This is a genomic window from Acinetobacter sp. SwsAc4 (assembly GCF_013391535.1).
Classification (GTDB): Bacteria; Pseudomonadota; Gammaproteobacteria; order Pseudomonadales; family Moraxellaceae; genus Acinetobacter.
Window position 1 is genome coordinate 1 of sequence record NZ_JACAXC010000023.1, and the last position, 50,435, is coordinate 50,435.

Below are 50,435 nucleotides of genomic sequence, written 5' to 3' on the forward strand. Positions count from 1 at the left end.
AATCAATGAAATATTTTCGATCGATCAATCAGTAAAAATCCACACAAGTTGTTCTTCTATTCTCTTAATGATCTTCTCGATGATTCGTCATCATCAAGCTAGGTCGGCTATGTTACTCTAATCTAAACTAAAGTCAACAGGTAATTTCGATATTTTTAAAACCCACCAATCAATCCAAGAACCCAACTAATCTAGCCAATCCTTGTTTCTCAACAAGTTTTTATCTGCATCACCGCCGATGGATGTACATTCTACACCATTTCAAAACACACGCAAGCACTTTTAGAAAATTTAAAATTCGGTTGTTTTTTTTTAAAACTTCAACCTACCTAATTTACTGATTTATATAATTTAAAATTTATTAATTTTCTTAAAAGTGAATTTAAAAAACATAAATAACTGTAATTTAATGACTTAATTAAAAATATGGATTTAATTCCACCTAATTTTGATGATCAAATTGAATTAAAGCAGAAATATTTAAAAATATTTCTGCTTTAATTTTTACTTCTTGTTCTTTATCTGAACACTAATGATTTTAATCGGCTGTTTAGGGACATTTTGATGCATTCCATAGTTACCTGTAGGAACACTAACAATTTTATCAACAATATTCATTCCTTTCGTTACCTTACCAAATACAGCATAACCAGCATCCATTTGTGAACGATTTAGGAAAGTGTTGTCAGCAACGTTAATAAAAAATTGACTCGTAGCAGAGTTAGGATCACTAGTACGAGCCATTGCCAATGTACCGCGCGTATTTTTCAAGCCATTGCTTGCTTCATTACTAATAGGTGCTTTAGTTGCCTTCTCAATCATATTGGCATCCATCCCCCCGCCTTGAATCATAAATCCTGGGATGACTCGATGAAAAATAGTTCCAGCATAAAAGTTACTTTTTACATAGCTTTCAAAATTTTTTGCTGATACAGGTGCTTTATCGTTAAAAAGTTCAATTTCAATATTTCCCATACTGGTTTTCATATCAACCATTGTGTTGGCAAATAAATGGCTGCTTATTAATAGTAGGCTGGTTGTCATCAACAACTTTTTCATGATTGCTTTTCTCTGATTTTAACGAGTGATTTGTTGTACTTCTCAATATTAGTTTTACAAATTTATTTTTGCTATTTCTATTTGTTATTTACTAATAAAAAAACCTATGTTCCACGTGAAACATAGGCTGATTAATTTAATTGTGTTTATCCCAAAACTTTCTGAAGTTTTTAGCGATTTCGATTGTATTGCGTTTAGCTTTACTCGAAATCGGTGTGAGATTAATAAATCCATGCGTTTGATCTGGATAATCTACATAATGCACTTTAACACCACTTTGTCTTAGTTTATGGCTATAAATCTCACCTTCATCATGTAATAAATCATGCCCTGCTGTTACCACAAATGCTGGAGCTAGTTTTTTAAGACTTCCATACGTAGGTGAGATTAATGGATCATCTAACGCAACTTGATGCTGTGTTGAATAATATTTAGTGACGTAATCTACATCTTTACTGGTTAACACCAAACCCTGACCATAGGCATAAAAAGAAGGATGTTTACTTTTAAAATCTACAACAGGATAAAACAACAACTGAGCTTGTGGTGCATATGATTTACCAACCGCATGCTGTGCAACTACAGTACTAATATTTCCTCCTGCACTATCTCCAGCAACAGCGATACGATTTTTATAAATTTTTAGCTGACGACGATTTTGATACACCCATGCTAATGCATCATCACAAGATTTAATGAGTAACTGCGGAGATGCTTCTGGTGCAAGCGGATAATCGATACTCAGAACTTGTACTTTTGCGTACTTCGCAATGAGTCGACAGGCTTCATCATGCGTATCTAAACCACCAACGACGAAACCACCACCGTGATAGAACACGATCATCGGTAATTTTTTATTAGGTGCAGGATGATAATGCCTTGCGAAAACAGTGCCACTCTGTAAAGGCAGACGTATATCTTCTACCGATTCTATAGAAGTCGATTTATTTAAAATCGCTAACATTTGTGTATCAAATTGACGGCGAGATTCGATCGGATCATCTCCAATAAAACCAACACGCCCTTGTTTAATTTGAACTGCTATTAAGCATTTTGTAAAAGCATACAAATCTGGATATTGATATGGGTAGCCTAAAACTTTCGCCAATGATTCTTGTACAATCTTAGGCAGCTTATCTAGCGCTCGTGCAGCAGGACCTTGTCCTTTATCTAAAATCGTTTGAATTTTTTGAGGTAATGCTGACACGTTCTTCCCCTTTTTCGCCCTGTCCATAGTTCTTGTTCATATCGACTATATGCTGTTATAAAGTCGTAGATCAAGATAAAGAATTCAAAATCATGCTGTAACCTAAATGGCTTATCTTAAAAAGTCATTAACCATTTTGCTAATCACTGCTTGCCTTTCATGCCAATAGCCAAGCTCAAGCACAGGTAAAAGAGGTATTTTCTGATTTTTTAATATTTCTAATGGCTTTGTTGCACAAACCTATCTGTAAAGGCTTTTCATCGCGGAAATATTGCCATTTGGTTTGATCCTGCTACGCAATGGTATGCTTCATCAATACGTTTAAAAGTAATGATGTGATTGCGCTGTATCAAATGTGTCTCAAAGCAGAAGGCATTGCCATGTTCCCAACGCTATTGGTGCGTCAGGATATTGCACAACAACGTTTACAACAGGTATTTACAGATTTTTGCACCTGACCTAACCTTGTGGTTAGTCTATGCATCAAGGCAACATTTACCGAAAATCACACAAGAATTTATTGCTTTTGTCGTCGAAAACTTCAATTTTTACTTAAATCAGCAAAATTAAAAGATTTAAATCAACCTGAACGCTTGAATTTTGTCGCCTTGCCCATACTTCATCCCTATCTATGAATGACCAAGATGTGGCAGTTCGGGTTTAACCCTATGAGCATTCACGCCAAAAGGACTGTACATGTTTAAGAACTTTTTTCAACGGAGATCATCAATGGCTAATGAGCAAAATGAGCAAGCTCAAGACATTCAAAATGAGCAACAAACTGAACAAACTCAAGCTGAAGGTGTAGAGCAAGCAAACGAGCTTAGCGTTGAAGATTTACAAACGCAAATCACCAAACTCGAAGAAAGCTTGAAACTTGAAAAAGCCCGTACTGCAAATGCCGTGTACGAAGCACAAAAGAGTGTTGAACGTATCCAGCGTGAATCTGAAAAACACAAAGATACCGTTCTTGAGAAATTTGCTAAAGAGTTGTTGGATTCAGTCGACAATCTTGAACGTGCGATTCAAGCCGCTGGCGACGAACAAACACCTGTGCTTGAAGGTATCAAGCTAACCCTGAAATCATTACTGACCACACTGGAAAAATTTGGCGTGCATGAAGCAGATACAAAAAATGGTTTCAACGCAGATCTTCATCAAGCAGTCGGTATCGATCCAAACGCTCAAGCGAACCAAATCGGCACCGTATTGCAAAAAGGTTATACCTTAAATGGTCGCCTACTCCGCCCAGCAATGGTGATGGTTGGTCAATAAATTGACGTTGAGCATTTAAAATTTTGCTCAAAACACAATAATTCGAGAGTTTTTTGATTTTTTTTCATAAAAATGCTTGAAAAAAACCGATTGACTCTCATATCGAATAACAAGCAAATCCCCTTTTAAATTCCATTTATTAAATAGGAAATCAGGGGGTTCACAAAATTTTAGAGGAATATCCCAAATGGCAAAAATTATTGGTATTGACTTAGGTACTACCAACTCATGTGTTGCTGTACTTGAAGGCGATAAAGTAAAAGTAATCGAAAATGCTGAAGGCGCACGTACAACCCCATCAATCATCGCTTATAAAGATGGTGAAATTTTAGTTGGTCAAAGTGCTAAACGTCAGGCTGTAACAAACCCGAAAAACACTTTATTCGCAATCAAACGTTTAATCGGTCGTCGTTATGAAGATCAAGCGGTACAAAAAGACATCGGTCTTGTACCTTACAAAATCATCAAAGCAGACAATGGTGATGCTTGGGTTGAAGTAAACGACAAAAAATTAGCGCCTCAACAGATCTCTGCTGAAATCTTGAAAAAGATGAAGAAAACTGCAGAAGACTATTTAGGTGAAACAGTTACTGAAGCGGTGATTACCGTTCCTGCTTACTTTAACGATGCTCAACGTCAAGCAACTAAAGATGCGGGTAAAATTGCAGGTCTTGATGTTAAACGTATCATTAACGAACCAACTGCTGCCGCTCTTGCGTTCGGTATGGACAAAAAAGAAGGTGACCGTAAAGTTGCAGTTTACGACTTAGGTGGTGGTACTTTCGACGTATCAATCATTGAAATCGCAGACCTTGATGGCGACCAACAAATCGAAGTGTTATCAACAAATGGTGATACTTTCCTTGGTGGTGAAGACTTTGATAACGCGTTAATTGAATTCTTGGTTGAAGAATTTAAGAAAGAACAAAGTGTGAACTTGAAAAATGATCCACTTGCGTTACAACGTTTGAAAGAAGCTGCTGAAAAAGCAAAAATCGAGCTTTCTTCATCAAATGCAACTGAAATCAACCTTCCATACATCACGGCTGATGCAACTGGTCCTAAACACTTAGTGATCAATGTAACGCGTGCAAAACTTGAAGGTTTAGTTGCTGATTTAGTTGCTCGTACAATCGAGCCTTGCAAAATCGCGCTTAAAGATGCTGGTCTTTCGACTTCAGACATCTCTGACGTAATTTTAGTTGGTGGTCAGTCTCGTATGCCACTTGTACAACAAAAAGTACAAGAATTCTTTGGTAAAGAGCCACGTAAAGACGTGAACCCTGATGAAGCGGTTGCAATCGGTGCTGCGATTCAAGGTGCTGTATTGTCTGGTGACAAAACTGACGTTCTTCTATTAGACGTAACACCATTAACTTTAGGTATCGAAACAATGGGCGGTGTATTAACACCAATCATTGAGAAGAACACCACGATTCCTGCGAAGAAATCACAAGTGTTCTCTACTGCTGCTGACAACCAGCCTGCTGTAGATATTTCTGTTTACCAAGGTGAACGTAAAATGGCTCAACAAAACAAATTGTTGGGTAACTTCCAATTAGGCGATATCCCACCTGCTCCACGTGGCGTACCGCAAATTGAAGTATCGTTCGACATCAACGCTGACGGTATCTTAAAAGTATCGGCTAAAGATAAGAGCACTGGTAAAGAGCAATCAATCCAGATTAAAGCGAACTCAGGTTTGTCTGATGCTGAAATCGAAGCAATGATTAAAGATGCTGAAGCAAATGCTGAAGAAGACCGTAAATTTGAAGAGTTAGCGAAAGCTCGTAACGAAGCAGATGCTTTAGTATCTAGCTCAAACAAAGCAGTTAAAGATCTAGGTGACAAAGTGACTGAAGATGAAAAAACTGCAATCGCTACTGCGGTTTCTGAGCTTGAAGCAGCAACTAAAGAAAATGATGTTGAAGACATCAAAGCGAAAACTGAAGCTTTACAAAACATCTTGATGCCAATCACTCAACGTGCTTATGAACAAGCACAAGGTGCTGGCGGCGCAGAAGGTTTTGATCCAAATGCATTCCAAGGTGGTGATGCGGGTCAACAACAAAAAGCGGACGATGGCGTTGTAGATGCTGAGTTCACAGAAGTTAAAGATGACAAAAAATAATTTGTCGCTTTAAAAAAGACCGCGCGAAAGCGCGGTTTTTTTATATTTTAAGATGAAGCATTTTGTTCAAAATACATTTCACCCAAAATCGGCATAAACAAAGGTATTACACCACAGGCTTTTATTTCTTCAATAAACTCAGGAATATTCACCCCTGGCAACAACTGAGGAACGTCATCAATCGGCGTCACCATGCTATCCCAATGACATGGAATAATGTATTTCGGTTTCAGTAGTCGTACCACATCTTTGACATAGTTCAGACGATATTTCCGTCCAATCGCACACAGGCACACGATATCTGCCTGTCTCCCCTGCAACTCTTGTTCAATAAAATCGGCTGAATCAATATGCACGAGACTAAGTTGTCCTGTGCTAATCCACCAATTAAAAACTTGTCCATGCCGCAGATGATGAAATCTGGGCGGATAAGGAGGTGGAGTGGTCATATCCCCTGGTAAAGGCACACGGCCAAACAGTGCCTTACCATGTATGGATGGTAAACCCACCACTTGCCATTGACCACAATCTATGATTTCTCTTCCCTTTGTTTCAAGCATTTGCGATTCAGACAAGCCTGCTGAACGTCCATACATTAAAGTCGCTTTGGATCCAATTAACCGTGCCCCCGTTTGTTTACACACTTCTGGCGCATCTAGAATATGATCGTAATGAGCATGTCCAATCAATACATCATCTGCATTTGGTATATGTTGTCTGACTAATTCAGGATCACTCAATAAAGGCTGAGTAAACGTTTGGTTTAAGTTTGGACGACTGATAAAAGGATCAAGCACAACTGTACGATGCTGATCAGAAAGAATGAATCCCGCCGCCCCCAAATATTTGATTTTTAAATTTTTAACGTTTGCCTCAGCAGGAGAATCTGCTGTCCATGCAGTATCAGGCGCTTTCAGTAAATATTTCAGCATATTGTGCCTTAATGTTTATTTTATTTATTCCTTCAGAATATGCATTAAAGCAGAATGTGATACATGTTGATATATTTTCCAGATATCTCTTATTCTTGTTATAGTTCAATTTATTTAGATCAAAAGTCTCTCTTAAACTGATTCATCTCATTTTCAGAAGAATAGAAAATACAATCATGCGCTTTTTAATTTTTTCAGGGTTAATTATTTTCTTATTAGGGTTAAGTTATCAAACTCAGAAATATCCTCAACTAAAATTCAATTCATTAGCTGACCGTATCACTCATCCAATAGATACTCGCCTGCGTTATCGAATCGCTGAGGTAGATCCTCGTTTTAAACTCAGTCTTGAACAAGTACAAGAAATTAGCCAACAAGCAACTCAAATTTGGAAAGATGGTACAGGACAGGATTATTTTGTTTATGACCCCAATGCCCAACTTGCGATTCACCTCATTTACGATGAACGCCAACAAGAAAGCGAACAACGCCGAGAACATATAACTCAACTCGAAGCGAATCAACAGGTATGGAAAGATAAAAAACAGCAATTAGACCAAATTGAACAAGAAATTATGCGGAGTAAGCAATTTTTAGATTTAAAACAACAACAACTCAATCAACAAATTCAGCAATATAATCAAGAGCAGCTTTCTGCTCAACACAACCAATCTTCATCTGGGAATTCGACATATTTTCAGCAGAAACAACAAGAGCTACAAAGTAATATTGAGTTAGTGCAACAAGAAGTTAATCAATACAATCAAAGAATTACTCAATTAAATCAAAAAATAGATGAACTTAACTCACTGGATCAACAACTAGATGCTTCAGTCAAACAATACAAACAACGCTTTCAACCACATTTATTTCATAAAGGCTTATTTAATGGAAAACAAATTTTAATCTATGAGTTTGAATCAGATAACGATTTACGATTAACACTAGCACATGAACTAGGACACGCCCTTGGTTTACAACATGCAAACAGCCCTCAAGCGTTAATGTACCCTATTATGAAAGATCAAGAGATGGACCATTTCCGTCTCACTCAGGCTGACCGTGATTTATTATTAACAAGATAGCCTTTTATGGCTGAATTCGCTCTACAACAAGAGATTCAAGTTTATAATCAAAAAACTCAGCAACTTAATCGAGATATTCAAAAACTCAATCAAAATAATAAGCAACTTGTAGCATCAACTCATCAATTTAATCAAACATTTCAGCCACGTTTGTTTCACAAAGGGCATTTCAATGGTAAACAGATTTTTATTTATGAATTTTCCTCAGTTGATGACCTGCGTTTAACGCTTGCACATGAATTTGGTCATGTATTGGGTTTAAAGCATACCAAAGATCCAAAATCACTGATGTATCCAAGAATCAAGGAACAAGATGCGAAGAACTTTCAACTCGCAGATGTCGATCTGGAACTACTCGGCTTTTCTCGTTAAGTCTCTGTTATAAGGATATGAAAAATCTATAAGCTGATGTTTTTAAAAAGATCGTAACAATGAGTCGATTCTTTTGATTTATTCATGTTATTGTGGTGTTAAAACATCATCTTAGTCTTAATGGAGATCAGCATGAGTTATTATCATATCCTCATTGAAGTGAATGACCACATCAGTACGATTGAACAGACTCGTGATATTGAAATCTTAGATATTCAGGATCTTAGTCCGTATCTTCATTCTATTTTGATCCCCTATTTCAATGAACATGAATTAGAGTTTGAAGATGAGAATCTTGCTTATAATGAAGTTCTACATCTCGAAGTTAAACAAACGCTCTTGCCAATTGAACACCTGATTGAAGAAGAACAAAAACAACTACCTAGCGATACAGATGTAACTATTACTGCTTACGAAATTTTTAATGATCGTGATTTAAGCCAAGATGTCACTGCGGTAATTTTTGATATTTTAGAAGCCATAAAATTAGATGCTGCACCCTAAATAAAATAAGGTCTGTGTTTAAGCAGACCTTATTTTATTTAAATATACTTATTGCATCATTTGTTTTGCTTGCTCTTGCCTAAATGCACGTAAAATCTGTTGTCCCGCACGGCCTGTAGGATTCAAGCCTAAGCGCGTTTGCTCTTGGCGAATGGCTTGACGACTTTTGTCTCCAATCAGTCCATCCACCACACCAATATCATAACCTCGCTTGACCAAAAACTGCTGAATTTCGCGACGCTCTGCTCGAGAAGTCCCTGCATCATCCGTTGGCCAAGACGTTAAAAATGCTGTACCACCTCGTAAACGATCAGATAAATGAGCGATCGCTAAGCCATAACTTTCAGCAGCGTTATAGCTATAAATTGCATCAAAGTTTTTAAAGACTAAAAATATTGGACCATTTGCGCCCGCAGGTGAAATCAATCCAGCAGGCGTACTACCCGATAAATTACCTTGAATTAAAGCTGTACCATCCGCACGAGTCACACCCTGTGCAACCCAGCTATTCAGCGACCTTTTATTACGACGGCTTTCACCTGCAACTGACATACCTTGTGGAATTGTCACTTCAAAGCCCCACGGCATACCTGTTTGCCAACCTGCTTGTTTTAAAAAGTTTGCCGTCGAAGCCAAAGCATCTGTGGTACTTGAAACCAGATCACGGCGACCATCACCATCAAAATCTACTGCTAAGCGCTCGTAGGTCGATGGCATAAACTGGGTATGACCAAAAGCCCCTGCCCATGAGCCATAGAGTTGATCTTGTGCTAAATCACCACGCTGTAAAACACGCATCGTCGCAAAAAATTCACTACGGAAATAACTTTGGCGGCGGCCCTCACAACTGAGCGTTCCCAAAGCCTGCAATAAAGGATATTTACCTGAAATATCACCGTAGTTACTTTCCACACCCCACACCGCCACTACAGTTTCTGCTGGTACACCATAAGCCTGTTCAACTCGATTTAAAACAGCACGATGTTGAGCAAGTTTTTGTTTGCCCACTTGGACACGCTCATCATCAACCAAACCTGATAAATAGTCCCAAATTGGAGTCGAAAATTCAGGCTGGTAATTTAATTTATCAATGACTGAATAATCAGGCGTTAGGTTTTGCGTATAACGATCATAAGTCGCACCAGATACCCCAGATGCAATTGCCTGAGAACGCAAGTTCGCAATACACGACTGGAAATTTGTATTTGGTGAATAGGCACTGTTGGATGGTGCAGTCGTTGTCGCTGACACCGTTGCACCATTAATAATGAGTTCTGCATGCGCTTGATTAAATAAAGCAAATAAGGCAGTGCCTATAAATAGAGAAAAATGATTTTTCATGTCTTAACCAAAGTTTTTAAATTTAAATTTCCTGTTCACCTTAACACGCAGCCGCACTATGTTCCGTTTGGAAACGTAACTTTGAATTCATTTATTGTCTTTTAAATTTAAAGCCTAATTTTTAAATTCATAACTCCACCATCGTTTTAAATTTAAAAGTTACCAACAGCCTTCATTTAAATTCAAAACAAGCATCAATCACTATCTGTATTTTTGAATTTAAAAATAACTTCATATCAACCATGTTTTTGAATTCAAAAATAGATACTTCATTTAAATTCATTCCAATTTACTAAAACAGCTCAAACCCACACACTATTCCTTACATTTCATAAAATTAAAATCAAAAATAGATATCCACAGCCTCAAAATTTAAATTCAAAACACAGCAATACCTTTGGTTTTAAATTTAAAAAATGCATATTTTTGAATTTAAACCACAACACTCAACAACCCAGCACAATTTAAATTCAAATTTTTCACACTATTTTAAATTCAAAAGCCCATCTTAAAGTTATCCACAGTGTACCAAAAATGGTTCGTGCATTTTTTGAATTTAAAACTTTAAATTCAAAAAATCATACGCAATAAAAAAGCGATCCAAAGATCGCTTTTAGATAATGTGGATAAGTTTAGAGATTCATATCATCTGTCAGTGCTAATGGAACTGGTAAAATCTTTGCCAACTGACGACACAAGTCGGTTAAATCATCACGGTCATTCGGCATCAGTGTGATATGGCCCAACTTACGACCTGCACGCTCAGACTTATTATAAAGATGTAAATGCGAACCTTTCAGTGCTAAAACATCTTCTGATTTCGGGTGTTGACCAATGATATTGATCATTACTGTTGGACGCACAACATCGGTTGCTCCTAGCGGCAACCCTGCTACTGCACGGATATGATTTTCAAACTGCGAGCAAATCGCACCTTCAATCGACCAATGTCCTGAATTATGAACACGACATGCCATTTCATTGGCATAAAGCCCTTGTTCAGTCACGAATAATTCAAGTGTAAGTACACCCACATAATTAAGATGATTCAACAACCGAGTAATATAGTCTTGTGCAACTGGTTGTAAATCTGTGCTATTTGGTGCAGGAACGATTGAGTGTGACAATATGCCATTGTGATGGTGGTTTTCAGCAAGTGCCCATGTTTTGACATCACCATCTTGACCACGCACCGCAATAATAGATACTTCACGGCTAAATTTCACAAAACTTTCTGCAATCAAGCTTTTGGCAGGCCCTAATTCAGCCCAAGCTGTATCAATTTGATCTTCAGAACGTAATACGAACTGACCTTTACCATCGTAGCCACCTGTTACAGTTTTTAATACGATAGGTAATCCCAGTTCAGCCACGGCTTGCTTTAAGCTCTCTAAGCTATCCACAGCACGATACGGTGCAACTGGAATACCTAGTTCGTCAAACAAACTTTTTTCTGCCAAGCGATTTTGTGCTGTCGCCAAAGCAAGGCGAGGAGGGTGCAGTGTTTTGGTTTGGGTCAAAACATCTACATCAGCAACAGGCGTATTTTCAAATTCAAGACTGAATACATCGGCACTTGCGATGAAATCTTGTAGTGCTTGTGGATTTTTACTTGAAAATACAGGACCTAAAATAGCTGCTGGGCAGTCTGTTTCGGCTTCGAAAAAGCTACATTGAATATTGAGTGGTAAAGCTGCTTGCGCCATCATGCGCCCAAGCTGTCCACCACCAAAAATACCGATGGTTTTATTCATGATTGGCCCCGTTATACTTGACCAGGAATGTTATTGTTCGATACTTTTTCCGTTTGAGCTGTGCGGAAATCAGCCACATTTTTTGCAATATCTGGGCGGGTTAAACCTAGAATTTGCGCTGCAAGAATTGCCGCATTGGTTGCACCTGCCTGACCAATTGCCAGTGTTCCCACAGCAATACCCGCTGGCATTTGTACAATCGAAAGCAATGAGTCAACGCCATTTAAAATTGAAGATTTAACAGGCACGCCAAGCACAGGTAAATCAGTTTTAGCAGCACACATCCCCGGTAAATGCGCCGCGCCACCCGCACCTGCAATAATCACCTGAATACCACGATCACGTGCTGTTTCAGCATATTCAAATAAACGATCTGGCGTACGGTGCGCAGAAACCACCTCAGCTTCAAAAGGAACACCCAATTGTTTGAGCATATTAGCGGTATGTTCAAGTGTTGCCCAATCTGATTGAGAACCCATGATAATCCCGACTAAAGGTTGGCTATCTGTTGCGACCGCATTCATTGGCTTTTCCAAAACATGATAAAAATAGGGAAATGTCTCGACTTACGCCAAGCACAAAGGAATAAATTGGCAAATATTATAGCGGTTTTTTCAGGCATCCCCAAATAAAGAACATTAGGGCAGTAGCCGAAAAATTAGCTCTGGTTACGGAACACAAAATAGACACAGCCCATTAAGCAAAACATCGCCCAGACATAATCCAACTTGAATGGTTGTTTAAACAGGAAAATCATAAAGGGCACAAACACAATCAGCGTAACAACTTCTTGGGTGATTTTCATTTCGCCCAAACTCCAACCCTGTTGATTTAATAGTTTAGTTGCAGGAATCATAAAACTATATTCCAATAGAGCAATCAACCAACTAAACAAAATCGCTTGCCAAAGCGGCGCATTGTGTAAAATTTTCAGATGCCCATACCACGCCATCGTCATAAAACAGTTAGAAATGATCAACAAACATAATGCTAAAAGTGTAGGGCTCAATCGGATGTCCTTTTATAAAAATAAGGGCTGAATCATTTGCTTTGAATACATCAGAATAACGTTAAAATCACTCAATTTTAAGTTAATAACAACAACGAATTTTGACTATCTTTTCAATGTCAGCCTTGCTATCGTTGCGATTGATTTTTATTGATAACGACAATCATACACACGAGATTAGTGCTGTATGTAAAGCAGTGGAGAAGGCGCATTATGCATCTGCATATTTTGGGTATTTGTGGCACATTTATGGGGTCTTTGGCTCTATTGGCACGAGATTTAGGACATAAAGTCACAGGTTCAGATGCCAATGTTTATCCACCCATGTCGACTCAACTGGAAAATGCAGGTATTGAATTGATGCAGGGCTATGACCGTAGCCATTTACAACCGCATCCTGATCTTGTGATCGTCGGCAATGCCATGAAACGTAGTATTGATGCGATTGAATACATGTTAAATGAAGGCCTGCCTTATATTTCTGGGCCACAATTCTTGGCCGATCATGTACTGCAAGGCAAACATGTACTCGGTGTCGCAGGGACACATGGCAAAACCACCACCACCACCATGCTGGCTTGGGTGCTTGATCAAGCAGGCTTAAATCCTGGCTTTTTGATTGGTGGCGTACCACTGGGTTTTAGCGAAAGCGCGCGTTTAGGCGGTGGCAAATATTTCTGTGTAGAAGCCGATGAGTATGATTCTGCCTTCTTCGATAAGCGTTCTAAGTTCGTTCACTATCACCCTAAAACAGCGATTTTAAACAACCTTGAATTTGACCATGCCGACATCTTTGATGACCTCGCTGCCATTCAAAAACAGTTTCACCATTTAGTGCGTACCATTCCAAGTGAAGGTCGTATTATTGCGCCGATTACTGAAACCAATATTGATGAAGTGCTAGAACAGGGCTGCTGGACGCCTGTGGTTCGTACCAGTCTTGAAGCCAATGACCAAGCCGCTTTATCTGCGGAGCTAGTCAGTGCCGATGGCAGCCACTTTAATGTGCTTGAACACGGCAAAGTAATTGGCGAAGTGAAATGGGATATGACAGGGCAACATAGTGTTGCCAATGCTTTAGCGACGATTGCGGCTGCACAGCATGTCGGTGTAACCATTGAACAGGCTTGTGAAGCTTTATCTAAATTCGGTGGGGTAAAACGCCGTATGGAGCTGTTAGCAACGGTTCGTGGTATCGAAGTCTATGATGACTTTGCCCATCATCCAACCGCAATTGAAACCACGCTGGACGGCGCACGTAAGCGTTTAGGTGAGCGTAAACTGTGGGCGATCATTGAGCCACGCTCTAACACCATGCGTATGGGCAGCCATAAAGATGGTTTGGCACATTCAGCACGTTTAGCCGATGAAGTGATCTGGTATCAGCCAGAGGGCTTGGACTGGGATTTACAGCCTGTGATTGCCGCTTCATCAAACAAGGCGGAAGTCAGCCGCTCTTTAGATGAGATCATTGCCCGTGTGGTGAATGAAGCAGGTGAAGGAGATGCTGTGGTGATCATGTCCAATGGTGGTTTTGGTGGATTACACCAAAAGTTGATTACGGCTTTGTCGTAATATAGCCTATAGCACACTTTTGTAATTCAATCTTGTCACGGTATTTACTACCGTGACAGGCGGCATAGATGCCGCCTGTTGAGCAGGGGTTACATGGACGCACCCTCTGCTCAACAAAGGATTTTTGTTACCTTGCGGAGTAAACGCCTCACCCATGAAAAGTAAGGAAATGCCTATACAAAAACAATTAAACCTATATAAGGCTGTGCAGCCTTTTCCAAATGAAACATATCCAATCCATTTATTGTAATTAACTCAATTTATTCACCAATTTCAACGGCAAAATCTTCATTGCAATTCCCATTGGTAACCACGGCCACTGCGGCACATACGCCTTCACGGGTTCCTTCTCAATCGCTTTCACCAAAGCCTTACAACCCGTTTTCTCATCCACTTCAAACGGTAATTTCTTGGCACCTTCATTCAATTCAGTGCGAATATAACCTGGGAAAATCGTTGAGACTTTAATTGGAGTATGCAGTAGCTCAGCACGAATCCCTTCAGCCAAATGCGCCACCGCGGCTTTACTCGCGGCATAGGTCGATAAATGCTTTGGTAAACCACGCATTGCACTCATCGAGGAAATCACCACCAAATGCCCTTTATTTTGCGCTCTAAAGATTTCAACCGCGGCTTCACATTGCGCCAATGCCGAAATAAAATTGGTTTCAGCCGTAGCGCGGTTTACATCAAAATGACCCTTACCGATACGGCGACCTTCACCCACACCTGCATTGACAATAATTCGGTCAATCGTTCCAAATTCTTGCTGAAAGGCTTTAAAAACCGTAAACACATCATCGTAATGGGTCACATCCAGCGTCTTAATCCCCACCTGAATCGAAAACTGGCTTTGTAGCTGCTGTTTGAGTGTTTCCAAACGTTCCAGCCGCCGTGCGCACAACGCCAAATTGTAACCTTTAGCCGCAAATTCACGCGCCATACCTGCGCCCAAACCCGAGCTTGCCCCTGTAATTAAAATGGTCTTTGCCATGCCTGCCACCTATTTTTTAAATCCATGTTAAAAGTTCAGCATCACGTGTTTTTAAATAATGATGCTCATTAAAGCTCAGTAGTTGCAAACGTCCATCAACCCAACGCAGCGTGGTGATACTGGCATTGGCAATCGACCAATTTAGCGCAAAGATCTGCTTTACATTCAAACCTAATACTTTGCCTACCGCCACAGAAATCACGCCACCAGAACTAAATACGACGGCTTGACGATGCTTGGTCATATCAATACTTTCGCAAAGCGATTGTAATGCTTGCTCAACACGTGATTGAAAGCCTAACCATGTTTCATGATATTCATGGTCATATTGCGCTCCAATCCAGCGGTCTATTGCACCATCAAAGATTTTGGCCAGATAAGCACGTGGATTGGCCATCAATTCAACATCCTGTTTAAGCAATTCAGGCTGATTAAAACGCGGTTCATATTGAGCAAAGACATGCTGATGATCAAACTCATTCCACGCCGATTCGGTTTGAATGGATGCATTATGGAAACTTTGCGATAAAGCGAGTTGCGCCGTCTGCTGATGACGTTGCATTGAACCTGCAACCACTAAAGGCGTTTGTTTTAGGGTTTGTTTAAAAAAATCACCCACAACCTGTGCCTGTTGTTCACCTTTAGCTGAAAGCTGATCGTAGCTCGCTGCACCAAACGACGCTTGCCCATGCCGCACCAAATAAATTGTGCTCATCGTTTTAAAATATCCTGTAGTTTTGCAGCATATTCAGGAATCAACTGCTGTGCTTCAGTATTGTTTTGGGCTATCAGTTTTAAAGCCCGAATATGTAAGGCATGAATCAAAATCCAAAAATCCTTAAAGGCGGGATTATCAGTTTGCTGATGGTAATAACGATAATAAATCTGTTGCGCAATCACGGCTAAACGGAACAAACCAAACACTTCATAAAAGGCCCAATTCGTTGGTTGCAAACCTGTTTTTTCCAGATAGTAATCCACCACCTGTTGACGTGTCAGCATACCTTTTAAATTGGTCGGTTGACGGCGGCTTGATTTCATCAGCGCATCATCATCCTCTTGAATCCAGTAGGCGAGGGCACTGCCCAAATCCATCAATGGATCACCGAGTGTCGCCATTTCCCAATCCAGTACCCCAATCACTTTTGTCGGTTGTTGTGGATCTAAAATGACATTATCAAAACGCCAGTCATTATGAATCACGCAAGTTTTAGCATCGGCAGGGATATGTTCCAACAACCACTCACGCACAAAAGCAAAATCAGGTACATTTGGCGTGAGTGCTTTGCTATAACGTGCATCCCAACCTTCGACTTGACGGCGACAATAACCTTCACCTTTGCCCAGTTGTTCCAATTCTGTACCTTGATACGGCACTTGATGCAGCTCGATCAATTTATCTAGAACATTCAGGCACAATTGCTGTACCTGTTGCTCATCTAACTGTAATTCTTTCGGTAAATTGGCGCGTGGAATAATGCCCTCGATCCGTTTCATCACATAGAAGTCACAGCCAATTACGCTCTCGTCCTGACACAGTGCCATCATTTCAGGCAGGACAGGGTAGAACGGCGCAAGATGCTTCTGCACATTGTATTCACGTTCCATATCATGTGCTGATTTGGCTTTGGTGCCTTTCGGTGGACGGCGTAAAATTAGATCTGCATTGTCATATTGCAGGCGATAAGTCCAATTCGATGCACCACCCGAATATTGGGTGACTTGTGCCTGTCCTTGTAGATTTATACCTTGGTCTTTTAACCACGTTTCCACTGCGGAAATATCCAGTTCTTCGCCATGCCGAACCTGACCACCCACATCAATCACTGCCATTTTCTTATATCCTTATCAACGACCATAGCCACGTTTTTTGAGTTCTAGTTTAGCAATCATGCCCTTATGTACTTCGTCTGGTCCATCAGCTAAACGTAAACTGCGTGCTTGATTAAAGAATGCAGTCAGTGGTGTATCACGTGACACACCTTCGCCGCCATGAATCTGAATCGCCATATCCACCACATTTTGCAATACGGTTGGTGCAACCACTTTGATTGCAGAAATTTCGGTGAGTGCCGCCATATTACCTAAAGTGTCCATCTTGTAAGCCGCATACAGCGTTAATAAACGGGCTTGGTCGATTTGCACACGGGCTTCCGCGACTCGTTCTAAATTCCCACCCAACTTTAATAATTCTTTGCCAAAGGCTTTACGGGACATACCACGATCAATCATCAACTCTAAGGCTTTTTCAGCTGCGCCAATACAACGCATACAATGATGGATTCGCCCAGGCCCTAAACGCCCTTGCGCAATTTCAAAACCTTGCCCAGCGCCGCCAATAAAGTTGCTCACTGGCACACGCACATTGTCAAAACTAACTTGCCCATGTCCATGTGGCGCATCGTAATCACCAAACACAGGCAACATTCTTTCAATCGTCACGCCTTGCGTTTCAATCGGTACTAAGACCATCGAATGTTGATGATGACGGTCTTTACTCTCGTCAGGAGTATAAGCCATGAAGATAATCACTTTGGCATTGGGATCACCCAAGCCCGATGACCACCATTTACGCCCATTCAGGACGATTTCATCACCATCAATCACTGCCGTGGCTTGCATATTAGTGGCATCACTGGAAGCCACGGCGGGTTCAGTCATACAGAACACTGAACGGATTTCCCCTGCAAGCAAAGGTTGCAACCATTGCTGTTTTTGTGCCTCGCTACCATAGCGCCATAACACTTCCATATTGCCGCTATCAGGTGCATTACAGTTAAATACGGTGGGTGCAAGTAAGCTACGTCCAGTCAGTTCGGCAATATGCGCATATTCCTGAACCGATAAACCAGCACCCAATTCCGCATCGGGCAAAAACATATTCCATAAGCCAGCCGCTTTAGCCTTATCTTTCAATTGTTGTAATTGTTCAGGCCACTGCCACTTGGTCCAGTCACCATCCACATTGAGATGATGGACGTCATCCCAAAATGCCTTTTCGATCGGTTCAATTTCTTGTTGGATAAAGGCTTTGGTTCGTGCAATAAAATCCTGTGCGCGCTCAGATAATGCAAACATCATCATTTCCCTCAAAGTAAAAATTTGGCGAAGCTTGATTCGCTGCTTTACATCACCATAAGCGAAAATTTATTATGAATGAAATGATTTTATTTTATTCAAAACTATGAATCATATTCATAATACTAGCCCATTGGAAGTGGCTTACTTTCATCGTATTGATATTAATTTATATCCGCTGTTTATTGCGATTTTTGAACAAAAGAGCATTTCCAAAGCTGCCCAATTGTTGTGTATCAGCCAATCTGCTGTCAGTCATGCTTTACAACGTTTACGTGTACAACTTAAAGATGAGCTGTTTGTGCGTAGTGGGCAAAAAATGCTGCCTACGCCTTATGCTGAGCAGATTTATCAGCCGATTCAAATGGCTTTATTGAGTATTCAAAAAATCGCTATGCCTCAGCAAGATTTTAGGCCGAGCATGCTACAAAGTATAAAAATCGCGATTCATGATGAAATCGAACCCATTATTTTTCCTCAATTGGTCAATCACTTTGCCAAGCAAAATCTCAATATCCAGTTTTTTAGTTCTAAACTTGATCGTAAAAATATGTTGGCTGATTTGTCAGCACAACAAATCGATTTTGTGATTGACTTAGTACAACCGTATCAAGCTCATTTGCAGTTTGAAAACCTGATTGAAGATTATTTTGTGGTCTGCACACAGCAAACCAAAATGAATTTATCGCTCTATTTATCATCACCGCATATTGGTGTGTCATCACGGCGTACGGGGTTATTATTGGAAGATATTTATCTTAATCGCCAACAATTGTCTCGACAAATTTTTCTACGCTGCCAGCACTATTCAACAGCTTTACAGGTCTTAGCGCAGCATCCAAATGCAATACTGACTATCCCTCAAAGTATTCTAAAACATCTACACTATTCAAAAGATTTACAGATTCATGCACTTCCGATTGAATTACCCAAAATCAATATGGGTATGTATTGGCATGAGCACGTAAAACACAATCCTCGACATCAATTTTTACGCACAGAGATTTTGAAAATTTTTAATCCTGACCTAATTTGCTGAAGATTTGCACATTTGTGAAAAATGTGTAATTCTATACACACATTTGGATGTCATCATCCATACAAAATTCGTTTGACAAGGGGAGTAGCCTCCTCCAAACCTAGGTAGTGTAGTTAAAGTACTTAGGTGTCAGAGCTTCGTCATTACACTTTGCAAAAAGTCGGACTCTGAGCATCACAATCGATTTGTGATGTAGGCAAGACCTTGATCATGTTGAAACAGATGTATTTATTCATCTGGCAACTGATCAAGGTTTTTTTATGCCCAGTTGCTAGATATGGAGTTGTGATGGAAACTATCGGTAATCTATGGCTGTATGTCGTATTCTTCGGCCTTGTCACAGTCATGCTTTTGGTCGATTTTTTAGGCTTTAAACAAAAACAAAACCAAGATGTTCCAATCAAGCAAGCCGCTTACTGGAGTATTGCTTGGGTCACTGTAGCAGTGCTATTTGGTGGGGGCTTGTGGCTCTATCTACAGCAAACAGTAGGACTCACCCTTGCGAATCAAAAAACCATGGAATACTTTGCAGGTTATTTGTTAGAAAAATCTTTAGCGATTGACAACGTTTTTGTTTGGTTAATGATTTTCTCTGCATTTGCGATTCCTTCTGCACTGCAACGTAAAATCCTACTTTACGGCGTATTAGGTGCCATCGTCTTAAGAACCATCTTTATTTTTATTGGTGCATGGTTCGTTCAAGAGTTTTCATGGGTTCTTTACATCTTCGGTGCATTCTTGGTCTATACAGGTTTCAAATTCCTAAAAGGACAAGACGAAGAAACCAATATCGAAGATATCAAAACCTTAAAATGGTTACGCAAACATATGCGTATCACGCCACAGCTTGAGGGTGAAAAATTCTTTGTTCGCCGTGATGGTTTGTTGTGGGCAACACCATTATTTTTAGTTCTGATTTTGGTTGAAGGTTCCGACGTTATCTTTGCGGTTGACTCTATTCCTGCAATTTTCGCTGTAACCAGTGACCCGTTCATTGTATTAACAGCGAATTTAATGGCGATTTTGGGTTTACGTGCAATGTTCTTCCTGTTGGCTGGTGCCGCAACCAAACTGCATTACCTACCGTATGGTTTGGGCATTATCTTACTGTTCATCGGTGCGAAAATGTTATTGCTGGATGTGTTCCACATGCCAATCTGGATTTCATTGAGCTTTATCGTACTGGTACTCAGTATCACCGCTTATCTATCATTACGTCATAATAAAAAGCAGTTGCAATCTTAATCAGTTGAATTCAGGCATTTGATAAATTCAGGTGCCTGAACAGTTAAATCATAAAAATAGACTGTACATTAAAAAAACAGATCAATATCATATGGCGGCTTAAAGATTTTATCTTTCCTAATCAGAAACATAATAAACAAGACTTGCTCACATATTTATGTCGATCAAGCAAATTAAAATGAGTGGGGTCTCATGCGTTCTAAAAAAATTAATCTTGTGGTGGTGCCATTGCTACTCACTGCATGTAGCCACAATGATGGACCTCTAGTACAAGATGTTTATAACAATCAATATGATTGTGCAACAGACTGGAATACTGAAACTTGTGAAGAAGAAAATAGCTCAGGAAGCGGAGGTTCTACTGCTGGCGTTCGTTATTATGGTGGCTTTGGTTCTGGGCGTTATTTAGGACCACAATATTATCAACATAATCGTGAAGTCTCTTTTAAAGGCAACACCTTGAGACCACATACCAATCTCAGTGTGGGACAACCTTCAATTTCAACCACTGCAAAACGCTATTCTGTATCATCACCTATTCGTGGCGGTTTCGGTCGTGGCGGTTCTTCGTTTGGTGGTTGATCAGGAAAACTGATATTTTGTATGAAAAGAAAAATCCTCACACCGCGTACCGACTGGCAACTCGAACACCAAAAAATTGGTTTCGATTATTTTAATTTACCCTCACTGGATGGCTCAATTTACTGGTCAGAAGGAATTGCCTACGAATTTACATTGAAGCAAATTGAACAGCTTGAAGATGCAGCTAATGAACTGCATCAAATGTGTTTAGCTGTGACAAGTGATTTGATTCAACGCGGTAATTATCCTGATTATTTCCAGATTCCAGTTGGTGCAATTGCACAAATCGAACAGTCTTGGCGACAAAATGCGCCGATGCTTTATGGACGCTTTGACTTTGCCTATGATGGGCGCAATATCAAAATGCTGGAATACAATGCTGATACTCCCACAGGACTGTTAGAGGCATCAGTAGCACAATGGCTATGGATCGAACAAGTATCTGGGATTTCGAATCGAGATCAGTTTAACAGTATTCACGAAGACTTGATTAAGCGTTGGCGAACCATTCTACCGCGAGGAAGTCACGTGCATTTTGCAGCCTGTCAGGAGGCAGGGCGAGAGGATTGGGGCAATCTAGAATATTTAATGGATACCGCTTTTCAAGCGCATCTACAAGTTTCTGAACTTTCAATGGAAAATATTGGCTGGAATGGACAGAGTTTTGTTGATCTGAATAATCGACCCATTCAAAACCTATTCAAGTTATATCCTTGGGAATGGATTTGGGAAGAATCATTCTCTCAATATCTGAGTCCGCAATCGAATTGGATCGAACCATGTTGGAAAATGCTGCTCTCTAATAAAGCAATTTTAGTGGAGCTTTGGAAACGCTATCCAAATCACCCACTTTTAGTTGAGACCCATCATTTTGATCCCCAGCAAAAATTCTCTGGCAAATGGGTGAAAAAACCGATCTTAGCAAGGGAAGGGGCGAATATTCGAGTGTTGCAAGATGGTCAAGATCAAGGTGCTGCTTCTGGTAGTTTCTATTTTGATGACTATGATAAATATGGCTATGTGGTACAAAAATGGGTAGAGACTCCATTGTTTGCTGGTCAGTTACCCACGCTGGGTTTATGGATGGTGGGACATCAGTGTGCAGGCATGTCGATTCGTGAGGACTGCTACGACATTATTGGCAATGATGCACATTTCGCAGCGCATTATTTTATAGAGTAAATCTAGATAACAATCATCAATCGGTCAGGATTTAATGACATACATCCTGACCGTATCAAGTTTAAATCGTATGATCTTTCACCCGTTTCATATAAGACACCAAACGAGTAAAAAATAAAATTTGCAGAAAAATGGTAAAAGCCGAAACACACCATTCGTACCACATTTCAAATGCGGTTTGCGCTAAACCAAAATATTGATAAACTCCCAATAAAACTAGCCCAAAAACAATTCCAAACACCGTATTTTGCATCAGAATAGGAAAGGACAAAGCCGTGACCCGATTTAAGAAATGGACACCTTGATCAGCACCATTGGCTTGATAAGTCCGTTGAATCCCAATCAGCATAATCAATAGGGTCAATGCAGCTTCAATCCCAATCACTCGAATATCAGAATAAGGCGAATACATACCGTAATAGTACACAGCACTCACGACCAATGCCGCTGCGAGATAATAGTTTTTATAATGTTGTTTACTTAGAGTATCTTCAGCCAACTCATGCGCTAAAGCTTTGGTATTCCAATAATACATCTTTATTTTTTCCAAAAAGTATAATTATTGCTGACAATTTACGTATTTACACCGAAAAGTAAAGTGAATTGATCCAATCAATTACTCATACCTCGCTCGGCTTTCTATACTTAAATTAGACGAATAATCCAGTAAAACGAGCAAAATCGAGTACAATCAATCGAAAAAAGTAAAATTGTAGGTTGTTATGACTTTGGCTACTCCCATCACTGTTATTCGTGGTCGCTTCTTAGATATTCAAAAAACTGTTGCTCAAGCAAATCAAATTGCAGATCAAGTTCGTTATCTCGAAGATGGTGTCCTCATCACAGAACAAGGCAAAATTCGCTGGTTTGGCACGTGGAACGACGCTCAAGACCATCTACCAATCAATATTGAAATTCAGCATTATCCAGAGCAACTGATCATCCCAGGCATGATCGATACACACATTCACTTTCCACAAACGGAAATGGTCGGTGCTTACGGCGAACAACTTTTGAGCTGGTTAAACACTTATACATTCCCAACTGAAATCCAGTTTAAAAACAAAGCTTATGCGAGCGAGATCGCCAAGTTTTTTGTGAATGAACTGCTTAAAAATGGCACAACCACTGCACTGGTATTTTGTACGGTTCATCCTGAATCGGTAGATGCTTTATTTGAAGCCGCAGAACAGCATCAGATGCGTCTAATTGCAGGTAAAGTCATGATGGATCGTCATGCCCCTGAAGCCCTGTGTGATAGCGCAGACAGCAGCTATGACGACTCTAAGGCACTCATTGAGAAGTGGCATGGTCAAGGTCGTGCGTTATATGCCATCACACCACGCTTTGCTCCAACCTCTACACCTGAACAACTTGAAAGAGCAGGGCAACTCAAAGCTGAATATCCTGATGTTTATGTACATACACATCTAAGCGAAAATAAAGATGAAATTGCATGGGTTAAAGATTTATTCCCAGCACAAAAGGGTTATTTAGATGTATATCATCATTATGGCTTAACGGGTCAGCGTTCTGTATTTGCTCACTGCGTTCATTTAGAAGATCCTGAATGGCAATGTATGCATGAGACCGACTCTGCAATTGCGTTCTGTCCAACCTCAAATTTATTTTTGGGTAGTGGTTTATTTCCGCTAAACAAAACATGGCAGCAGCAAGTTAAAGTAGGTTTGGGAACTGACGTTGGGGCAGGAACCTCTTTCAGTTTATTACAAACTGTCAATGAGGCTTACAAAGTTCAACAGCTTCAGGGTGACAAATTATCAGCTTACGAATCGCTGTATCATGCGACCTTAGGTGGCGCAAAAGCGTTAGACTTAGATGACAAGCTAGGTAACTTTAATGTAGGAAAGGAAGCTGATTTTGTGGTGTTGAACCTTAAGCCAACTGCATTGCAACAGTTGCGTCAGTCACGTTCAAAATCAATCGAAGATAGCCTATTCGCCTTGTTTACGATGGGCGATGACCGAAATATTGAGGCAACCTATATCTATGGACAAAAAGCCTATAGCCAAAGCTAAAGTTTTGAATAAACGAAAAATTGGGTGGATATTATTGGCCATCGGCGGTGCTGTGCTACTGAGACGTGACAGCCATCAGCCGAAAAATGATACATTTTCTGCACCATCAAAAGGTGCATGAATAGTGATTTTGTTTTAAAATTCGCATATTCACTCAAGATTTCGAGGTGTTGCAGGTCAACACCTTTTTTATTTCCCATTTTTTACGTTTTAGGAATCTACCGATGACCATTGCAATGCGCATTATGATTTCCAGTGAAGAGATTCAAGCCAAAGTCAAAGAACTCGGTGAGAAAATCAATGCACACTATGCTCAAAGTGACAAGGAACTGGTATTGATTGGTTTACTGCGTGGTTCAGTCATTTTTATGGCAGATTTGTGCCGTTCAATCGAAAAACCACACGAACTCGACTTTATGACCGTTTCAAGCTATGGCGGTGGCACAGTTTCAAGCCGTGATGTCAAAATTTTAAAAGATCTTGATGGTGAGATTCACGGTAAAGATGTGCTTGTTGTTGAAGATATTATTGATTCAGGGAATACCTTGAGCAAAGTCGTTGAAATGCTCAAAACCCGTAATCCAAACTCAATTGAACTTTGTACTTTGGTGAGCAAACCTTCACGCCGTGAGATTGATTTAGAAGTAAAATTCTTAGGTTTTGAAGTCGAAGATCGCTTTATTGTCGGTTACGGTTTAGATTTCGATCAAAAGTATCGTCACTTACCATTTATCGGTGAAATCGGTCTTTGATCAATTATGAAAGGCGCTTTAAAGCGCCTTTTTTATTCTAGCTTGTTAATCAAAGCACGATAAAGATTGCACAAAAATACGACATAACTCAGTAATCCACTACAGACAGATTTAGGCTAAATCCAGCAGGATAGTAACAAACAAATACTATGGTAAAACAAGGAGAAAAGGTCATGTGGTCTCTCATTGTAGCGATTGTGGTCGGTTTTTTTGCAGGTTTAATTGCCCGTGCGTTGCATCCTGGTGAAGATAAAGCAGGATTTATTGTTACCACCTTATTAGGGATTGCAGGTTCATTATTAGCAACCTATGGCGGTCGCTTACTTGGATTATATGGTGAAAACTCAGCGGCTGGCTTTATCGCATCGGTCATTGGTGCCATTATTATTTTGTTCATCTACAACTTGGTCACCAAGAAAAGTTAGAACAAAATAAATTAAAAATGCCCAAATCATTTTATTACAATGCATTGGGCATTTTTTATTTATAAACCGAGTTCTTTCCAAATCATCCGAATGTCTTCAGCACTCCGCCCGCCAACCATTTTCAGACCATTCCCGAATATCAGCGTTGGCGTTCCTTCTATACCTAATTTTTTCCCTAATTCCAGATTGCGATCAATTGGATTAGTACAAGTTTTTTCTTTAGGCTGTACATTCTTCTGCAATAGGTTTTTCCACGCATAAGCTTGGTTAGGATCACACCAAATCGATTTTGAGACCGCAATCGATTGTGCTTTTAGTGGGTAGATAAACGTATAAATGGTGACATCATTGAGCTTATCCAGTTCAGCTTCTAATTTCTTACAATAGGGGCAATTCGGATCTGAAAAAATAGCGAGCTGCTGTTTACCATTGCCCTTTACCGTTTTTATTGCATCTTTTAAAGGTAATTGTTTCCAGTCAATTGAATTTTGCTTTAGAACCAAGTCCTTGGTCAGATTCTTTTGATCTTTTAAACGAACCATCGAACCAATAAACATATGTTGGGCATTTTCATCCAAATAAATAATCTGATTGTCTAAATTGGCACTATATAGTCCTGTCATTTCTGTTGGTTGGATATTGCTAACATGAATATTGGGATATTGCTGATTTAAATTATTTTTTAAGGTTTCTACATTTGCAAAAATCATCGCAGACGTGCAACTCAATAATGAAAATAAAGCGATTCTTTTCAACATGTCTCATACTCAACTCAAAATTAGTGCTATTTTAATCAGGCTTATCCTCATAAATTGCACAGCTTACTCAGTCACAACCAAAAGCCAACCAATCATCGTCATGTTTCACGTGGAACATCTTTTTTTTAAAGTGGTTTCAAATCAAAGATAAAAAAGCTCGTTTTGGTAAAAAAATGACAAAAATTCTCACATTGTATTGATATTCATATAATAAATAAAAATCAAACTAGATCGATGGGTTTATTTTTGGAATAATCCAATCACAATCAGCAAGGCAACTTTTGTAATCTCGTTCAGCGTGAATGAAAAGCCATGAAATGACTTACAGAACTTTTGAAACTTCATTTTAAAGAAACAAGGATATGTTTTCCTTTGCATGATTAGTTTTAACTTCACACCATCTGACTCAATCTAGTCTTGTCTTAAAATTTAGGTACATCCATGTATAACGCGGAATTATTAGAAGAAGCCAAAACGTTTATGTTTCATATGTTGACCAAAGTGGTTGAATATGGCGGCTCAGATTTATTCATTACAGCAGACTTTCCACCGAGTATTAAACTCCAAGGTTTAATGCGTCCTTTAGGTCAGCAAACTTTAACCCCAGAAAAAACTAAGCTATTTGCATATAGCTTAATGAATGAAAAGCAACGCCAAGAATTTGAAAATGAATGGGAATGTAATTTCGCAATTAATATTCCAGAAGTATCACGCTTTCGTGTCAATGTATTTAAGCAACAACTACAAATCGGCATGGTTATCCGAACCATTACGTCAGAAATCCCAACCTTCCAAAAGCTCAAACTCCCAGAATCATTGAAAAATGTCATGATGGAAAAACGTGGTCTGGTCTTGGTGGTGGGAAGCACAGGCTCAGGTAAATCTACGTCATTGGCAGCCATGATTGACCATCGTAATGAAAACTCAGCAGGACATATTATTACGGTCGAAGATCCAGTCGAATATGTTCATAAACATAAAAAATCAATGATTACCCACCGAGAAGTCGGTGTAGATTGCCATACTTGGCACCATGCCTTAAAAAATACATTGCGTCAGGCACCTGATGTCATTTTGATTGGTGAAATCCGTGATACTGAAACCATGGAACATGCCATTGCTTTTGCTGAAACTGGGCATTTATGTTTAGGAACTTTACATGCCAATAACGCCAATCAAGCATTAGATCGGATCATGAACTTCTTTCCAGATGAACGCCGTAATCAATTGCTGATGGATCTTTCATCTAATATGAAAGCGATTATTTCTCAACGCTTGGTCCGTACTCAAGATGGTCAAGGTCGTCGTGCAGCCGTAGAGATTCTACTGAATACACCATTAATTGCAGAAAATATCTTAAAAGGTCAATTTCATAATCTTAAAGAAATTATGACCAAGTCTCGTGAATTAGGTATGCAAACTTTTGATCAGGCCTTGTTTGATTTATACAACGAAGGTGCAATTAGTTATGATGAAGCGTTACGTAATGCTGATTCCTTGAATGAGTTACGCTTACAAATCAAGCTAAAAAGTACTCGTCAAGAAGGAGTTCCAGCTAGTGCAGCAACTTCTTTAAATATGCTGAAAGAAGACTCTGAAGAGCAAGAAATGCAAGGCATTTAAACAAAAAAACAGCCTAAATAATAGAAATTATTTAGGCTGTTTTTTTAAAATCTAAAGATTTATATTCAATATTTTAGGAATCAATTGAAAATTTCTTCTTTAAAGCATGCCAATAACGAATCATTTTATTCTTAAAATTTATGATAGTTGCTTTAAAACCAACTTCTTTTTTCGGCTGGTGCTTTAATCTCTCTTGTAAAAGTTTTTCTTTTTCCTGAATTTCAGCAAGTTTACGTTCTTTTGCTTGTTGTTGTTCTTTAACCTTATCAGCTACAGTCTGACCTGTACCTTTGCAAGGTTTGGATTGGAATATAACAGATCCATTCTCTTTACATTGATAAATCTCTGTTTTCGCATAAATAAATGTCGAAAACATACAAAAAAACACAGTCAAAATAAAATAGTTCACGGTATATAACCTAATATTCATTTTAGAATTTAATCAGTTTATCATTACCAATTTTAAAATATATTAATTTATATTCACAAGATAAATTAAAGCTATATAAGCATAAGCAAAATAATGAAACGAATTAATAATTTTTATTAATCTAAAAAATTAATTCTTTATTTGGCATAAAATACACAATAAATTCTACAAAAAAAGCACTAAGAAGATATTCTTAATGCCTATATAAAATTTTAAACTCTTAAAAAATTACTTTCCAATACAGAATGAACCAAAAATCTTTCCGAGTAAATCATCAGCACTGAAATCACCCGTGATTTCGCCCAACGCATTTTGAGCCAGTCGCAATGATTCAGCTACAAGTTCACCTGCATTAAACACAACTAACTGCTCACGTGCTTCTGCAAGATAGCGCTGAGTACGCTTCATTGCATCTAAATGACGTGTTCGGGCGATAAAGGTATCTTCCTCAGGTTGGAAGCCAGCATGCGCTGTAATCGCCTCTATGAGCGCCTGAACACCCATATCTTGTTTTGCGGAGACACTGATATGACGGAAGCCTTGATAATCACTTAATGTGGCATCTTGACCCGTTAAATCGCATTTATTGCCAATCAATAGCAAACGTTTTGGCTCAAGATGCTCTGAAAAATATTCATACGCCAATTGCAATGGCTCATCACCTTGATTCAAGTCATACACCAACAACAGCAAATCGGCTTGTTCGATTTCCTTGATTGCACGACGAATCCCTTCCTGCTCCACAATATCGCCCGTCTCACGTAAACCAGCAGTGTCAGTTAAGGTGATCGGCAAGCCATTTAAACTGATCTTTTCATGTAGTACATCACGAGTAGTACCTGCAATATCGGTCACAATGGCACGCTCATGCCCTGCAAGTGCGTTTAACAGACTCGATTTACCCGCATTGGGCTTACCCGCAATCACCACCTGCAAACCTTCACGTAACAGCTGTCCTTGGCGTGCAGATTGCTGTACTGCCTTGACCGACTCCTGTACATCATCCAGCAAAGCTAAAATCTTGCCATCGGCAAGGAAATCAATTTCTTCTTCTGGAAAATCAATCGCGGCTTCAACATGCAAACGCAAGTGAATGAGCTTTTCTAAAACCGTATTAATTTTGGTTGAAAATGCACCTTGTAGGGAACGAACTGCCGAACGTGCAGCCGCCTGTGAGGTAGCATCAATCAAATCAGCAATCGCTTCCGCCTGTAATAAATCCATTTTGCCATTTTCAAAGGCACGCATGGAAAATTCACCTGCCTTTGCAGCAGTCGCGCCCAAATCGAGCAAACGTGCCAGCAAAGCATTTTGGATGACAGGGCCACCATGCCCCTGTAATTCCACCACATCTTCGCCAGTAAACGAGTGCGGATTTGGAAAACATAACACGATGCCCTCATCCATCACCGAACCATCGGCATCACAAAACTGACGGAAACCCGCCATTCGTGCAGCAGGAAGTTTTTTCTGGGTTAGTTGCTCTGCTATTGCATAGGCTTTCGGTCCAGAAAGTCGAATCACGCCCACACCACCACGACCTAATGGGGTAGCAATCGCAGCAATTGTGGTTTGATGTTGCATGTTAAATTCACCTAAAAATACGAGGGTTATGAAACAGGAACCCTAAATACAGACAAAGAAAAATCCGCCTAAGATTACCATCTTAAGCGGATTTATTCAGTAAAAGTTCGAACTTAAGCGCTCGGCTCAACCTTGTTGAGACGGTCTTTCTCAACACCTTTGTTAATAAACCATTGTTGTAAAATGGTAATACTATTGTTGACGATCCAGTAAAGCACGAGGCCCGCAGGGAAGAACAACATGAATACCGTAAACATGATTGGCATGATACGGAATACTTTTGCCTGCATTGGATCAGTTGGTTGAGGATTCAACATTTGCTGAACGAACATGGTCACACCCATGATCAACGGCAAGATGAACCATGGATCCATCGCAGATAAATCTTGAATCCAACCTAACCACGGTGCATGACGCAATTCAACAGATTCCATCAACACCCAGTACAAGGCTAAGAAAATCGGCATTTGTAGCAATAACGGCAAGCAACCAGACAATGGATTGACTTGTTCACGCTTATATAAGGCCATCATTTCTTGTGAGAAACGCATACGGTCTTCACCAAATTCTTCTTTCATACGTTGCATTTCTGGTGCAATCACACGCATTTTCGCCATCGAACGATAACTTTTTGAAGAAAGTGGCCATAAAATCAACTTCACCAAGATCGTCAATAAGATAATTGACCATCCCCAGTTACCAACAAGATTATGGAAGAATTGCAAGCCCAGGAACAATAACTTGGCAATTGGCCATAACCAACCGTAATCTACAGTTTGATTTAAACCAGCAGCTAAATCTTTGAGTTCAGACTGAATTTTTGGGCCAGAATAAAGTTGTGCATCCACTTCCATTGACGTACCCGCAGGTACATTGATCACTGGAGAGGTGAAGCCCATGATATTCATACCATCAGCAGACTGACGCGATTCCAGCTTGGCAGTATAAGGTTGGCCATCAGCCTGAGTCAGTTTTAAATTCCCAGGAATCCAAGCACTGACAAAATAATGCTGAACCATGGCCACCCAGCCGCCTTTGGCTTCAACATTTAATTTTTCATCATTGAAATTCGCAAATTTCAACTTGTTATAATGCTCCTCTGGCGTGCCCCATGCACCCCCAAGATAAGTTCCCAAAGTAAAGATACCTTGAGAAGATTTACCTGGATCATCAGAATTGTCACGCTTTAACTGACCAAACATTTGGCCTTGCCAGTTTTGCTGACTACGGTTAACAACCTGATGTTTCACTGTAATTGGGTAATCACCTTGCGTGAAGGTGAACGACTTAATCACTTCCACACCTTCAGGTGTTTTAAATACCAATGGCACAGTCAACACTTGATGTGTCTTACCATCTTTTGCTGCAACGCTCTTCGCATCTGCCAAAGTATACGCTGTTTTTTCAACATCATACATTGGACGGCCGCTACGGCTGCTATCTGGTCCATTTAAACCAATTAAACCAGATTGAGCGACATAAGTACGTTTCGCATCACTTTCCAGCATGACAAACGGCTTATCGCTGTCTTTGCTTTCATCATGGCTTAACAATTCAATACGGACAATATCACCACCTTTTGGATTGATCCACAGGTGATAAAGATCAGTTTGTACTGAAATCAGTTGCTGACTCACAGATGTATTATGCTCTGTGGTTTGTGATGCAGTCACATTTGCTTGTGGCAAGTCTGAAGCCGCTGTTGCATTTTGAGCGTTTGGCAAATCTGCAGATACTTCATGTGCAGTCACAGCCGCCGCTTGTTGTTGCGGTGCCGGTGCAGCATGACCATAATCTTTTTGCCAAGCCAAAATAAGCAAATATGCGGTAACAAACATGGCTCCAAGAATTGCAAATCTGGCCCATTGTTGCATATCTATAATCCCAAATGGTTAGAGAGATTTTGCTTGAATAAACGATCACGAAAGGGTACAGCAACGTGATGCATTTGAGAATCTATTTGATGAAACGAAATAAAACGAACTGCTTTGCGTGGTACTGGATCGTAGCCTAAGCCACCCCAAGGATGACAACGGCAAATTCGTTTAGTCGATAACCAGACACCTTTGACCGCCCCATGTGTTTGCAATGCTTCAATCGCATATTGCGAGCAAGTAGGAATATAGCGACAACGAGGACCTAATAATGGACTAATAGCAATCTGGTAACATCTTATCAACCAATGTAGTAATCGTACCATTGGAGATCTCTAATTTTGTGAGGATGTTATAACAGCTTTTGAATGCTTTTTTGCTAAGCGTTGTAATTTTTGCCAAGCAAACTCTAATTGTTGATGTAATTCTTGATTTGCGATTGCTTCTATACCAACTTTAGGCATCACCACAATATCGATATCAGCATTAAATTGCACTTTGTGTAAGCGAAAGCTCTCCCGAGCAAGACGTTTTATTCGATTTCGTTCATGAGCACGACGTACTTTCTTTTTAGCAACGACAATACCCAAACGGCTATTTGGCTGTTCGGTTAATTTTGCTAAAAAAAGGAAATGGGGCTGGTGCACTTTAAAAAGTGCACCATCAAATACACTTTTGTAATCAGCGGCACAACGAATACGAGATTCAATGCCGAAACTGTAAAGTGCCATCACCCAAATCTGGTCAGCTTAACAGTATTAAACAGTTAAGCTATGACGACCTTTTGCACGACGACGAGCTAAAACTTGACGACCTGCTTTAGTAGCCATACGAGCGCGGAAACCATGAACGCGTTTACGCTTTAATTCAGATGGTTGGAAAGTACGTTTCATATCGAAACTCCCAAAATGATCTTTCTATAAAGGTCCGCGATTTTATTGTGCAATGTTTACGCTGTCAATGGAAAATCAAAAACTTTACATTTTGTTTGTTCTGTTTTGGAGCAATAAAACACCTAGCAAATATCTCACATGATGGAAAACAAAAAATATACACAAGCTATCCCTTTATATTATATAAATATTCAACTATATTCACAGCTTACATACAGGCTTATCAACAACCAAGATTCCAGTTTAAATTTAATTCTTGAATTTAAATTTCGATATGCTTAGTTATCCACAACTCAACCCAATCTTATAAGTAAATTCAAATTTTAAAATTTAAATTTATTCTTATTAGTATGCATTTTTTCTGTGGAAATTGATGTTTTTATGATTTTAAACAAGGATTTAATTTGTGGATAACCATGTTTTTATTGATTTTATAAATTGTGGATAACTTTAGCACTAAAACTATCCACAACTTGTGCAAAAAGTTATGCACAAGTGGTTTTAAATTTAAATTTATAATCAAATGCTTTCTTTTTCGGCAAAAGTCTCATAAATTTGCCTGACAGATGTGGATAACTTGGTTAGAATGGCGACCCCTTCGAAAGATGGGATTGGTGGTTTCTTTATTTTTGAATTTAAAATGGATATTAGGGGATGCACATGCTCTGGACAGACTGCTTAACTCGCTTGCGACAAGAGCTCTCTGACAACGTCTTTGCGATGTGGATTCGTCCTTTGGTTGCTGAAGAAGTTGACGGTGTAATGCGTTTATATGCACCTAATCCATATTGGACACGTTATATTCAAGACAACCATTTAGAGTTAATTTCAATTCTTGCTGAGCAATTATCGGAAGGTCGAGTACGTCAGGTTGAAATCTTGGTTGATTCGCGTCCAGGTACTATTTTGTCTTCTCATGAGCAACCTGCAACCACGACCGCGGCTTTAGGTAACACTTCAACCACTCCAATCGTTCCTATTAAAGCTAAGAAAGAAACTGATTTGGTGCAACCAAGTCAAAATGTCGCGAAAATACCAAAGAAAAGACAACTCAACCCATTATTTACATTCTCTTTATTTGTTGAAGGCCGTTCTAACCAAATGGCTGCTGAGACTTGCCGTAAGGTATTAACCCAATTAGGCGCATCTCAGCACAATCCTTTATTTTTATATGGTCCAACAGGTTTGGGTAAAACACACTTGATGCAAGCCGTAGGGAATGCACTTTTACAAGCCAAACCGAATGCACGTGTCATGTATATGACCTCGGAAAGTTTTGTACAAGACTTTGTCTGTTCATTGCAGAAAGGTAAGGTTGAAGAGTTTAAGAAAAATTGTCGTTCTTTAGATTTATTGTTGGTTGATGATATTCATTTGCTTGCTGGTAAAGAAGCAAGCCTTGTTGAATTCTTTTATACATTCAATGCTTTACTGGATGAATCTAAACAAATTATTTTAACCTCAGATCGTTATCCAAAAGAATTAACTGAATTGGATCCTCGTTTGGTTTCTCGTTTTTCATGGGGTTTATCGGTGGGTGTAGAACCACCAGATATTGAAACTCGTATCGAGATTTTGCTTAAAAAAGCTGAAAATAGTGGTGTTGATTTACCTCGCAATTGTGCTTTATTTATCGCTCAACAAGTGGTGGCAAACGTTCGTGAACTTGAAGGCGCGTTGAATAAGGTTGTCGCTATTTCTCGCTTTAAAGGTACCTCTATTGATCTTGATGTGGTACGTGAATCATTGAAAGATGTGTTAGCGATTCGAGCGAGAACGATTAGTGTTGAGAATATTCAACGTGTCGTGAGTGAGTATTTCCGTATTCCCTTAAAAGAATTGGTTGGGCCGAAGCGTACCCGTATTTATGCTCGCCCTCGTCAGTTAGCAATGGGTCTAGCTCGTGAATTGACAGGGGATAGTTTCCCTGAGATTGGAATGGCCTTTGGTGGTCGAGATCACAGTACCGTGATGCATGCCTGCGAAAAAGTAGTCAGCTTGCGCGAACAAGATCCGATTTTTAATGAAGATTATAAAAATCTACTTCGTCTGTTACAAAGTTAAACTCATTTTCAGAGTTGCAAACTCGTTTTAAGTGCAGCATAGTACACTGCTAACATTTTTATCGGCTTCCGTTGTAAGAGGAATAAAATCGTGCGTTTGAAAATCGCTAAAGAAAGTTTACTCAATGTTTTGTCACACGTTGTGGGTGCGGTGGAGCGCCGTCATACGTTGAATATTCTTTCAAACGTTAAAATTCAAACCACACAGCAGGCCTTGACGATCACAGGTTCTGATTTGGAAGTTGAGTTGGTAGCAAGTACGACCTTAGCTGATGGTGCTTGTATAGAAGCAGGTGAAACGACGGTTCCTGCGCGTAAATTAGTCGAAATTTGTAAATCACTCCCTAGTGCGGCTTTGATTGATTTAAAAATCACGGAAGATCAACGTTGTATCTTGAAATCAGGTAACAGTCGTTTTGTATTGGGTACTCTTCCAGCTGAAGACTATCCACTACTTTCTACTGAGAATAGTTTAGGCACGCAAGTTCAAGTCACTCAGCGTGAACTCAAACGTTTATTTGAAAAGACTGCATTTGCTATGGCAGTTCAGGATGTTCGCTTTTATTTAACAGGAACATTACTAGAAATTGATCAAAATCAGTTGCGTACAGTGACAACTGATGGTCATCGTTTAGCATTGTGTGAGGTGTTAGCTTCATCAACAGCGACATCTTCAATTCAAGCGATCGTTCCTCGCAAGGCAGTAGGGGAGTTACAACGTTTGCTCAGTATTGAAGATGAACAACTCACTTTATTAATCGGTCGTGAGTTGTTGAATGTAACTATCAATACGCCAAGTCGAGATAAGGAACAGGGTGATATTACCGTGCGTTTTACGACTAAGTTGATTGATGGTAAATTCCCTGACTATCGCCGTGTGATTCCTCGTGGTGGTGACAAACATGTGTTGATTGCACATGATGTGTTTAAGCAATCGCTACAACGCGTTGCAATTTTAAGTAATGAGAAATTACGTGGTGTTTTCTTGAATTTTAGCCAAGATACATTGCAATTACGCGCCAATAACCCTGAACAGGACGAGGCGAGTGAAGATTTAGTAATCCAATATCAAGATGCACCTCTTGAAATGTCTTTTAATGCTCAATATATCCTTGATGTGTTGAGTGTTCTTGATGGTGATGATGTGCGGATGAGTATGACAGAGGCGAATCAGTCGGTATTGGTACAAGATCCTGCGCATCCTGATCAAACTTATGTCGTGATGCCAATGCGAGTTTAATGACGATTGATGTTTGAGTTTTAAAGCATGCAAATCACGCGTTTAAATATCGAACGTGTACGTAATTTAAAGACGGTTGCACTCCATGAGTTGCAACCGTTTAATATTTTTTACGGCGCAAATGGTTCTGGAAAAACGTCAGTTCTAGAGGCTATTCATTTACTGGCAACAGGGCGTTCATTTCGCACCCATATTCCAAAACATTACATTCAATATGAAGCCGGCGATGCGATTGTTTTTGCGCAATCTGCTACTGAACGTATTGGCATGCAAAAGCTGGCTTCGGGCGAACAGGTGATTAAGGTCAATGGCGATACCATTGCGACTCAAGGTCAACTGGCAAAATTATTACCTTTACAGCATATCGATCCACAAAGTACCGATATCATTGACCACGGCGCAAAGCCTAGGCGACAGTTATTAGATTGGTTAATGTTCCACGTGGAACCTGAGTTTTATTTTGCATGGCAGTATTATTCTCGAGCACTCAAACAACGGAATAGTTTGCTCAAGACACGGCGCAATCTGACTTTGGCTGATTTAGAGCCTTGGAATAAAATGCTCAGTGATTATGGCGAAATGCTGCATTCACAACGGGTCAGTATTGTTGAGCAATGGAACCAATTTTTCCATGAAGATTTAAAAATTCTGCTACCTAATCTTGAGATAGAACTGGAATACAATCCTGGTTTTCATACTGAGCAAGGTCTATTGCAAGACTTGGTTCAGCAGCATCAAAAAGATCTAGATCGGCGTTATACTGAGTATGGTCCGCATCGTGCTGATTTACGGTTAAAAACACCTTTTGGCAATGCTGATGATGTACTCTCTCGTGGGCAAAAAAAGTTGTTAATCATGGCATTAAAACTGTCACAAATTGCAATGCTGCATGCGAGTAATAAGGAAACTGTGGTATTATTAGATGATCTGACAGCAGAGTTAGATGAGACCGCACAACAACGGTTAATTGAGCGATTGAGTCAGTTAGGAAGTCAAGTTTTTATGACCACCTTAGACCATGCGTCGGTATTAAAACACTTACAGGATTTGTCGATTTCTTTTCAATTATTCCACGTTGTTCACGGTCAAGTCAGTCTTGCTGCACCATAATTTTATTTCCTCATTTTTGGATAGATTAATATTTACTAGGGAGTAACCATGAGTTCAGAGTCTCAATCAGTCTCTCAAACAGAACAAACAAATGAAAAGGCTTATGATTCCTCTAGTATCAAAGTATTACGTGGATTAGACGCGGTTCGTAAACGTCCTGGTATGTATATCGGTGACACTGATGACGGTACAGGTTTACACCATATGGTGTTTGAGGTGGTGGATAATGCAATCGATGAAGCTTTAGCAGGACATTGTGATGAAATTTTAGTCACGATCCATGAGGATGAGTCGGTCAGCGTATCCGATAATGGTCGTGGTATTCCAACCGACATTCACCCTGAAGAGGGGATATCTGCGGCAGAAGTGATTTTGACCATTCTGCATGCGGGTGGTAAGTTTGATGATAATAGCTATAAGGTGTCAGGCGGTTTACACGGCGTAGGCGTTTCAGTTGTAAATGCTTTATCAAAAAAATTACAACTTACAATTTATCGTGCTGGACAAATTCACGAGCAAGAATATCAGCATGGTGATTCAAAATATCCATTACGTGTGATTGGTGAAACAGATAAATCGGGTACAACGGTTCGTTTTTGGCCAAGTGAGCTAACGTTTAGCCAAACCATTTTTAGTGTCGATATTTTGGCACGTCGTTTAAGAGAGCTATCTTTCTTGAATGCAGGTGTTCGAATCGTTTTACGTGATGAGCGTGTCAATCTTGAGCATGTTTATGACTATGAAGGTGGTTTATCTGAATTCGTTAAATATATTAACGAAGGTAAACACCATTTGAATGATATTTTTCATTTTACCGTTGCTGCTGACAATGGTATTGGGGTTGAAGTTGCGTTGCAGTGGAATGATAGTTATCAGGAAAATGTACGTTGCTTTACCAATAACATTCCGCAAAAAGATGGTGGTACACACCTTGCAGGTTTCCGTGCAGCATTGACTCGTGGCTTAAACAGCTACATGGAAAATGAAAGTTTATTGAAAAAAGAAAAAGTTGCTGTCACAGGTGACGATGCACGTGAAGGTTTAACTGCAATTATTTCAGTGAAAGTACCTGACCCTAAATTCTCTTCACAAACCAAAGAAAAATTGGTTTCGAGTGAAGTAAAACCTGCGGTAGAGCAGGCCATGAACAAAGAGTTTTCTGCTTATTTACTGGAAAATCCACAAGCAGCGAAATCGATTGCAGGTAAGATTATTGATGCGGCGCGTGCGCGTGATGCAGCGCGTAAAGCGCGCGAAATGACTCGTCGTAAGAGCGCATTAGATATTGCTGGTTTACCAGGTAAATTGGCAGACTGTCAGGAAAAAGACCCAGCATTGTCTGAATTGTATTTAGTCGAGGGTGACTCTGCGGGCGGTAGTGCGAAACAAGGTCGTAACCGTAAAATGCAGGCGATTTTGCCGTTGAAAGGTAAAATCTTGAACGTTGAACGTGCGCGCTTTGATAAGATGATTTCAAGTCAAGAAGTTGGTACGCTCATCACTGCTTTAGGTTGTGGGATTGGACGTGAAGAATACAATCCAGACAAATTGCGTTATCACAAAATCATTATCATGACCGATGCGGACGTGGATGGTTCACATATTCGTACCTTGTTATTGACCTTCTTCTTCCGTCAAATGCCAGAATTGGTTGAGCGTGGATATATTTATATTGCACAGCCACCATTGTATAAGTTGAAGAAAGGTAAGCAAGAACAGTACATCAAAGATAATGATGCACTTGAAACCTACCTAATTTCGAATGCGATTGATGAACTTGCATTACATGTCAGCGCTGAAGCACCAGCGATTAATGGTGCAGCATTAGCGAGTGTGATTGCGGATTATCAGGTGTCACAGAAGAGCTTACAACGCCTCACTCAACGCTATCCTGCAAGTTTATTGGATGGTTTACTTGAGCTGGATGCATTTAAAACAGATCACAATCATGAACGTGACTATGTTGAATCATGGGCTGAGCAATTACGCGTTGCAATTGAAAAGTTACAACCAAGCTTACGTCCTGAGATTACATTAGAAACGTTTGAACGTGAAAATGCACAAGGTGAGAAATCAGCACATTATTGGCCACGTGTCACTGTCTATGTACATAACTTACCGCATTCGTATTTACTTGATGCTGGTCTGTTAAATTCTGCTGAATATGCGCGTTTATTGAAGAATTCGAAGAGCTGGTTTAAGTTACTTGAAGAAGGAGCTTATCTGCAAAAAGGCGAGCGTCGTATTCAGGTAAGTAATTTCCATCAAGTATGGCAACATATTTTACAAGACTCGCGCCGTGGCATGATGATCCAACGCTATAAAGGTTTGGGTGAGATGAATGCTGAGCAGCTTTGGGAAACGACGATGGATCCTGAAAATCGAAATATGTTGCAAGTGACCATTGATGATGCGATTGAAGCAGATCGTATGTTCTCTTGTTTGATGGGTGATGATGTAGAACCACGTCGTGCCTTCATCGAAGAAAATGCACTAAATGCGGATATTGATGCTTAATTAAATTAATGTGAGATTTAGTTTGTATTATCTCTCGTATATAAGAAAAAGGCGATGCTTGATACATCGCCTTTTTCTTATATGAAGGTTTCACGTGGAACATTCCGTTGATTAGGTTTCAACTAAATTGCTGACTTGAATGAGTGCATGTCCAAATAAATAACCAGCAGTAACCAGCACACTAATCCATAATAGTGCGCCTAAGATATTATAAATTATGAAATGGGTATAATTCATAGCACTAGAACCAGCGGCTAAAGGCGCAAAAGAACGTGCAAATGGGATAAAACGAGCCAATAGAATAGTTTTCCCGCCATGTTTTAAGAAAAATGTATTAGTTTTCTTTAGATATTCTTGTTTGATAAATCGAGATTCCATATTAAAAATTCGGTCACCAACATGACGACCAATGTGATAATTCACCATGTAGCCTAAAGCTGCGGCTATAAAAAGTAAGCTAATCATATAACCCAAATGCATAAATTCAATAACTGAACATAAAGCGCCTACGGTGAGTAAAAGACTATCGCCTGGTAAAAAGAACATAAACACAAAGGCGGTTTCTGAAAAGATAATCAAAAATAGGATCGCATAAATCCATAAGCCATATTCTTGAATTAAAATGGGAAGAATATGTTCAAAGTTAAAAATAAAATCTAAAGAATTCATTCAGTTTGTATGATCCAAAATCGAGTACTCACCAAATTGAAGTACAAAAATATAAAATGAACTTAGTTCTCGATACGCATTTAAAAGTAATAACTTTAAAATGATAAGGTTGAGTATATCTAGCCTGAACCTAAAGCTCAATTTTATGAGAAAATTCCAATTTAGACCTGATCTGAAATGATTGGCAGAATCATGACACTTTTATCGGTATTCTTATTATTTTTTAGTCTCTAAGCAAATCGTAATGTCGTTATTTATTCTTCTATGATTAGAAAAAGCCTAATTCCCAAAAAGAGAATTAGGCATTTATTTTAAACTTCAAAAGAACTTTCTAGCTCTTCAAGCTCCATCATCAACTCTAAGAGTTGTTCTTCGTACTGTTCCAGCTTAGATTTTAGCTCATTTTGTTCATTCATTAGCTTGATTAAATCATCTTTACGATGAGCTTCATACAGAGTGCTGTCTGCTAATTCATTTTCAATTGCAGCTAAGCGTGGCTGAATCTTTTCAATTTGAGTTTCAGCTTTCTCAATATTTTTTCGAATAGGACGAGTTATTTCACGACGACGAGCCGCTTCTTTACGTTGCGCTTCTTTGTCAACTTTAGCTGCTGTATTTTGAGATGCTACCGTTTGTTGCTGTACTGCATTCTGTGAATTAATGAGCTGTTGGCGCGCTTCACGTAACCACTTCGCATAGTCTTGTAAATCACCCTCAAACTCCGTACATTTTCCTGCATGCACTAAAAGTAGATCATCACAGACACTGGCGATCAGTTGACGTTCATGTGAGACTAAGACCACTGCACCATCGAAATCTTGTAGAGCCATACTTAAAGCATGGCGCATATCTAAGTCTAAATGGTTGGTCGGTTCATCTAGAATTAAAACATTTGGGCGCTGCCATACGATCAGCGCCAAAGCTAAGCGGGCACGTTCACCACCTGAAAAGCTTTCACACGGCGTATCCATACGTTCGCCACTAAAGCCAAATCCACCTAAAAAAGCACGCAATGCGGCTTCACTGATCTTTTTGTCAGCAATACGAGCCAATTGTAGCATTGGACTGGCATTGGCATCTAAAGCATCCATCTGGTGCTGAGCAAAATATCCAATATTGAGTAATTCTGAGGCTTTACGTTCGCCAGCAAGTAATGGTAAATCACCCACTAAAGTTTTGATCAGCGTTGATTTACCCGCACCGTTCATCCCTAGTAAACCAATACGAGAACTTGGAGTAATTTGCAGACGAATTTTTTCGGCAATGATTTTATCGCCATAACCAATAGTCGCTGCATCTAAACTCAGCAAGGGTGAACTCATTTTGGTGGGTTCACGGAAGCTAAAGGTAAATGGTGTATCGACATGGGCAGGCGCAAGTTGTTGCATGCGTTCCAACTGTTTGATACGGCTTTGCGCTTGGCGAGCCTTAGTTGCTTTGGCTTTAAAGCGATCAATAAATTTTTGCAGATGGGCGCGTGTCTCTTGTTGTTTTTCAAAAGCCTGTTGTTGTTGTGCTAAGCGCTCGCTACGTGTCGTTTCAAAGGTAGAGTAGTTGCCTGTATATAAGGTTAACTCTTGATTTTCAATATGAAGAATATGATCCGTAATTGCATCGAGAAAATCACGGTCATGCGAAATCAGGACCAATGTTCCTTCATAGGCTTTAAGCCAATCTTCTAGCCATAAGATGGCGTCTAAGTCTAAATGGTTCGTTGGTTCATCTAATAACAGTAAGTCTGAACGACTCATTAAGGTGCGTGCTAAGTTTAAACGCATCCGCCAACCACCAGAGAAGCTTGCGACATTTAAACGGATTTGATGGTCAAGAAATCCTAAACCTGCCATTAATTGCGCTGCTTTAGCAGGTGCTGCGTAACCATGAATTTCATCAAATCGACCATGTAATTTGGCTAAATCATCATTACTCAGTTGATCTGGATGCGCTAATTTTTCTTGAATGTCCCAATATTCTTCGTCACCAGACAAAACAAAATCAATTGCTGGCATTTCTAAGGCTTTAATTTCCTGAGCCATGTGTGCCACAGTCCAAACTGCTGGACGAGTTAGATTCCCTTCATCTGCAACCAAGTCACCTAAGAAAGCAGCAAATAGTGTTGATTTGCCTGCGCCATTCACGCCAGTAAGACCAATTTTCCAGCCAGAATGAAGCTGCATCGATGCTTTTTGAAATAGAACTCGCCCACCACGGCGTAATGAAACTTGGTCAAATTGAATCATGAGTATGCAAAATAGCGAAGAGATAGCTGCATTTTAAGGTGATCGCCCATGAATGCAAATTTTTATATTACAGATCAAACTGATCGAATTAAATCATTCTACCAATAAAAAATAGAGTAAAAGCTCTATTTTTGTGATGTAAATCAGATTATTATTTAGTTTTAGTGAAAAATAAGCAACAAGATTAAAAGTATAGTGACAGGATTAGGGATGAACAAAGCAATTCTTGCCGTGGGGGCAATGCTGATGTTGGGGGAAGTATGCAGGTCAATGCAGATACTAAAATTTGTGTTTTTGACTTGTTGGGAAAATCTGGCGAGGCCTATAAGGCGATGGAGGAATGGGCTTTGGCGGCCAAAACATGGCGCAGTGACATCACTTTACTGGGTTATCAAAATGAAGCTCAGGCCCAGAATGATTTCGAGCAGGGCAAATGTGATGGCGTATACATGACATCTATGCGTGCGCGAAGTTATAACAAATTTGCAGGTTCTGTCGATGCGATTGGTGCTGTACCGAGTTATGCAATTGCACAAAAAGCCATTAGTTTTGCCTTAGATAAGCGTAATCAACGTCGTCTGACCAGTAGTATAGGTAATCAGGTCTACGAAGTTGTCGGTATATCACAAATTGGTCTGGCCTATATCTTTGTAAAAGATAAAAACGTGAACAGCATTGAACAGATCAAGGGTAAAAAATTTGCGGTGTTGGCGTATGACGAAGCACAAAAAATCGTTGTTAAAAGCTTGGGTGGGCAAGCGGTCCTTTCGGACATTTCGGATATTGCCAAAAAGTTTAACAGTGGTGAGGCCGACATTATGGCGGCACCTGCTTATGCCTACAAGCCACTGGAACTATACATAGATATTTTATCAATGAGTAAAATGTGATGAGTACTATTAAAAATCAGTAAAACCCGATGTATGTAAATAAAAGGACTAGGCTTTTAGTTAAGATCTGACTATATTCGTCTCTCGGTGGTGGAAAAATATGCAAAAACAGCAAATAAGGGAAAACAAAATGAAAAAAGGACTTTTGGCATTGAGTGCTGCGACTCTATTTGTCATGACTACTCCTGTACAGGCAAAACAAGAAATTTGTGTATTTGATCTATTGGGAAAAGCTGGCGAGTCTTACAAACTTGTTGAAGAGTGGAAGCTTGCCTCAAAAACATGGCAAGCTGATGTTGAGCTGATCCCTTATCAAGATGAAGAAAAAGCGGAGAAAGATTTCGATGCGGGTAAATGTGACGGGGTTTATATGACGTCGATGCGAGCTCGTAAATATAATAAATTTGCAGGATCTGTTGATGCTATAGGCGCGGTGACTAGCAATGCGATTGCCCAAAAAGCAATTACTTATGTGCTTGATAAGCGTAACCAACACCGTTTAACTGCAACAACCAATGGTGAGAAATACGAAGTTGTTGGTATTATTCAAGTTGGCTTAGCCTATACTTTCGTTCGCGATAAAAATATAGATACGATTGAAAAGGCCAAAGGCAAAAAATTTGCGTATTTACATTATGATCAAGCGCAAAAAACGATTGTTGAAAGCATAAATCTTGTTGCTGTACCCTCTGATATTTCAGATTTTGTGAAGAAGTTTAATAGTGGTCAGGTTGATGTAATTGCTGCACCAGCATATGCATATAAACCTTTAGAAATTAGTAAAGGTTTAGCAAATGGCGCATTATTTAATTTTCCAGTTGTGAACATCACGGGGGATTTAATTATTCGCCCTGGGCAATTCCCAAGTGGTTTTGGTACCCAATCTCGACAATGGTTCGTGAACAAATTGCCAAGTAACTTCGCAATGGTACAGCGTTTAGAAGCGGGTATGAATGCGAAAAGAATTACATTGTCTAGTGAAGATAAAATTCGCTATCAAAAAATGTTGCGTGATGGACGAATGAACTTGACCAGACAAGGAGTCTACGATGCCAGCATGATGAACGTCCTCAAACGAGCACGTTGTACGGTTGAACGCACTAACTTTGAATGTTCTTTGAGTGCCGAATAGTTATAGTTTTGTTCCTGAATTTATAAATTGATTAACGAAAGTCATCACTTATCACAAATATGTTTATGAAAATAAGTGAATGAGATAAAACAGGACAAAAAGTAAACATTATTGACATAAAAATAGAGCACAAGCTCTATTTTTTTTTGAAAAACATGATTAATATTTGCTTCGAACAAGGAGACAAACATAAAGTTTGTGGAAGGATGAAAAATATGAAAAAAATTGCGTTAGCTGTTGCAGCAACTTCGATCTTAGGTGTATCTGCTTCTACTCAAGCAGCAATTGATGTGTGTGTATTCGACTTATTAGGAAAGTCAGGTGAATCATACAAAATGATGCAGGACTGGGCACTTGCAGCAAAAGGCTGGGGCGCTGATGTAAACCTTCTTGCAATCACAGATGAACAAGTCGCTGATAATAACTTTAAAGCAGGTAAATGTGCTGCTGTAGCAATGACAGCAATGCGTGCTCGTCCATATAACAAGTTTGCGGGTTCTATTGACTCTTTAGGTGGTGCGCCAAGTAATGAAATCGCTCAACGTGCGATTACTTATGTTCTAGATCAACGTAATGCAGCAAAAATGGTAACTAACCTTGGTGGTAATAAATACGAAGTTGGTGGTATTGCTCCATTAGGTGCGGCTTATATTTTCGTGCGTGATAAGAGCATTAACTCAATCGAAAAAGCAGCGGGTAAAAAATTCGCAGTATTGGGTTATGATGACGCGCAAAAAATTATGGTACAACGCGTAGGTGCACAAGCTGTACTTTCTGATATTTCTAACTTTGCTGCTAAATTTAACAATGGCCAAGTAGATATGGTAGGCGCTCCTGCTTATGCATATAAGCCATTAGAGTTGAGCAAAGGCTTAGGTGCTAACGGTGCTATGTTTAACTTCCCAGTATTACAAGTGACTGCGGATCTTGTGTTACGCCCAGAAAAATTCCCAGCTGGTTTTGGTCAAAAATCTCGTGATTATTTTGTGAAGCAACTTCCAAAAGCTTTCGCAATGATCAAGCGTTATGAAGCTGAAATTCCAGCAAAATACAAAATGAACTTAACTCCTGAAGACAAGTTAAAATATCAAAAATTAATGCGTGATGGTCGTTTAGATATGACTAAACGTGGTATTTATGATGCTAGTATGATGTCAGTATTGAAGAAAGCACGTTGTTCAGTAGACAAAGCGAACTTTGAATGTGCATTACCTGGTGAATAATCATCAAATGCTATAAAAGTAACTTAAAGCCTAGATTTTTCTAGGCTTTTTGTTTTTAAGTGCTTGTCATTTAAGTCATTGTCTTTATATAGAAATATCGCAATCATACTCTTATAAAAACAAATGAAATCGAGAAGATTTAAAATATGTTTTAATCAGGAAGATTAAAAACGACTGTATTTAAACATATATTCATTTGAAGACCTTATTAGGATAGAACGTTGCTCTTCATATACGTAAATGTTTCGCAACAAAACAATATAGATGCAAAGGAAAAATAATATGCAATGGTTTAAGCCTTTACTACTTGCGACAGGCATAGCAACTGTCTCTGTCGCAGCTCAAGCAAAACAAACAATGTGTGTATTTGACATCGTAGGTAAAAGCGGCGATGTATATGCATTAATGAAAGATTATCAGCTTGCAGCTAAAACTTGGGGTGCAGATATTGAACTCAAAGTAGCGACGAATGAAGCTGTAATTGCTGAAGATTTTAAAGCAGGGAAATGTGATGGCGTCAGTATCACAGGTATGCGAGGCCGACAATTCAATCCATTTACAGGCTCATTAGATGCAATTGGTGCGATCACCGACCTTAAGCTTGCTGTCAAAGTGATGCAAGGGTTAGCCAGTCCAACTTTTGCCAAAGCGATGGTGAATGGCAAATATGAGGTGGCTGGTGTGATTCCGATTGGTGATGCATATTTATTAGTAAATGACCGTAATATCAATACCGTTGCCAAAGCGGCAGGAAAAAAAATTGCGGTTTTAGACTATGATGAAGCACAAAAAATTATGGCTTCACAAGTGGGTGCTCAAGCTGTAAGTTCAGATATCACTAATTTTGGTGCTAAATTTAATAATGGTCAGGTTGACATCATAGGTGCACCTGCTGCCGCGTTTAAACCATTAGAACTTTACAAAGGTTTAGGTACTAAAGGGGCGATTGTCAATTACCCAATCTTGCAGGTGACAGGCAACCTGATTATCCATCCTGATAAATTCCCTGCTGGTTTTGGTCAAAAATCAAGGGAATGGGTGAAGGCACAGTTACCACGTGCTTTTGGCATACTTGGCAAGATGAAAGCGGATATTCCACAAAAATACTGGATGGAAGTTCCTGCGGCTGACAAGCCTGGCTACCAAAAGCTGATGCGTGAAGCGCGTATCAACCTGACTGCAAAGGGCATTTATGACAAGCGTATGATGAAATTGCTATGGCAATTCCGTTGTCGTGAAGATGCCAAGAACTTTGAGTGTGCGCTACAGGATGAAAACTATAAATAATCCTGTAAAAAGTCTTTAAACACACTTTAAACTTCAAATACAGACCCGATATTGAGTATGTTATACTAAATATCGGGTCTTTTATTTTTTTAAAGACATATTGAAGTCTGAGGAACATCATCATGAACGCCCAAGCTCTTGAATTGTCAGATAATGCTGCCAAAAAAGTTCGCCAGTTACGCGAAAGTGAAGGGAATAACGATCTCATGTTACGCGTTTATGTCACGGGTGGAGGGTGTTCTGGATTCTCTTATGGCTTTAATTTTGCTGAAAGTGTCAATGAAGATGATGCTGAATTCAGCAATGGTGATGTAAAAATGCTGGTTGATTCCCTGAGCTATCAATACTTGGTTGGTTCAGTGGTTGATTATCTTGAAGGATTGGAAGGTTCCCGCTTCGTGGTGCAAAACCCGAATGCAACGACAACTTGCGGTTGTGGATCATCTTTCTCGATTTAATAGATTCTAATGATAAAAAAGCTTCTCAATTCGAGAAGCTTTTTTATTGCTTTAATTTTAAACAGCAGTGATGGTTCCCAATATACGATCACCTGAAGCGCCTGTCACAGTGGGTAAATTCCCACTCAGTTGTTCAACGAAACGCATGGCTAACCATGCAAACGCCGTCGCTTCGACCCATGTTGGTGCTAAGCCAAGGGCATCCGTGGTTTGTACTGACCAATTGTGTTTGCGTAAGCGCCAACGTAATTGTTCCAATAAATAAGAATTATAAGCACCGCCGCCACAAACGTAGAGTTCGCCTGTTTCCATGCTAGAACGATAGACTGCTTTTTGAATTGCTCTTACGGTAAGTTTCAGTAAGGTCGCTTGAATATTTTCAGGCGTATCTTCGAGTTCGTCATAGGTTAAATCATTGCGCCAATCGATCAGTTGATCATCTAACCAATCAATATTAAAGTCTTCGCGACCTGTACTTTTTGGAGGTTCTTTCGAAAAGTATTCGTGTGAGTGCAATCGATCTAATAGGGAACGTATTGGATGGCCATAAGCAGCCCAGTCGCCATTTTCATCATAAGGATGTCCTGTATGACGATGACACCATGCATCCATTAACATATTTGCAGGGCCTGTATCAAAGCCATAAACACCGTCAAGGTCATTTGCAGGCAACATACTGACATTGGCAATACCGCCTAAATTCAAAATGACACGATGGATACTGTCATGCTGAAACAAAGCTTGATGGAAAGCTGGTACTAAAGGAGCACCCTGTCCACCAGCCGCCATATCACGACGACGAAAATCAGAAACCACAGGGAGTTGAGTAATTTCAGTGATGATATTTGGATCACCAATTTGCAGGGTAAAGCCATGTTCAGGGCGATGGCGAATGGTCTGCCCATGTGAACCGATGGCCTTAATTTGGCTACGATCTATATTGTTTCTTTCAATCAGCGTATTAATGCCATGACCAATCATTTGTGCCAAAGCGACATCGGCTTTACCCATACGGTCAATTTCATTGTCGCCAGGAAGCGTTAAAGCCATTAATTCATCGCGTAATTCAGGCTCAAAAGGCACAGTCAGTGTGGCATGTAGTGTTAAAGGGTCAAATGAACTTGCAACAATATCAACACCATCCATGCTCGTGCCTGTCATTACACCAATATAGATCGCGCTCATATACAACTTATCCTGCAAGATGCTGAAAAAATGTTAGTATATCGCACAAATTGAATAACTGATGTGTTTAGGTTTTGTGATGTCAAATTTCTTGCCAGCCGAAGAACAGCTTGCTCTCATTCAACGAGGCACGCACGAGATTATCTCTGATGAAGATTTATTGAAAAAACTGAAAGAGAATCGTCCACTCCGTGTAAAAGCAGGCTTTGACCCAACGGCTCCTGATTTACACTTAGGACATACGGTTCTAATCAATAAATTAAAAACCTTCCAAGATTTGGGACATGAGGTTACTTTCTTGATTGGTGATTATACCGCCATGATCGGTGATCCAACAGGCAAAAGTGCAACACGTCCGCCGTTGTCGCAAGAGCAAGTACTTGCCAATGCCAAGACTTATCAAGAACAAGTTTTTAAAATTTTAGATCCAAATAAAACCAAAGTTCGTTTTAACTCAGAATGGTTTAGCCAAAAAACTGCAGCTGATTTAATTCAATTGGCAAGTCAGCAAACTGTATCACGTATGCTGGAACGTGATGACTTTACTAAGCGCTATAACAACCATCAACCGATTGCGATTCATGAGTTCCTCTATCCATTGGTACAAGGTTATGACTCGATTGCGCTTGAAGCAGATGTTGAGTTAGGTGGAACAGACCAAACCTTTAACTTGCTCATGGGACGTACTTTACAAGGTCGTTATGGTCAAGAATCACAAGTCTGCATCACTGTACCAATCCTTGAAGGTTTAGATGGCGTCAATAAGATGTCTAAATCTTTAGGCAACTATATTGGTGTATTTGACACTCCAGGTGCAATGTATCAAAAAATCCTGTCAATGCCAGATAGCTTGATTGAACGTTACTTTGATTTACTGAGCTTTAAGTCACTTGATGAAATCAAAGTCTTGCTAGATGAAATGGCTGCGGGTCGTAACCCACAAGAAATCAAACGTATCTTGGCGCTTGAATTGGTTGAACGTTTCCATGATGCAGAAGCGGCTGAAAATGCACATAAGAGTGCAGGTAACCGTGTAACTGAAGGTGAAGTGCCAGAAGATACACCAGAAGTGACGATTTCCCGTGGCGAGTTTGGTGGCGAGTTATTTATTGCAACCATTCTTCGTGTTGCTGGTTTAAACCCAAATGCAGCTGCTGCAAAAGATGCCGTGGGTCGTGGTGCGGTTAAAGTTGACTGGAATGTGGTTGATATGAGCTTCTCTGTAAAAGAGAATGTCACTTTAATCATCCAATCGGGTAAAAAAGCGATTGCTCGTGTGACTTTTACTGATTAAATCACAATGGAAAAAATAAAGAGCAGGCCATTAGCCTGCTTTTTATACGTAAATAGCTGATAAAAACAACGAAAACACTAATTTTGTAGAAAAAAGAAACATGCAAAAGAAAATAATAAAAAAGGGGGTTGTGTTGGGAGAGGAATGGTGTAGAATGCACATCCATCGGCGGTGATGCAGATAAAAACTTGTTGAGAAACAAGGATTTGGCTAAAGTAGTTAGGTTCTTGGGTTGATTGGTAGGTTTTAAAAATATCGAAATTACCTGTTGACTTTAATTTAGATTAGAGTAACATAGCCGACCTAGCTTGATGATGACGAATCATCGAGAAGATCATTAAGAGAATAGAAGAACAACTTGTGTGGATTTTTACTGATTGATCGA

The 50,435-nt window shown here is 39.7% G+C and carries 44 protein-coding genes and 3 pseudogenes; 25 read left to right on the forward strand and 22 right to left on the reverse strand.

What is annotated here, in order from left to right; translation table 11 throughout:
- Positions 1-504: 504 nt before the first annotated feature.
- Together HYG88_RS11070 and HYG88_RS11075 are read right to left on the reverse strand one after the other, a co-directional pair.
- Positions 505-1,059 (reverse strand): peptidylprolyl isomerase, encoded by a 555-nt coding sequence (locus tag HYG88_RS11070; RefSeq protein ID WP_178883096.1) that lies wholly within the window; start codon positions 1,057-1,059, stop codon positions 505-507.
- Positions 1,060-1,195: 136 nt separating this feature from the next.
- Complete coding sequence (locus HYG88_RS11075; protein WP_178883097.1) at positions 1,196-2,266, reverse strand: alpha/beta hydrolase; 1,071 nt, start codon at positions 2,264-2,266, stop codon at positions 1,196-1,198.
- Positions 2,267-2,583: 317 nt separating this feature from the next.
- Between HYG88_RS11075 and HYG88_RS11080 the strand changes: the two are divergent.
- The 3 genes and pseudogenes from HYG88_RS11080 to dnaK form a co-directional block, all read left to right on the forward strand.
- A pseudogene (locus HYG88_RS11080) lies at positions 2,584-2,836 on the forward strand (LysR substrate-binding domain-containing protein); the annotation flags it as partial.
- Positions 2,837-2,995: 159 nt separating this feature from the next.
- Positions 2,996-3,541: a nucleotide exchange factor GrpE gene (gene grpE / locus HYG88_RS11085; RefSeq protein ID WP_178883098.1), complete on the forward strand. Its 546-nt coding sequence runs from the start codon at positions 2,996-2,998 to the stop codon at positions 3,539-3,541.
- Positions 3,542-3,728: 187 nt separating this feature from the next.
- Positions 3,729-5,672 (forward strand): molecular chaperone DnaK, encoded by a 1,944-nt coding sequence (gene dnaK / locus HYG88_RS11090; RefSeq protein WP_004949942.1) that lies wholly within the window; start codon positions 3,729-3,731, stop codon positions 5,670-5,672.
- A 47-nt stretch (positions 5,673-5,719) separates the two neighbouring features.
- On the opposite strand, the gene HYG88_RS11095 is transcribed toward dnaK, so the two are convergent.
- Positions 5,720-6,604 carry an MBL fold metallo-hydrolase gene (locus HYG88_RS11095; protein WP_178883099.1) on the reverse strand — a complete coding sequence of 295 codons (885 nt, stop codon included), beginning with the start codon at positions 6,602-6,604 and terminating at the stop codon, positions 5,720-5,722.
- 176 nt (positions 6,605-6,780) lie between these two features.
- On the opposite strand from HYG88_RS11095, the gene HYG88_RS11100 reads away from it, so the two are divergent.
- The 3 genes and pseudogenes from HYG88_RS11100 (at position 6,781) to HYG88_RS11110 (ending at position 8,565) form a co-directional block, all read left to right on the forward strand.
- Positions 6,781-7,689, forward strand: coding sequence for a matrixin family metalloprotease (locus tag HYG88_RS11100; protein WP_178883100.1), 909 nt, complete (start codon positions 6,781-6,783; stop codon positions 7,687-7,689).
- Between the two features lie 18 nt (positions 7,690-7,707).
- Positions 7,708-8,061 (forward strand): annotated as a pseudogene (locus HYG88_RS11105) (matrixin family metalloprotease); the annotation flags it as partial.
- Positions 8,062-8,181: 120 nt separating this feature from the next.
- Positions 8,182-8,565 carry a hypothetical protein gene (locus tag HYG88_RS11110; protein ID WP_087545560.1) on the forward strand — a complete coding sequence of 128 codons (384 nt, stop codon included), beginning with the start codon at positions 8,182-8,184 and terminating at the stop codon, positions 8,563-8,565.
- Positions 8,566-8,613: 48 nt separating this feature from the next.
- Here the strand turns inward: HYG88_RS11110 and HYG88_RS11115 are convergent, their stop codons facing one another.
- From HYG88_RS11115 to HYG88_RS11130, 4 genes are all read right to left on the reverse strand, one after another.
- Positions 8,614-9,906 carry a lytic murein transglycosylase gene (locus tag HYG88_RS11115; protein WP_218647879.1) on the reverse strand — a complete coding sequence of 431 codons (1,293 nt, stop codon included), beginning with the start codon at positions 9,904-9,906 and terminating at the stop codon, positions 8,614-8,616.
- Between the two features lie 632 nt (positions 9,907-10,538).
- Complete coding sequence (locus tag HYG88_RS11120) at positions 10,539-11,660, reverse strand: 5-(carboxyamino)imidazole ribonucleotide synthase (protein ID WP_178883102.1); 1,122 nt, start codon at positions 11,658-11,660, stop codon at positions 10,539-10,541.
- Positions 11,661-11,671: 11 nt separating this feature from the next.
- A complete protein-coding gene (purE, locus tag HYG88_RS11125; RefSeq protein ID WP_004660511.1) occupies positions 11,672-12,184 on the reverse strand; it encodes a 5-(carboxyamino)imidazole ribonucleotide mutase in 513 nt (170 codons plus the stop codon).
- 134 nt (positions 12,185-12,318) lie between these two features.
- Entirely contained in the window at positions 12,319-12,618 is a 300-nt protein-coding gene (locus HYG88_RS11130) for a DMT family protein (protein ID WP_249571318.1), read from the reverse strand.
- Positions 12,619-12,882: 264 nt separating this feature from the next.
- Between HYG88_RS11130 and mpl the strand changes: the two genes are divergently transcribed.
- On the forward strand, positions 12,883-14,244 hold the full coding sequence (gene mpl / locus HYG88_RS11135) for a UDP-N-acetylmuramate:L-alanyl-gamma-D-glutamyl-meso-diaminopimelate ligase (protein WP_178883103.1): 1,362 nt from the start codon (positions 12,883-12,885) through the stop codon (positions 14,242-14,244).
- A 250-nt stretch (positions 14,245-14,494) separates the two neighbouring features.
- Here the strand turns inward: mpl and HYG88_RS11140 are convergent, their stop codons facing one another.
- Genes HYG88_RS11140 through HYG88_RS11155 form a run of 4 tightly spaced genes read right to left on the reverse strand, consistent with a single transcriptional unit; the run spans position 14,495 to position 18,316 of the window.
- The gene (locus HYG88_RS11140) at positions 14,495-15,238 is read right to left on the reverse strand and encodes an SDR family oxidoreductase (protein ID WP_178883104.1); all 744 of its coding nucleotides are present in this window, start codon (positions 15,236-15,238) and stop codon (positions 14,495-14,497) included.
- 16 nt (positions 15,239-15,254) lie between these two features.
- A complete protein-coding gene (locus HYG88_RS11145; protein WP_178883105.1) occupies positions 15,255-15,953 on the reverse strand; it encodes a histidine phosphatase family protein in 699 nt (232 codons plus the stop codon).
- Positions 15,950-17,071 (reverse strand): phosphotransferase family protein, encoded by a 1,122-nt coding sequence (locus HYG88_RS11150; RefSeq protein WP_178883106.1) that lies wholly within the window; start codon positions 17,069-17,071, stop codon positions 15,950-15,952. The genes HYG88_RS11145 and HYG88_RS11150 overlap by 4 nt, the downstream gene beginning before the upstream one ends.
- Positions 17,072-17,086: 15 nt before the next feature.
- Entirely contained in the window at positions 17,087-18,316 is a 1,230-nt protein-coding gene (locus HYG88_RS11155) for an acyl-CoA dehydrogenase family protein (protein WP_178883107.1), read from the reverse strand.
- 106 nt (positions 18,317-18,422) lie between these two features.
- Here HYG88_RS11155 and HYG88_RS11160 point away from each other — a divergent pair, with 106 nt between their 5' ends.
- The 4 genes from HYG88_RS11160 (at position 18,423) to HYG88_RS11175 (ending at position 22,364) form a co-directional block, all read left to right on the forward strand.
- Positions 18,423-19,355: a LysR family transcriptional regulator gene (locus HYG88_RS11160; protein ID WP_178883108.1), complete on the forward strand. Its 933-nt coding sequence runs from the start codon at positions 18,423-18,425 to the stop codon at positions 19,353-19,355.
- A gap of 288 nt (positions 19,356-19,643) precedes the next feature.
- Positions 19,644-20,600 (forward strand): TerC family protein, encoded by a 957-nt coding sequence (locus tag HYG88_RS11165; protein ID WP_178883109.1) that lies wholly within the window; start codon positions 19,644-19,646, stop codon positions 20,598-20,600.
- Positions 20,601-20,792: 192 nt separating this feature from the next.
- On the forward strand, positions 20,793-21,182 hold the full coding sequence (locus HYG88_RS11170; protein ID WP_178883110.1) for a hypothetical protein: 390 nt from the start codon (positions 20,793-20,795) through the stop codon (positions 21,180-21,182).
- 21 nt (positions 21,183-21,203) lie between these two features.
- Positions 21,204-22,364: a glutathionylspermidine synthase family protein gene (locus HYG88_RS11175; protein WP_178883111.1), complete on the forward strand. Its 1,161-nt coding sequence runs from the start codon at positions 21,204-21,206 to the stop codon at positions 22,362-22,364.
- 61 nt (positions 22,365-22,425) lie between these two features.
- On the opposite strand, the gene HYG88_RS11180 is transcribed toward HYG88_RS11175, so the two are convergent.
- Positions 22,426-22,899 (reverse strand): hypothetical protein, encoded by a 474-nt coding sequence (locus HYG88_RS11180; RefSeq protein ID WP_178883112.1) that lies wholly within the window; start codon positions 22,897-22,899, stop codon positions 22,426-22,428.
- A 187-nt stretch (positions 22,900-23,086) separates the two neighbouring features.
- Between HYG88_RS11180 and guaD the strand changes: the two genes are divergently transcribed.
- The 3 genes from guaD to HYG88_RS11195 all read left to right on the forward strand — a co-directional run bounded on the left by guaD (position 23,087) and on the right by HYG88_RS11195 (position 25,580).
- On the forward strand, positions 23,087-24,403 hold the full coding sequence (gene guaD, locus HYG88_RS11185; RefSeq protein ID WP_178883113.1) for a guanine deaminase: 1,317 nt from the start codon (positions 23,087-23,089) through the stop codon (positions 24,401-24,403).
- 224 nt (positions 24,404-24,627) lie between these two features.
- Positions 24,628-25,155 (forward strand): hypoxanthine phosphoribosyltransferase, encoded by a 528-nt coding sequence (gene hpt / locus HYG88_RS11190; RefSeq protein ID WP_087547923.1) that lies wholly within the window; start codon positions 24,628-24,630, stop codon positions 25,153-25,155.
- 173 nt (positions 25,156-25,328) lie between these two features.
- On the forward strand, positions 25,329-25,580 hold the full coding sequence (locus HYG88_RS11195) for a GlsB/YeaQ/YmgE family stress response membrane protein (RefSeq protein ID WP_004660536.1): 252 nt from the start codon (positions 25,329-25,331) through the stop codon (positions 25,578-25,580).
- Between the two features lie 59 nt (positions 25,581-25,639).
- Here HYG88_RS11195 and HYG88_RS11200 read toward each other — a convergent pair whose 3' ends face one another.
- Complete coding sequence (locus HYG88_RS11200) at positions 25,640-26,338, reverse strand: DsbC family protein (RefSeq protein WP_178883114.1); 699 nt, start codon at positions 26,336-26,338, stop codon at positions 25,640-25,642.
- Positions 26,339-26,779: 441 nt separating this feature from the next.
- Here HYG88_RS11200 and HYG88_RS11205 point away from each other — a divergent pair, with 441 nt between their 5' ends.
- A complete protein-coding gene (locus tag HYG88_RS11205; protein ID WP_087547921.1) occupies positions 26,780-27,961 on the forward strand; it encodes a PilT/PilU family type 4a pilus ATPase in 1,182 nt (393 codons plus the stop codon).
- A gap of 73 nt (positions 27,962-28,034) precedes the next feature.
- On the opposite strand, the gene HYG88_RS11210 is transcribed toward HYG88_RS11205, so the two are convergent.
- From HYG88_RS11210 to rpmH, 6 genes are all read right to left on the reverse strand, one after another.
- Positions 28,035-28,370: a hypothetical protein gene (locus tag HYG88_RS11210; RefSeq protein WP_256413827.1), complete on the reverse strand. Its 336-nt coding sequence runs from the start codon at positions 28,368-28,370 to the stop codon at positions 28,035-28,037.
- Between the two features lie 249 nt (positions 28,371-28,619).
- Entirely contained in the window at positions 28,620-29,975 is a 1,356-nt protein-coding gene (mnmE, locus tag HYG88_RS11215) for a tRNA uridine-5-carboxymethylaminomethyl(34) synthesis GTPase MnmE (RefSeq protein WP_178883116.1), read from the reverse strand.
- A gap of 113 nt (positions 29,976-30,088) precedes the next feature.
- Entirely contained in the window at positions 30,089-31,849 is a 1,761-nt protein-coding gene (yidC, locus tag HYG88_RS11220; RefSeq protein WP_178883117.1) for a membrane protein insertase YidC, read from the reverse strand.
- Between the two features lie 2 nt (positions 31,850-31,851).
- Positions 31,852-32,175 (reverse strand): membrane protein insertion efficiency factor YidD, encoded by a 324-nt coding sequence (yidD, locus tag HYG88_RS11225; protein ID WP_178883118.1) that lies wholly within the window; start codon positions 32,173-32,175, stop codon positions 31,852-31,854.
- A gap of 9 nt (positions 32,176-32,184) precedes the next feature.
- Positions 32,185-32,580 (reverse strand): ribonuclease P protein component, encoded by a 396-nt coding sequence (gene rnpA, locus HYG88_RS11230; protein ID WP_004675434.1) that lies wholly within the window; start codon positions 32,578-32,580, stop codon positions 32,185-32,187.
- A 27-nt stretch (positions 32,581-32,607) separates the two neighbouring features.
- Positions 32,608-32,742, reverse strand: a complete 135-nt coding sequence (gene rpmH, locus HYG88_RS11235; RefSeq protein ID WP_000831329.1) for a 50S ribosomal protein L34 — start codon at positions 32,740-32,742, stop codon at positions 32,608-32,610.
- Positions 32,743-33,402: 660 nt separating this feature from the next.
- Here rpmH and dnaA point away from each other — a divergent pair.
- The 4 genes from dnaA to gyrB all read left to right on the forward strand — a co-directional run bounded on the left by dnaA (position 33,403) and on the right by gyrB (position 39,672).
- Entirely contained in the window at positions 33,403-34,806 is a 1,404-nt protein-coding gene (dnaA, locus tag HYG88_RS11240) for a chromosomal replication initiator protein DnaA (protein ID WP_178883119.1), read from the forward strand.
- Between the two features lie 90 nt (positions 34,807-34,896).
- Positions 34,897-36,045 (forward strand): DNA polymerase III subunit beta, encoded by a 1,149-nt coding sequence (dnaN, locus tag HYG88_RS11250; RefSeq protein WP_372616604.1) that lies wholly within the window; start codon positions 34,897-34,899, stop codon positions 36,043-36,045.
- 27 nt (positions 36,046-36,072) lie between these two features.
- Positions 36,073-37,155, forward strand: a complete 1,083-nt coding sequence (gene recF / locus HYG88_RS11255; RefSeq protein WP_005158912.1) for a DNA replication/repair protein RecF — start codon at positions 36,073-36,075, stop codon at positions 37,153-37,155.
- A gap of 48 nt (positions 37,156-37,203) precedes the next feature.
- Complete coding sequence (gyrB, locus tag HYG88_RS11260) at positions 37,204-39,672, forward strand: DNA topoisomerase (ATP-hydrolyzing) subunit B (protein WP_178883120.1); 2,469 nt, start codon at positions 37,204-37,206, stop codon at positions 39,670-39,672.
- A gap of 111 nt (positions 39,673-39,783) precedes the next feature.
- Here gyrB and HYG88_RS11265 read toward each other — a convergent pair whose 3' ends face one another.
- Positions 39,784-40,341 carry a VTT domain-containing protein gene (locus tag HYG88_RS11265; protein ID WP_178883121.1) on the reverse strand — a complete coding sequence of 186 codons (558 nt, stop codon included), beginning with the start codon at positions 40,339-40,341 and terminating at the stop codon, positions 39,784-39,786.
- Positions 40,342-40,652: 311 nt separating this feature from the next.
- Positions 40,653-42,581 (reverse strand): ATP-binding cassette domain-containing protein, encoded by a 1,929-nt coding sequence (locus HYG88_RS11270; protein ID WP_178883122.1) that lies wholly within the window; start codon positions 42,579-42,581, stop codon positions 40,653-40,655.
- A gap of 210 nt (positions 42,582-42,791) precedes the next feature.
- On the opposite strand from HYG88_RS11270, the pseudogene HYG88_RS11275 reads away from it, so the two are divergent.
- The 5 genes and pseudogenes from HYG88_RS11275 to erpA all read left to right on the forward strand — a co-directional run.
- Positions 42,792-43,438: pseudogene (locus tag HYG88_RS11275) on the forward strand (putative solute-binding protein); the annotation flags it as partial.
- Between the two features lie 163 nt (positions 43,439-43,601).
- A complete protein-coding gene (locus tag HYG88_RS11280) occupies positions 43,602-44,603 on the forward strand; it encodes a putative solute-binding protein (RefSeq protein ID WP_087537340.1) in 1,002 nt (333 codons plus the stop codon).
- 215 nt (positions 44,604-44,818) lie between these two features.
- Positions 44,819-45,826 (forward strand): putative solute-binding protein, encoded by a 1,008-nt coding sequence (locus tag HYG88_RS11285; protein WP_178883123.1) that lies wholly within the window; start codon positions 44,819-44,821, stop codon positions 45,824-45,826.
- A 282-nt stretch (positions 45,827-46,108) separates the two neighbouring features.
- Positions 46,109-47,113, forward strand: a complete 1,005-nt coding sequence (locus HYG88_RS11290) for a putative solute-binding protein (protein ID WP_178883124.1) — start codon at positions 46,109-46,111, stop codon at positions 47,111-47,113.
- 122 nt (positions 47,114-47,235) lie between these two features.
- A complete protein-coding gene (erpA, locus tag HYG88_RS11295) occupies positions 47,236-47,571 on the forward strand; it encodes an iron-sulfur cluster insertion protein ErpA (RefSeq protein WP_004675453.1) in 336 nt (111 codons plus the stop codon).
- A gap of 57 nt (positions 47,572-47,628) precedes the next feature.
- On the opposite strand, the gene HYG88_RS11300 is transcribed toward erpA, so the two are convergent.
- Entirely contained in the window at positions 47,629-48,756 is a 1,128-nt protein-coding gene (locus tag HYG88_RS11300; RefSeq protein WP_178883125.1) for an anhydro-N-acetylmuramic acid kinase, read from the reverse strand.
- Positions 48,757-48,817: 61 nt separating this feature from the next.
- Here HYG88_RS11300 and tyrS point away from each other — a divergent pair, with 61 nt between their 5' ends.
- Complete coding sequence (tyrS, locus tag HYG88_RS11305) at positions 48,818-50,050, forward strand: tyrosine--tRNA ligase (RefSeq protein WP_152630146.1); 1,233 nt, start codon at positions 48,818-48,820, stop codon at positions 50,048-50,050.
- The last annotated feature ends 385 nt before the right edge of the window (positions 50,051-50,435 follow it).

Coding starts and splice junctions, on each gene's coding strand:
- HYG88_RS11070 (WP_178883096.1), bottom strand. CDS start 1,059: ATGAAAAAGTTGTTGATGACAACCAGCCTACTATTAATAAGCAGCCAT.
- grpE (WP_178883098.1), top strand. CDS start 2,996: ATGGCTAATGAGCAAAATGAGCAAGCTCAAGACATTCAAAATGAGCAA.
- dnaK (WP_004949942.1), top strand. CDS start 3,729: ATGGCAAAAATTATTGGTATTGACTTAGGTACTACCAACTCATGTGTT.
- HYG88_RS11095 (WP_178883099.1), bottom strand. CDS start 6,604: ATGCTGAAATATTTACTGAAAGCGCCTGATACTGCATGGACAGCAGAT.
- HYG88_RS11100 (WP_178883100.1), top strand. CDS start 6,781: ATGCGCTTTTTAATTTTTTCAGGGTTAATTATTTTCTTATTAGGGTTA.
- HYG88_RS11110 (WP_087545560.1), top strand. CDS start 8,182: ATGGAGATCAGCATGAGTTATTATCATATCCTCATTGAAGTGAATGAC.
- HYG88_RS11115 (WP_218647879.1), bottom strand. CDS start 9,906: ATGAAAAATCATTTTTCTCTATTTATAGGCACTGCCTTATTTGCTTTA.
- HYG88_RS11120 (WP_178883102.1), bottom strand. CDS start 11,660: ATGAATAAAACCATCGGTATTTTTGGTGGTGGACAGCTTGGGCGCATG.
- purE (WP_004660511.1), bottom strand. CDS start 12,184: ATGAATGCGGTCGCAACAGATAGCCAACCTTTAGTCGGGATTATCATG.
- HYG88_RS11130 (WP_249571318.1), bottom strand. CDS start 12,618: ATGACGATGGCGTGGTATGGGCATCTGAAAATTTTACACAATGCGCCG.
- mpl (WP_178883103.1), top strand. CDS start 12,883: ATGCATCTGCATATTTTGGGTATTTGTGGCACATTTATGGGGTCTTTG.
- HYG88_RS11140 (WP_178883104.1), bottom strand. CDS start 15,238: ATGGCAAAGACCATTTTAATTACAGGGGCAAGCTCGGGTTTGGGCGCA.
- HYG88_RS11145 (WP_178883105.1), bottom strand. CDS start 15,953: ATGAGCACAATTTATTTGGTGCGGCATGGGCAAGCGTCGTTTGGTGCA.
- HYG88_RS11150 (WP_178883106.1), bottom strand. CDS start 17,071: ATGGCAGTGATTGATGTGGGTGGTCAGGTTCGGCATGGCGAAGAACTG.
- HYG88_RS11155 (WP_178883107.1), bottom strand. CDS start 18,316: ATGTTTGCATTATCTGAGCGCGCACAGGATTTTATTGCACGAACCAAA.
- HYG88_RS11160 (WP_178883108.1), top strand. CDS start 18,423: ATGAATCATATTCATAATACTAGCCCATTGGAAGTGGCTTACTTTCAT.
- HYG88_RS11165 (WP_178883109.1), top strand. CDS start 19,644: ATGGAAACTATCGGTAATCTATGGCTGTATGTCGTATTCTTCGGCCTT.
- HYG88_RS11170 (WP_178883110.1), top strand. CDS start 20,793: ATGCGTTCTAAAAAAATTAATCTTGTGGTGGTGCCATTGCTACTCACT.
- HYG88_RS11175 (WP_178883111.1), top strand. CDS start 21,204: ATGAAAAGAAAAATCCTCACACCGCGTACCGACTGGCAACTCGAACAC.
- HYG88_RS11180 (WP_178883112.1), bottom strand. CDS start 22,899: ATGTATTATTGGAATACCAAAGCTTTAGCGCATGAGTTGGCTGAAGAT.
- guaD (WP_178883113.1), top strand. CDS start 23,087: ATGACTTTGGCTACTCCCATCACTGTTATTCGTGGTCGCTTCTTAGAT.
- hpt (WP_087547923.1), top strand. CDS start 24,628: ATGACCATTGCAATGCGCATTATGATTTCCAGTGAAGAGATTCAAGCC.
- HYG88_RS11195 (WP_004660536.1), top strand. CDS start 25,329: ATGTGGTCTCTCATTGTAGCGATTGTGGTCGGTTTTTTTGCAGGTTTA.
- HYG88_RS11200 (WP_178883114.1), bottom strand. CDS start 26,338: ATGTTGAAAAGAATCGCTTTATTTTCATTATTGAGTTGCACGTCTGCG.
- HYG88_RS11205 (WP_087547921.1), top strand. CDS start 26,780: ATGTATAACGCGGAATTATTAGAAGAAGCCAAAACGTTTATGTTTCAT.
- mnmE (WP_178883116.1), bottom strand. CDS start 29,975: ATGCAACATCAAACCACAATTGCTGCGATTGCTACCCCATTAGGTCGT.
- yidC (WP_178883117.1), bottom strand. CDS start 31,849: ATGCAACAATGGGCCAGATTTGCAATTCTTGGAGCCATGTTTGTTACC.
- yidD (WP_178883118.1), bottom strand. CDS start 32,175: ATGGTACGATTACTACATTGGTTGATAAGATGTTACCAGATTGCTATT.
- rnpA (WP_004675434.1), bottom strand. CDS start 32,580: ATGGCACTTTACAGTTTCGGCATTGAATCTCGTATTCGTTGTGCCGCT.
- rpmH (WP_000831329.1), bottom strand. CDS start 32,742: ATGAAACGTACTTTCCAACCATCTGAATTAAAGCGTAAACGCGTTCAT.
- dnaA (WP_178883119.1), top strand. CDS start 33,403: ATGCTCTGGACAGACTGCTTAACTCGCTTGCGACAAGAGCTCTCTGAC.
- recF (WP_005158912.1), top strand. CDS start 36,073: ATGCAAATCACGCGTTTAAATATCGAACGTGTACGTAATTTAAAGACG.
- gyrB (WP_178883120.1), top strand. CDS start 37,204: ATGAGTTCAGAGTCTCAATCAGTCTCTCAAACAGAACAAACAAATGAA.
- HYG88_RS11265 (WP_178883121.1), bottom strand. CDS start 40,341: ATGAATTCTTTAGATTTTATTTTTAACTTTGAACATATTCTTCCCATT.
- HYG88_RS11270 (WP_178883122.1), bottom strand. CDS start 42,581: ATGATTCAATTTGACCAAGTTTCATTACGCCGTGGTGGGCGAGTTCTA.
- HYG88_RS11280 (WP_087537340.1), top strand. CDS start 43,602: ATGAAAAAAGGACTTTTGGCATTGAGTGCTGCGACTCTATTTGTCATG.
- HYG88_RS11285 (WP_178883123.1), top strand. CDS start 44,819: ATGAAAAAAATTGCGTTAGCTGTTGCAGCAACTTCGATCTTAGGTGTA.
- HYG88_RS11290 (WP_178883124.1), top strand. CDS start 46,109: ATGCAATGGTTTAAGCCTTTACTACTTGCGACAGGCATAGCAACTGTC.
- erpA (WP_004675453.1), top strand. CDS start 47,236: ATGAACGCCCAAGCTCTTGAATTGTCAGATAATGCTGCCAAAAAAGTT.
- HYG88_RS11300 (WP_178883125.1), bottom strand. CDS start 48,756: ATGAGCGCGATCTATATTGGTGTAATGACAGGCACGAGCATGGATGGT.
- tyrS (WP_152630146.1), top strand. CDS start 48,818: ATGTGTTTAGGTTTTGTGATGTCAAATTTCTTGCCAGCCGAAGAACAG.